Raw genomic sequence first — 48,795 nt, forward strand, 5'->3', positions numbered from 1 at the left:
CCCGGCAACCGCCGTATCGCACAAGGGAGATCGACGCATGACGCTGCGCCGCATCCGGGACAACGAGTACGTGGAAGAGCACGGCGGGGACTACGAGGACTTCGAGCCCGGGATGCTGATCCGGCACTGGCCGGGCCGGACCATCACCGAGACCGACAACACCTGGCTGACCCTGCTCACCATGAACCAGCACCCGCTGCACTTCGACCGCGCCTACGGCGAGGGCGCCGAGTACGGGAGGGTCCTCGTCAACAGCGGGATCACCCTCTGCCTGATCGGCGGCATGACCGTGCAGGCCCTCTCCGCACGGGCGGTGGCCAACCTGGGCTGGGACAAGGTCCGCCTGAAGGACCCGGTGTACGTCGGCGACACGCTGTACGCCGAGAGCCGGATCCTCCACAAGCGGCTGTCCAGGTCCCGCCCGGGACAGGGGATCATCACGGTGGAGACGACGGGCAGGAAGTCGACCGGGGAAACGGTCATCGTGTTCGAGCGCTCCTTCATGGTCCGCTGCCGCGAGACGCGGCACGAGGCCCCTCAGCCGCACGAAGCCTCGTAGAGCGCCGCAGCGGCGGCCGTGTCCTCGACAGCCATGCCGACGCTGCGGAACACCGAGGTACGGCCGTCCCCCGCGGCCAACCCGTCCACCAGCGCGCCCAGTTCGACCAGCTGATGCTCGCCGATCAGTCCTGCGGCGAGCGCGGCCCGTACCTCGGCGGCCTCCTCGACCGCTGCGGACCGCTCCTCCACGACGACGAACGCGTCCGCGAGCAGCGCCGGTTCGACCTCGACCGCGTCCTCGTGGGTGCCGCCGATCACGTTGACGTGTGCCCCAGGGGCCACCCAGTCGGCCGCCACCAGGGGCGTGCGGTCGCTGGTCGAGGTCGTCGTGCAGACGATCTGGGCGTCCAGCACGGCGTCCCGGGCCATATCGCACACCGTGACCTGCACCGCGGGGCCCGACGTGTCCCGTACCCACTGGGCGAACCTCTCCGTACGGGCACGGGTGCGGGAGAACACCCGCACCGAGCGGACCGGGCGGACCGCCGACACCGCCCGTACCAGCGCCCGCGCCTGCACCCCGGCACCGATGAGGGCCAGGTCCTCGGCGTCCTTCGGGGCGCACAGGCGGGTCGCGAGAGCCGCGACCGCGCCCGTGCGGACGGCGGTCAGCTCGGCGCCCTCCAGCAGCGCCGTGACCCGCCCGGTCTCCAGGTCCGTCAGCACCACCACGCCGTGGATCAGCGGGAGGCCGCGGTCGGGATTGTCCGGAGTGAGCGTGGTGATCTTGACGCTCCCCACCCCGCGCCTCTCCCAGACCGCCGTCCCTGCCAGCAGCTCCCGCTGCGGGCCGTGCTGGACGACGGTCCGCGACGGCGAGGACGTCCTGCCCGCCGAGAGATCGGCGAACGCGTCGGCCAGCGCGTCGATCACCCGGAGCAGACGCTCCTCGCCCGCCATGTCCCCGGCGTTGATCATCAACGGTCCCGCCATGCGCCCCTGCCGTCCTCACAGGCGCTCAGCTCCGCGACGACGTCGACGATCAAGTCCTCCTGCCCGGCGATGGCCTGACGCCTGCCGAGCTCGAAGAACACGTCGCGCGGATCGACCCCGGCGCGCCCGGCGTGGTCGAGCACCTGATGTTTGAACCCCGAGAAGACCCCGGCCAGACCGCTGACGATGCTCAGCGAGCCGATGACCGGTGGTGCGGGCATGAGTTCCCGCTCCGCGAACTCGGCGGCGTCGAGCAGCGCGTACAGGTCGATTCCGGTGCGGAACCCGGTGCGTTCCAGGACCGGAACGAGCACCTCCAGCTGGGTGTTGCCCGCCCCGGCACCGAAGCCGCGTGCGCAGCCGTCGATGATCGTGGCGCCCGCCCCGGCGGCGGCAACCGAGTTGGCGACGGCCATGCCGAGGTTGTTGTGCCCGTGGAAGATCACGGGCACCTCGACGGCCCCGACGATCGCGCCGATCCGCTCGGTGACGTCCTCGGGCAGGAAATGGCCGGCGGAGTCCATGATGCCGACCGCCTGCGCCCCGTACCCCACGGCCTTCGCCGCATGCTCGGCCAGCTCGGCGGGCGTCGCCATATGGCTCATCATCAGCACGCAGTGCGCCTCGGCGCCCTCGGCCCGCAGGAATTCGAGGTGGCGCTCGGCCAGCGACGTCTCGGTGCAGTGCACGCCGATACGGAGGACGTCGGCGCCGTGCGCGACCGCCCTGCGCAGATCGGCGGAGGTGCCCCAGCCGGGCAGCATGAAGACGCCCATCCTGGTGGTGGTCAACGCCTCCCGCACGGTCGACAGCATCTCGTCGTCGCTGACGGCGGCCCGCCCGACCTGGAGCGAGGAGGCGCCCAGGCCGTTGCCGTGGCCCACCTCCACCACCGGGATCCCCGCGGCGTCGGCGGCTTCCGCGTACCCGCGCAGCGCGGCGGCGCCGAGCTGGTGCCGTACCGCGTGCTGGCCGTCGCGCAGCGTCGGGTCGTGGATCGTCACGGAGCTCATCGGCCCGCCCCCGTCCGGGCTGCCGAGGAGAGCCGGGCAGCGTGCTGCTCGGCGACCATGATGGCCGCCGAGTTGATGATGTCCAGGTTCCCGGCGTACGGCGGAAGCACTTCGCTGTCCGCCATGACCTCCAGGGAGACGGTGATCCGGTCGCCGCTCACCGTGCAGGCGACGACCTCGTAGCAGGGCTGGACGGCCCGGACCTGCTCGGCCGCTGCGGCGACGACGGCGCGCACCGCCTCGGCGTCGGCTCCCGGGGCGACCGCGTGCACGGCCGTCCGGAAGGGCGCCGGGGGGACGGCAGGGCTGATGTTGAGGACCGCCTTGGTGTCGCGCACACCGGAGAACGCGGTGACGGCGTGCTGGGTCGTGGCCACGTACTCGTCGAGGTTCAGCCGGGTCGCGCGGCCCGCGATGGTGGAGGCCACGGTTGAGACGACCTCGATGTACTCCACGTCGAACCGGTTCGCGAGCGCGTGCGCGATCGGCACCGACGCCTGCCCGCCGCAGCTGATCAGGTTGATGTTGCGCACCGCCGACCCCTGCATGCCGGTGACGGTCGGCACCACCATCTGCCCGATCTTGCTGGGCGTCATGTCGATCAGCAGCGTGCCCAGTGGTTCGAGCAGCCGCCAGTGTTCGGCGTGCGCCATGGCGTTGGTGGCGTCGAAAACGACATCGAATGCCCGCGGCGCGGCGAGGATCGCGTCGATCCCGTCCGACGACGTCGGGTAGCCGAGCCCGGCGGCGTACCGGAGGCCGGCGGAGTCGGGGTTGCGTCCGGCCACCAGGGCGCACTCCAGAACTTCGGAGCGGTGCGCCTTGCTGACCAGGTCCTGGCCGATGGCCCCGGTGCCGATGACGGCGACGGAGACAGGGCGTACGGTCCCGGGCGTGACGCCGGTGGTGTCGTCAACGACGGTCACGGGCTGCCTCCTCTCCGTTGCTCCACGCGCCTTTGGCGCGGCACCCGAACCGCTGTGCCCACGCGTCCCCGAGCGCCACCGTCGTACGGGCCATGCGGGCGAACGGCGGGCCGACCATGCTCCCGTCCAGGAGCGCGACCCCGCCGTCGGCCGCCTGCACGGCCTCGGTGATGCGCCGGGCCCGGCGCAGCTCTTCCGGATCTGGCCGCAGGGCGCGGTTGATCGCGTCCAGTTCGGCCGGGTGCACGGTCACCTTGCCCTGGAAGCCCAGCTCGTGGACGCGGGCGATCTCCTCGGCCAGCACCACGGGCTCGCCGAGCCGGAAGTTGGCTGTGTCGATGCAGGCCGTGCCGTAGCGGGCGCAGGCCATGGCCATCGCCTGCCGCGCCGGGAGCATGTTCGCCCAGGTGATCTCGACGCCCATGGTGGCGGCCAGGTCGGCCGAGCCGAGCACCAGGCCGTCGGCGGCCTCCGCGATCGCGTCGACGCCGGCGACGGCCCAGGTCGTCTCCACGGTCACGTAGATCTGCGGATGCACGCCCGCCGAGGCGAGGGTGTCGCGCATCAGGGTGACCTCGGCCGCGACGTCGACCATGGTCATCACGACGAAGCCGGGCTTGACCGGGCACTCGGCGAGCATCAGCAGGTCGTGGACCGCTTCAATGGTGCCCAGCTCGTTGACGCGCACAGCGACGTTCGCCGGCTCGGGGGCCTTCTCCAGAGCTGCCCGGCACACATTCCGCGCTGCCGCCTTCTGCTGCGGCGGGACCGAGTCCTCCAGGTCGATCACATGGAGGTCCGCGTCGTACGACCAGGCCTTGACGACCTGGTCGAGGGAGAGCGCCGACGTGTACAGGATGCTGCGGGGGGTGGCCCGGGCCGCGCCCGTCACCGGACCGCCTCGGCCGCGAGCGGGCCAGCCGGGCGGGCGCCCGCCTCGACCAGCACCTTGCCCAGGTCGCGGATCTGCTGCTCGGTCTGGCCCGCGCGCATCATGACCCGCAGGCCCGCCGTACCGCGCGCGACGATCGGGAAGAAAACCGGGGAGACGTAGAACCCTGCCTCGATGACGAGACGGCCCGCCTCGATCACGGTCGCGTCGCTCATCGGCACCAGCCGGATCGGGAAGGTGCTGCCGCCCTGGTCGGTGTGGATCAGCGAGTCGAAGAGCTCGATGTTGCGGTAGAGGCGGTTCTGCAGCGTGGTCAGTTCGTCGGTCCGGTGGATCTCCGCCGAGGCGAGGCCGGCGCCCACCGAGGCGGTGTCCAGGAGCTGGGAGTAGTTCAGGGCGCCGCCGAAACGCTCGATGATGCGCAGCGTCTCCTTGGACTGCCCGTCGAGCACGATCGCCGCACCGCTGGTGCCGAACGCCTTGTTGAGGGTGACCACCGTGATGGTGCGCTCGTCCTGGGCCGGGTTGTGCGTACGGACGTAGCCGATCCCTCGCTCGCCGTACGCCGACAGCGAGTGCGAGTCGTCGTAGTAGACCAGCAAGCCGTACCTGTCCTGGAGCTCTGCGAGCTCCTTCACCGGCGCGTAGCCTCCCAGGCTGTCGCTGCCATCGCAGACGTAGGCGACCTGGGCGTATTTCTTGCACATGTCCTCGATGAAGTCGAGGTCGTGGTGGCGGGAGGTGACGACCTCGGTCTCGTCGGCGCAGACCGGCTTGACGTTGGCCATCGATACATGGGCGTTCTTGTCGAAGATCATCAACGGCCGGGTGCCGTTGCCCAGATGGCCGGAGGCGATCAGCGGAAGCAGGCCGAAGGTCGCGGTGCTGGCGGCGATGGAGCAGACGACCTGGGCGCCGAACAGCTCGCCGAGCGAGGTCTCCAGCTCCTGCATGGCGGGGATCTGGACCCGGCTGCGGGCGATGCAGTGGTCGAGCACGCCGTAGCGGCGCAGTGCGTCGACGGCACCCTCGATCACCTTGGGGTGGGAGTCGAGGTCCAGGTACGAGCAGCAGCTGAAATTGACGAACTCGTGGCCCGCGGGGATGAACTCATGGCCTTCGGTGGCGCGCAGGACGCCCGTCTCGGCGTCGAAGTCGGCCACGATCCCGGCTAGGCCGTGGCGCTCCGACATGTCCCAGAACTCGTTGCCGATACCGATCAGCTTGTCGTTGTTGCGGTACCGGTGGGTGGGGGTGATGGTCTGGCGCTCGGTCATGACGTGGTATCCGCCGGTTCGTAGTTGTAGACGCCCCTGAGCTTCCGGTAAACCGCGGTGTAGATCGCCACGCCGAGCACGTACGGGCGGCGGAATATCTTCGGGTCGCGCAGCCAGAAGTTCATGTTGATGTTCATGTCGTCCAGCGACTCGGCCTGGTGCCACCAGCCGAGCGGCAGATAGAGCATCTCGCCGGGCTTCAGGACCAGTTCGCGCCGCTGGGCGAGCTTGGCGGCGAGCTTCGGATAGCGCGCCCAGTCCACGTCGTCGAAGTCGAAGACCTGCGACTTGTCGCCGAACCCGCGCCTGAGCGACCTCGGGTAGTACTCCCAGAAACCGGGAGGAGCCAGGACGAACCGCTTGCTGCCCTCCAGGCAGATGTTGAAGTTCTCCAGCTCGTCGAAGTGGCTCTGGGTGAACACGCCCTTGTGGCTGATCCACAGGTTGGCGGCGTTCATGGGGCCGCGGTAGTCGAAGAGCTTCCCGGCGTCGAAGCCGAGGATCGCGTTGACGTCGGCCGGGCTGTTGCGGAAGTTCGAGACGATGCGGTTCCACGTTCGCGGGTCGTTCATGTACCGGTCGTCCTCAAAGAACTCGCGGAGCCTGATCTCCCTGGTGGTCCACCGCTCTGGATTCTGCTTGTCGCCCGGCTCGGTGAACAGAGTGACCCTCATGTCGCCGAGGCGCTCGGCCACGCCGTCGCGGCCCAGGCCCTGGGTACCCTTCGGCAGGTTGATGACCACCGGGACGTCGGCCCGAATAAGGGCTTCCCGCCCGAAGGCCAGGAACTCGTCGAACGAGATACGGGGAACCGGTAGGCCTCCGATGCTGTCCCGCCCGGACACAGAATGCGCCGTATTCACAACTCTGTCCTCGTTCTTCACTCACTGTTCTGCTGTTGCCATTTCCGGAGTGGGCTGCGCAGCAGACTCCCCCCTCCGCAGCACCGGCTGTCCGACGAGGCTCAGCACCAAGGCGACGAGTCCGCCGGCGACCCCAGCCCATGCGGCGTGCGCGGAAGTGCCCAGGTCGGCCAGACGGCCGCCGACGGCCGTGCCCGACGCGATGCCGAGGGCGCCGCAGCTGTTGAGCCACGAGAACGCCTCGGACAGGGCGCCCTTCGGAGCCACGGCTTCAAGGAGCGTGCTGCCCGCTATCAGGGCGGGCGAGACCGCGACGCCCGCGACGACCGCCAGTACAGCCATCACGGGAAGGGAGCCCGCGAAGGCCAGGGGAATCGCGCTGAGCGTCAGCACACAGGTAGTGACCGCGAGCAGTATGCCCTGCGGCACACGCCAGTTGACAGCGCCGTAGACCGCCCCGGCGACGAAGCTGCCCACCGCGATCAGCGCCAGCAGCACACCGCCCAGACCGGGCGCCGATCGCTCCTGAGCGAACGCGATCATCGTGACGTCGACCGCCCCGAACAGGAAGCCCATGCCGGCGTAGGTGATCATCAGCACCCAAACCCCGGGCACCGTGATCGCCCGCTGTGGGCGCTCGTCCGGCTTCTGGACGCTCGCCGGCTCGGACCGCCGGTGCAGCGCCACGAAGATCGAGCCGGTCACGGTCAGCATCACGCAGGCGACCAGTCCTCCTGCCGGGTGCACCGACGAGCTCAGCACGGTGACCAGCAGCGGCCCGAGGAGAAAGATCGTGTCGTCGAGCATGGACTCCATGGCGTATGCGGTACGCAGCGCACTCTGGTCGACGAACGCCGCCCAGCGCGCCCGCATGAAGCCGGTGAACGAAACGGAGGTGCACCCGGTGACCACAGCCGCGGCGACCATCGCCCACAGCGGGAACTCCAGCCCGATCGATACCAGCAGCAGTGTCATGCCGACCGCATGACCCAGGCAGGTGGTGAGCAACACCTTGCGCTGGCTGCGCCGGTCGGCCAGGCGCCCGAGGAACGGGGCTGCCACTCCCTGGGAGATGAGCATCGCCGCCGCCACCGTGCCGGCGTCGCCCAACGATCCGGTGACGGCCGAGATCAGCATCAGACAGCCGATGGAGCGCATGGCGATCGGGAACCGGCCGACCATGCCCCAGAAGGCCAGCGCGCCGGCGCCGGGCGACCTCAGTAATCGCAGATAGGACCCCAGCCCGGAATTCGACGGCGACGCACCCTCGGACACAATTCTCCTGTCAGCACAGAATGGATGACTCGAAATAATCTCGGAACTCTCGGGCTGAAAAAAGCGTGATCCGCTGCGCGTTCAGGAAACCGACTGCCGTGCGTTAGCGGCGCGAACCCCCGTTCCACACCTATGTGTTGGCTCGTCATGCTAGGTCGGCCACCCGCAGAGTGTCAATGGAGGGAATCCAGTCGGTGCAGCACGAAACAGCCAGACTTGACACCGGTCAAAATGCCTCCACTCGACGTGATTCGAATATTCTGGACGGAGTATTATTCGTGCTTTCCCATAAGATGGCGGCCGACCGCATGCGAAAGAGACGATCGTGAACAACATTCAGGAGGCGGCGTGACCGAGCGAACGCTCGAGAGTCAGGAGATCGGCCAGGAACTCCCAGTCTCGAAGACCTCGGAGGACGAGGCGAGCGAGGCCATACAGCAGCGGAAGAACGGCCTGGACAGGGATGTGAGCGAGCAACTCGCCAAGAACATGAGGCAGGGCTGGGCCGACACCGAGCGGCACGACCTGCAGCCGATCCCGCAGGCCGAGCACACCGCCCGCCGCCGTGCCGTACTGTCCGCGCGCTTTGTCGGCGAGCGCCTGGTGATCCCGGCCGGCAACCTGAAAGTCCGCGCCAACGACACGGTCTACCGGTTCCGTCCCTCCTCCGACTACACGTATCTGACGGGTGACCAGACCGAGAACGGGGTACTGGTGCTGGAACCCCGGGAGAGCGGCGGCCATGAGGCCATCGTCTATCTGCTGCCACGCTCCGACCGGGAGAACGGCGAGTTCTGGCTCTCCGACCGCGGCGAACTGTGGGACGGCCGCCGCAACAGCCTCAGCGAGAACGAGCGTCTCCTCGGCCTGCCCTGCAGGGACGTCCGCACGCTCGCCGACGCGCTCCGGAAGAGCGCCGGCCCGGTCCGCCTGCTGCGCGGCTACGACGCCGGCATCGAGGAGGCCCTCACCGACATGGTCACCGCGGAACGCGACGAGGAGTTCCGCGTCTTCCTCTCCGAAATGCGGCGGATCAAGGACGAGTTCGAAATCGCCGACCTGCGTTTCGCCTGCGAGGCCACCGCCCGTGGCTTCGAGGACGTCGTCCGCTCCCTCGACCAGGCGCGGGCCACGTCGGAGCGGTACATCGAGGGCACGTTCTTCCTGCGCGCCCGGGTCGAGGGCAACGACGTCGGCTACAGCACGATCGCCGCCGCCGGGCCTCACGCGACCACCATCCACTGGGTGCGCAACGACGGCGCGGTCCGTGACGGTGAGCTGCTGCTGCTCGACGCCGGCGTGGAGACCCGCAACCTCTACACCGCGGACGTGACCCGCACCTTGCCGATCAACGGCCGGTTCACGCCCTTGCAGCGCAAGATCTACGACGCGGTGTACGAGGCCCAGGAGGCCGGCATCGCGGCGGTGAAGCCGGGTGCTCCGTACCGCGACTTCCACCAGGCCGCTCAGCGCGTACTCGCCACCCATCTCGTCAAGTGGGGCTTGTTCGGTGACATGGACGTGGAGAAAGTCCTGGACCTGGGGCTGCAGCGCCGCTGGACCATGCACGGCACCGGCCACATGCTCGGCCTTGACGTGCATGACTGCGCTGCGGCCCGAATCCAGATGTATGTCGAGGGCGTGCTGGAACCGGGGATGTGCCTGACTGTGGAGCCGGGCCTCTACTTCCAGGAGGACGACCTGACGGTGCCGGAGGAATACCGAGGCATCGGCGTGCGCATCGAGGACGACATCCTCGTCACCGAGGACGGCAACGAGAACCTCTCGGCCGCACTGCCGCGGCAGGCGGACGAGGTCGAGGCCTGGATGGCCGGTCTCCGCTCCTGACGCACTGTCGAGGCCGGATCGCGGAGCTCGCAGGCGGCCTCGACGACGCCGACCGCCGTCGTCTGCCGGAACAGGATGGCCAGCACACGATGCCTCGTCGGGCCGCCCGGACCTGGGAGATCCAGGCCGGCCCGACAGAGTGACCAAGAGTCGTCAAATACTCGGCCGGTCGGAGCGACGGCTGTGCCCGTGGCCGACGATCCCCCGTGCCAGAAGGGCGACGCAGACTGGGCAGCACACCTCGTCGGACACCGTACGTGGTAATCGTCGAGCTCTGCTGACCAGTGCCGCTGTGCGCCAGGCCGCCTTCCACCGAGCGGTCTTCCCGGCCACCTTCTGCCTCCTGTCCGCCCCTACGCCAGCGGCCGGGGTTCGAGGCCGAGACGGTCGTCGGCGGCGGGGGTGACGGGCGTCGAGTCCCTCGTGACCAGAAATTCGGGTCGGGTGGGGTTCTTCGGGGCGTTGTCGACCGCGTTGTACGTGATCAACAGGAGCGCACGGCGGTCGGGGGAGACATTGTTCGATGAGGAGTGGACGATGCTCGGGTGGAAGGCGTGCACCGCGCCGGCCTCCCCTGTGATCAGCACGCGCCCGCTCTCCGCGGCCATCTTCTCGGCCCGCTCCTCGCGCACCGTGTAGGCGAGATCCGCCGACACGTGCTGTTGCCAGTCGGAGTCACCCTCCGGCCCCTTCTCAGGCAGATCGAAAAGCCCCATGCGGTGGGAGCCGGGGATGACGACGAGCGGCCCGTTGCCCTCATGTATGTCGTCGAGAGAAAGGGCAATGTTGACTGCGTTCGGAGTCGCCATGCCGTCCTCCTCGCTCCAGAAGGCATAGTCCTGGTGCCACGGCCAGGCCGCGCCCTCGTGGGCCTGCTTGAGGTTGACCTTGAACTGGTAGACGTACACGGGCCCGCCCGTCAGTTCTTTGGCCAGGGCCACCAGCTGCGGGTGCCGGACCAGCGCGGCGCACACCTCGTCGAACGCGTGGCAGCCGTGGATGGCGCGGACCGTGTCCGAGCCCTTCTCGTACACCACCTCGGGCCTGCGCTCGCGGCTGATCGCTGCCACCCGCTCCTTGAGCAGGGTCACGGCCTGATCCGTGAAGCGATAGGGAAACTCGCACCAACCGTCGCGGTCATAGGCAGTCTTCAGGCCCGTGAGCGCGGATTCGGTGACGACAGACATACGTGTTCTCCCTCAGATGGGTGTTCCTGATGGTGTGTGCAGATGCGACGGGTGTACTCAGTTCGCCGTCGCGGCGGGCGGATCGCCCGCGGTCAGGGCAAGCCGGTCGATCTTTCCGCTAGGTGTGCGCGGAAACTCGTGCTCAATCGGGACGTACGCCGACGGCAGCATGTAGTCGGGCAGGCAGGCGGCCAGCTCCTTGTGCAGGGCGGCCGCGTCCGGGACCGGCCGCCCGCTCGGCCGGTAGTAGGCGATGAGCCGGGTGTCCCCCACACCGGATGACCGGGCCACCACGACGGCGTCGGCGATGCCATGAAGCGACCGAATTCTGGCCTCGACCTCTCCGAGTTCGACCCGGTAACCGCGGATCTTCACCATGCCGTCCCGGCGGCCGAGGAACTCGATTTGTCCGTTCGGCAGGTACCGCGCCAGATCACCGGTGCGGTACAGGTTCCCCGTGCCGCCCTCGAGCGGATGCGGAACGAACTTCTGCGCCGTCAAGTCGGCCCGCCCCCAGTACCCATGCGACACCGGCGGACCGGCGACGCACAGCTCGCCGACCACTCCGCCCGGCACGGGCCGCAGCCGCTCGTCGAGGATGTACACCTCGGCGCCGTTGATTGGGTAGCCGATGGTGGGCATCAGGGGCCAATCGGCCGGGTTGCCGTCCATGCGCAGTGAGCTGACGCTGTGCGTCTCTGTGGGGCCGTACTGGTTGAAGAGCACAGCACCGTCGAGCCGACCGAAGAACTCGCGGATGGCCGGGGTCACGTGGAGCTGTTCACCGGCCGTGATGCACTCCCGCAGCGCGGGGGTGGGCAGATCCATCGCGGTGGCGTAGAACGCGATGCTCTGCAGCGCCACGAACGGCAGGAAGATGCGCATCACCCGCTGCCGCTCGATAACCTCGAGCAGGGCGTCATAGTCGGTGCGCTGCTCGGCGTCAATGATGACCAGGGTGCCGCCGGTGGACCAGGTGCTGAAGAACTCCAGGAACGAAGCGTCGAAGCTCAACGCCGAAAACTGGAGGGTCCGGTCGCCGGGGCCGGCCGCCGAGTCACCGCACTGCCACTGCACCAAGCCCGCGACCGGCCCGTGCGGCATGGCCACGCCCTTGGGCTGGCCCGTGGAGCCCGAGGTGTACATCAGGTAGGCCAGGTCCTCCGGCCCGGTCTCCGGCAGGGCCGGACCAGCGGGGGCGTCCGTCGCCTCCTCGGCCCACTGCTCCGGCAGGAGCACGCGCACCGACGGCGGTACAGCGCACCGGTCCCGCAGGTGCGGCTGCGTGAGCAGGGTGCGCAGACCGCTGTCCTCGATCATGTAGGTGAGACGGTCGGCCGGATAAGCGGGGTCCAACGGGACGTACGGGGAGCCCGACTTCAGGACGGCGAGGACCGCGACGGCCATGTCCAGGCAACGGTCCATCAGGATGCCCACGGGCCGGCCGCTGCCCCCGGTGCGGATCAGCAGGCGGGCCAGCCGGTCCGCCGCCGCGCCCAGTTCCTCGTAGGTGAGCTGCCGGTCGTGCCAGACGACGGCGGGGGCGTGTGGGGTGCGCCGGCGCTGTGCCTCGAACGCCGTATGGACGGGCGGCGGGTCGGCGGGGCGCGGGGCCCGCGCCCAGGTCCGAGTGACCAGTTCGTACTCGTCCGCGCCCAGCAGTGGCGCCTCGACCAGCGGCCGGTCGGGGTCGACGGCCACGGCGGCCAGCAGCGTGCGGTACCGGTCGACGATCCTGCGCGCGGTGGCCAGGTCGTACAGGTCCGTGTTGTAGTCGAGGAACCCGCGGAAGGAGCCGTCCTCGGCCGCGAGGTCGAAGCACAGGTCGAACTTGGCCGTGCCGGGGTGGGCATACAGCCGTTCGGTGGTGACGCCCGGCAGGTCCAGGCCGGGCTCGGGGCCGTCGTTGACCTGGACGACCATCTGGAACAGCGGGAACCTGCCGAGCCGCTCGGCGGTGACGGTCCGCCGGACCAGCTCGCCGAAGGGAACGTCCCGGTGCCGGACCAGGCTGAGGACCTCGGAGCGCACCGAGCGGACCAGATCCCGGAACGACATGTCGGCGTCCACGGCGAAGCGCAGCGGCATGAGGTCGCTCAGACAGCCCATGACGGAGTCGAGGTCCGCGTTCCCGCGCCGGGAGACGGGGGTGCCGACGACTATGTCGTCACCGGCGCCATGCCGGTGCAACAGAGCCACGGCCGCGGCCGTGAAAACGGTGAACGGCGTGGTGCGCGCGGTCCGGGCGAGCCGGAGTACGGCGCCGGTGACGTCCTCGCCGAGACGGAAGGCGATCCGCGCGCCCTCCGTGCCCAGCTCGGCGGGCCGGGGCCGGTCGGGCGGGATCGAGCAGATGTCCGGCGCGCCCGCCAGCCGCTCGGTCCAGTGCCGCAGGTCGTCCTCGTTCAGCGGGGCCTCGCGCTGGGCGTCCGCATAAGCGCCGAGTTGCAGGGGCCGGGCCGGGGGTGCGGTGGGCCAGGTGTCCGGGTGGTGCCGTCGGCGCCGGGCCCCGTAGAAGTGGCTGAATTCCCGGTCAAGGAGGGACAGCGACCAGTCGTCGATCACTAAATGGTGCAGCAGCACGGCCAGCACCCAGTCATCGTCGCCCAAGCGCAGCAGGGTGGGACGCAGCGGCCCGTCGGCCGGGTCCAGCGGCTCGGCTGCCAGCTCGGCGAGCCGCTCGCCGAGCTCCGGCTCAGCGCAGTCCGCGCGAACGAAGGGACGGCAGGAGGCCTCCGCGACCTGTTGTACCGGGATCCCGTCGGCCTGGAGGAAGCGACTGCGCAGGGACTCGTGCCGGTGGATCACATCAGTGAGCGCGTCTTCAACCGCGTCCGGGTCGACGTCGCCGCGCAGCCGGTGCGCCCACAGCACCGTGTAGCAGGAACGGCCCTCGGACAGAGCGTCGTTGAGCCATATCGCCTCCTGCTCGCGGGTGAGCCGGTGGGCGGCGGACCGGTCCTGCGCGGGTGGGGAGCCGCCGTCGGGCGGGAAAGTCATGAGTCGCTCCGTTCCATGAGGCGGACCGGTGCCCTGCGGGCCGGGCGCCGCGCGGGCCGCTGGCGGGGCCGGCGCAGGGCCGCGCTCTCCAGCGCGGCGCGGTCCAGCTTTCCGTTTGGGGTAAGAGGTAGGCGTGTCAGCACGGACGTCACCGTGGGGACCAGGTAATCAGGCAGTACGGTCGTCAGATGCGCGTGGACGTCGAGCGGGTCAGGCTCGCCGGAGGGTCCCACGGCGGCTTCCACATCGTCAGCCGCTTCGTCCTCGGCGCGCGTGTAGAACAGGGCGAGCCCGGTGACGGTGCCGTCCGGGCCGCGCAGCGGCACCGCCGCGGCGGAGCGCACGCCGGACACGGACGCGGCGGCGGCCTCGATCTCCGCAGCCTCCACCCGGTGCCCACGGATCTTGAGCTGCCGGTCGGTGCGTCCGCGGAAGTGCAGCGTGCCCATCGCGTCGAGGTAGCCGAAGTCGCCGGTTCGGTAGGCGCACACGGTGGCGTCCGGCAGCTCGACCGGGACGAACGCGCGTGCGGTCAGCTCGGGCTCGCCGAGGTAGCCGAGGGCCAGCCCCTCGCCCGTCAGGTGGATCTCCCCCTCCCGGCCCGGCGGGCAGCGGCGCCCGTCCGGGTCGAGGACGAGCACCCGGGTGTGGGGCACGGGCTCGCCGAGCGGGATGCCGTCGGCGCGCTCGCAGTCCTCGGGCCGGACCGCGCGGGAGGTGGCATGCATGCAACTCTCGGCCGGCCCGTAGCCGTTGACCAGGGTGATACCGGGGTGCCGCGCCAGGAACGCCGAGGCGTGCGCGGGTGACATGCGCTCGCCTCCCGCGTAGACATGCCGCAGTCCGGTAAAGCAGTCCGGGTCCTCGTCCACGAAGAGGTTGAACAGCGTGCTGGTCAACCGCAGGGTGGTGGCGCCATGATCGGCGATCATGCGACGCAGTGTCTGCGGCAGCAGGTAGTCGCCGTCCGTCAGCACCGAAGTACCGCCGGTCATCAGCTGCCCGAAGAGTTCGTAGGCGTACATGTCCCACCACGGCGGTGCCGCCTGGGGCATGACGTTGCCACGGCCGAAGCCGAGCGGGCCACCTTCGCGGAAGATGCGGGTGGCCGCCCGGTGCGGCAGGACGACGCCCTTGGGCCGGCCGGTGCTGCCGGAGGTGAAGATCACCGCGGCCGGGTCCTCAGGAGAGACCGGGTGCAGGGGTGCTCGGCGAGTGCCGTCCGCGACGGCCCGGTGCAGACCGGCGGGCGGTGACCAGACGGCGGGCGACGGGTCCAGGAGGGCCGGGCCATCGGCGACCACGACGGGCGGGTCACCCAGCATGTCCAGCACCTCCCGCAGCCGGGGAGCGGGCCAGCGGGCGTCCAGGCTGGTGTAAGCGGCGCCGAGCCGTAGCACGGCCAGCTGCGCGGTGACCAGTTCCGGTGAGCGCGGCAGCAGCAGCGGCACTATGTGCCCGGGGCCCACGCCGTGCTCGGCGAGCCGGTCGGCGTAGCCGGCCGCCGCCGCGTGCAACGTGGCGTAGTCAATGCGAGTGTCCCGGTGGATCAGGGCGATGGCGTCCGGGGTGTCCCGCGCGTGCCGGGCCACCGCGTGGTGGACCAGGGACGCGTCGAGCGGCGGCTCAGCCACGGCTGCCCTCCGGTGCGTCGGAGAGCAGGGCGATCAGGTCGGCGAGGACGTCGTGCTCCAGGACGTCGACCGGCTCGACGGGGCGGCCGGTGACCTTCTCCAGGCGGACGCACAGGCTGATGGCCTGGAGGGAGGTACCGCCGAAGTCGTAGAAGCTGTCGTCGAGTCCCACGCGGTCGACGCCGAGCACCTCCGCGACGACGGCGGCCACGGCGGTGGCGAACTCGCCGGCCGGTTCCCGGTAGGGCCCCTCGCACAGGTCGTCCCGGTGCTGCCGGGGCGGCTGGGGGCCCGGAACCGCCCCAGGGCGGACGGGGGCGCTCATGCGCTTTCCTGGTCGAGGATCGCGGCGGCCAGGTCGCGCACGGTTCGGTGCCTCATGATGAGGCGGACCGGCAGCCGGGTGCCGAGGCGGCCGCTGAGGGCGACCATCACCTGGACTGCGGTGAGGGAGTTGGCGCCGTGGACTGACAGAAAGGCGTCGTCGTCGCCGAAGTCGGCGTGTCCGAGCACCTGCTCCCAGATCTCCCGGATCACCGCCTGTGCCTCGGCCTGCGTGGTGGGCAAGGCGTTCTGCGTCTGTGTCATGAGTACGTCTTCTCCTCGCTGTTCAGGTCAGACCGAACGCGGCCGCGGGCCGGTGAGCCTGCCGCTGCGCTGGTAGAAGAAGCCCGCCTGTCCGACGACCAGCAGGGTGTTGGCGCCAAGCAGGGCGAGCCACAAGGCGGTCAGTCCGCCCAGGGCCGAGAGCGGGACCGCAGCCACCGCCAGCAAGCCGTAGCAGACGGCGAAGGCAAGCAGGCTGGGCACAGTGTTCTTGATCGCGACGAGCCCGAAGCCGAACACCGCCTGGAGCGCGTCGGTGACCACCACCAGGAGCACCAGCGGCAGCAGGGCCAGCACTTGGTGCCGGGCCGCGGGATCGTGCGTGAAGAGTGACAGCACCGGCCCCCGCAGCACCATCAGGACACCCCCGAGCAGGACCACCGCGCCGAGGGCCGTCTTGACCCCGGCGTGCACTCCGGCGCGCAGCCCCCGGACGTCCTTGGCCTTCAGGTACGGCGCCATCAGCGGGATGGTGGCCTGGCCGATGGCGACGGCGGCGGCGAACATGAGGCTGACGAGGGACACCGCGATGCTGTGCGCGGCCACGCTCACGGTGCCCACCCGCGCGGCGGCGATGGACAGCACGCCGAGCACCGCGAACTTGATGAGCACGGTGGCGGCGAGCGGCAGGCCGACCCCAGCCAGTCGGATCACCGCGCGGACGTGCAGGCGCCCCGGGACGAGCGCCCGGCCGGCCAGGTCGGGCGTCCGGCGCAGCCCCCAGTGCGCGACCGTCGCGCTGATCAGGCTGGACGCCAGCATGGCGATCCCCGCGCCGGGCAGCCCGAGCCCGTCGAACGGGCCGATTCCGTTCACCAGCGTCAGGGACAGCACCACGGCGACAGCGGTGCCGCTCGTCCCGGCCCGCATCACGATCCTGGAGCGGCCGAGGCCCACCAGGGTGGACGTGGCCGCGTTGCCGACGGCCGCCACCAGGACGCTCGCCGCCAGCAGCAGGGGAAACGGGCCAAGCGCCGACAGAGTGGTCCCGGGCACGCCGGAGACCAGGCCGATGAGCGGCACCGCGCCGACGGCCAGGGCGCCCAGCAGCCCGGTGACGATGCCGAGCCACATGCCATCGCGCACCACTGGCACCAGGGCGTCGGGGTCGTCGTCGTGCGCTGCGACGAACGGCATCACACCGCGCATCGCGCCGGCGACGGTCGCGGTGGCCGGGGTGTACACGGCCATCGTGAGGGCGAAGGCGGCCAGGGAGGCGGTGGCGTGCCGGCCGAGCACGGCGGTGTCCACCAGACCGCCCGCAGTGGACGCGAGCATGGTCAGGTAGAGCGGCAGGGCGGCCGTGATGGTCCGTCGGACCAGGCCCCGGCCCGAGATGTCGGAGGGCGGTGTGGCCTCCTGGGTCATGCCCATGAGGCCTCCCGCCACACGGCCGGCTCCGGTTCCGCAAGCCGCGCCGCCGCCGCCCGCACGTCCCGCTTCCACTGCGCGGCGAAGACGGCCGGCTGGTCGAAGAGGTAGAAGTGACCGCCGGGCCAGGGGCGGAATCGGGTGCCCGCCGAGGAATAGCCGGCCCATGGGGACACCAGGTCCCGCCCCGCCATGGGGTCGTGCTCGCCGTAATAAACGGCCAGAGGCACACCGAGTACGCGCGGGGAATCACTCGGAGAATCCCCGGAGGAATCCGCCGATGAATCGCTCGGCGCACCTCCCAGGAAATCACCTTGGGCGCCTCCCGGAGAATCGCCGGAGGAAGTTCCCTCGTATCTTTCCAGGAGAGTCAGGTCGGAACGCAGAACACGGGTCAAATACTCCAGGAGTTCGGGTTCCTCGAGGACTTCGGGCGGGGTTCCGCCGAGGTCACGCAGGAAGTCGGCGAGCTGGTCCTGGGTGCGCAGATTCCGGTACCGCTCGCGCAGGTGCCGCAGATGGGGAGCCGGGCTCGCCGAGACGCCCAGCAGGACCGGTGGCAGGCCGAGCCGCTCCAGTTCGCGGGTAAGCTCATAACCGACCAGGGCGCCCATGCTGTGCCCAAACAGCGCATACGGCCCGGTCAGCTGTGCGGTCAGGGCTGGTAGCAGCAGCGAAACCGTCGCCTCGACGGTGGCGGGCACGGGGATCCCGGCGGCCGCGCCCCGGCCCGGTAGCTCCAGGGCCAGCAGCCGCCAGTCCTGCGGCAAGGAGTCGCGCAGCGGCATAAAACTCACCGCGGAACCGCCGGCATGATGCACGAGAACCAGCGTGAATTCCGCACCCCCGGTCGCGCCGCAGCGTGCCCCGGGGCCTTTCCGCAGATCTCTCAGGAAAGGAGAGGGGGGCTTTGTTCCGGTGCCGGGCGGCCGGTAAGGTGAGCCGCCGTCAATGCGCGATTCGTGCATCACTTTTCCTTGGGCAGGAGGCTGCCGTGAGTCGACTTGCTTTTCTTTTCCCGGGCCAGGGTTCGCAGGTACCCGGAATGGGGTCCGATCTGCTGGAACGACATCCCGAGCTGGCGCGTCCGTACTACGAGACCGCGGACGAGGTGCTGGACATACCGCTGAGCAAGCTCTGCTTCGAGGGCGACACCGAGGACCTGCGGGACACCTCCGTGACCCAGCCGGCCGTCTACCTGGTCAGCGTGGTGGCCGCGGCCGTGCTGCGGGAGTTGGGCATTAGGCCTTCGGTGGTCGCCGGGCACAGCCTCGGCGAGTACACCGCGCTGGTCTGCGCCGGCGTCCTCGACTGGGTCGACGGGCTGCGGCTGGTTCGCCGTCGCGGCCTGCTCATGGCCGAGGTGAACCGGCGCACCCCCGGCAGTATGGCGGCCGTCATCGGGCTGCCCGCCGACCGGGTCCGCGAGCTGTGCGAGGAGGTCTCCGGCGCCCGGCGGACGATCGTCGAGGTGGCCAACTACAACTCCGCCCAGCAGACGGTCGTCTCCGGCGCCGCCGACGGCGTGTCCGAGGTGTCCCGCCGGGCACGCGAGGAGGGTGCGCGCCACGTGGCGGAACTGAGGGTCGGCGCCCCCTTCCACTGCTCCCTGATGGCGGACGTGACCGCCGAGTTCGGTGAGCACCTGGCAGCCACCCCCTTCCGCACCCCGGCCGTCCCGGTGGTGGCCAACGTGACCGCCTCCTACGTGCACACGGGACCGGAGGCCCGCGCCCTGCTCGCCGAGCAGCTCGCCGCCCCGGTGCGCTGGCACGAGACCCTGAACCTGCTCGGCCGCGAGGAGGTGTCGGCGTTCGTCGAGGCGGGTCCGGGACGCGTGTTGACCAACCTCAGCCGCTCCGTGCATCCGGACGTCCCCGCCCTGCCGGGCGGGACCGTCCGGCACATCGACAAGGCGGTGGAGAAGCTGAGCGGCGCTCTGGTGTGACGCCCGCCCGGTGGGCGCCCCGCACCGGGGCGCCCACCAGGGGCGGCGCGGCGGCCGGCCCGTGGCGCCGACGGGCCGCCGGGTTCCGGTCATGCACCGGCTCCTCGCGGGTCGAGCGAGTCGGCGGACGCCTCCGGTTCGAAGACGAGGCCGTACAGGGCCTGCCGGTATAGGGCAAGCAACCGGTCATCGCCACTCGCCGCGTCGTGGCGGAGCAGGACACGGAAGGAGTTCTGCCGGTCGACGACCGTCAGGTGCAGCCGGCGCCCGGGAGCCAGCGGATCGGGGCCGACGTCGCGCAGCGTTCCCGTCCCGAACCGCAGCGGTTCGTCGTCCCGGGCGTAGTTGAACACGATGTCCAGGTCGTCGAAGGTCGTGAGGTCGGCGTGGGCGGCGGCGAGGTCCGCGTACGGCACCGCGCTGACCGACAGCACCTGGTCGACGACCTGGCGCGCGCTCTCCAGGATCTGCCCGAGCGGCCGGTCCCCCGGCACCACCAGGGGCATCGGCACGATGTTGGCGAACGCGCCCACAGATCCGTCGAGCCGCTGCTGGAACCGTCCGTCGAGCGGTACCGCCGGACACACCGCCTCCGCCCGGCCCAGTCGGCCGAGCGCCACGCCGAACGCGGCCAGATGCAGGGTGAACGGGGTGGTCCGCTGCTGCGCACAGCGCGCCCGCAGGGCCGTCTGGAGGATGGCGTCCGGTGCCCACGCGATGCGGCCGGGCTCCCGGGCGGGGCGGGCAGCAGGCCGTCCCGTGCCGGACAACGGGGCGAGCAGCCGCCGCCACAGCCGCACCGCGTCCGTCTGCCGCGGGCTGCCGAGCAGGGTGGTGCGCCACGTCAGATAGCGCAGGTACCCGTCGTCCGCTCCGCCCGGTGCGGACGACCGGGCGTAGGCCTCGTCCAGAGTGCGGCAGATATTGTCGAGTCCACGGCCGTCGAGTGCCAGCAGGTGCACGGTGACGGCGAGTAGCGTGCCCCCGTCCGGTCCGTCGACGGTGGACACGCGCAGCAGCGGCCCGGTGCGCGGGTCGATCGGCTCGGCTTGGCCGCGCTCGTGCAGCCAGGCCGCCAGCCGTCCGGAGGCAAGGTCCGCAGGCGCCTCGCGCCGTACCACGGCGTCGGCGACGACCGCGGCCGTATCCGCCGGCTCGGCGCGGTGTGCGTCGTCGACGCGGAGCCGCAGCGCGGGGTGCCGTTCGAGCACCACCGCCACGGCGTCCCGCAGCCGCTCCGGGTCCAGCCGCTGCCCGGTGTCGTAGACGGCGGTCTTCTGCCGGTCCGGGCCCGGGCGGCCGGCCAGCACGGCGAGGCCTGGCGGCAGTATGGCGGGCACGACGGCCGACGGGAGTTCCTCCTCGGGGTGTTCGGCGCCGAGCCTGCGGCGGCCCGCCACCAGGGCAGCGACGTCCCGGGCGGTTCCGCAGGCGTAGAAGTCGGCGACGGACAACCGCACACCGAGCTCTTCGCGCACGGTATGGACCAGCCGGGTGGCCAGCAGCGAGTGCCCGCCGGCCTCGAAGAAGTCGTCGTCGGTTCCGAGGCCGGGCTGCTCGAGCACCGACCGAAACGCCTCCAGCACGCGCCCGAGCACCTCGTCCCCGGGGCTGCCGGGCCGGGCCCGCCGCGCCTGCCCGTCCCGCGTGCCGGTGCCGGGCCCTGCCGGGCCGGGCGGCGGGAGCAGGGCGTGGTCCACCTTCCCGTTGGCATTGACCGGCAGCCGGTCCACCACGGTGAAGCTGGCCGGTACGAGTGCGGCGGGCAGCACCTCGGCCAGCCGCTCACGCGTGCGGGGGCCGATCCCGTCCGTGCCCGGAACCGGGACCAGGTAGGCGTCGATGCGCCGGTCGCCCTCGGTGCCGCGCACCACCAGTGCCACGTCCGCGACTTCGGGGTCCTTGCGGATCACCAGCTCGATCTCGCCGAGCTCCACCCGGTAGCCGCGGATCTTGACCTGCTGGTCGCGGCGGCCGAGAAATTCCACCTCGCCCTCGGGCAGCAGACGCGCCCGGTCCCCGCTGCGGTACTGCCGCTCGCCGTCGGCGGAGACGGTGAACCGCGCCTCGGTGAGGCCGCGATCGCCGAGGTAGCCGGTGGCCACGCACGGTCCGCCGATGACGAGTTCGCCGACGGATCCCCGGGGCACGGCCCGCCGACCGTCGGAGCTCTCCAGGCCCAGGGTGACGTTCTGGATCGGACGGCCGATCGGCGCGTACCGCGGCCAGTCCCGTGGTGCGCCGGAGAAGGTGTACGAGGTGACGACGTGGGTCTCCGCCGGCCCGTAGTTGTTGATCAGCCGACAGCCGTCGAGATTCTCGAAGAATGCCAGCATCGGCTCGCTGAGCCGGAGTTGCTCGCCCGTGGTGGCGATCTCCCGCAGGGAGGCGAACGGGGACGGGTCCCTCTCGAACCGGGCGGCCAGGGCGTGGGCCAGCGACACCGGCAGGATCGCCTTCTGCACCTGGTGGCGCCGGACGAACTCGGCGAGCGCGTCGTGGTCGTGCCGGGTCTCCTCGTCGGCCAGGTGTACCGAGCCCCCGGAGCACAGGGCGGCGAAAGTCTCGTGAAAGGCCGCGTCGAAGCCGAAGGAGGCGAACTGGAGCCAGCGCAGGGCCTTGGTGTAGCCGTCGGTCTCCCAGTGGATCAGGTTGGCCAGCGCCCCGTGCGGGAAGTGGATGCCCTTGGGCCGCCCGGTGGTGCCGCTGGTGTAGGTGAGGTAGGCGCCGACCGACGGGCCGACCCGATCACCCGGGGCGGCGCCGTCCCGCGCCGGCATCCCGGACAGCGCGGGCAGCGCGAGGCGTCGTATGCCCTCGGGGGCGAAGTCCGTCTCCTCTGGGCGGTCGCAAAGCACCAGCCGGGCGCCACAGTGCTCGGCAATGGCGGCGAGCCGGGCACGCGGATAGCTCAGGTCGAAGGGCACCGGGGAGGCGCCGGCGCGCAGCACGCCTAGCAGAGCGACGATCATCCGGGTGTCGCGAGGCAGGGCGATACCGACCGGGTCCCCGGTGCCGATGCCGTGCGCGGCAACGAGATCGGCAACACCCGCGGAGAGTCCCACCAGTTGACCGTACGTCAGCGTCTGCCGACCGTCGTTGACCGCCTCCGCTTCCGGCCGGCGCGTGGCGTGCTCCAGGAAGACCGCGTGCACGGGCAGCTCGGGCACCGCCACCGTGGGGCCGGTCAGCGCCGCCCGGGTGTTCCGGGCCCGGGCCGGGGGCTCGGCGGGGACACGGTCGACGGCGGTGTCGGGGGTGCGGGTGAGCGTGTCCAGCAAGTACGCGAACGATTCCCGCCAGGCGTCCACCGTCCGCCGGGTGAAGCGGTCGGTGTCGTAGATGAAGCGGCCGCCGATCAGGCCGTCCTCGATCCACCAGTCCAGGGACAACTCGTACGGGCTGGTGGTGCGTTCAAAGGGCAACGGCCTGACGTCGACTCCGGCCGGCGGCCGCGGGCTCATGCTGCCCGGGTGCAGCAGGTTGAACAGCACCTGGAAGACCGTCGAGGCCTCGCCACGGCCGTCCGTCCCGCGAACGGCGTCCCGGGCCATGACCTCGAACGGCAGCTCCTGGTGGTCCATGGCGCCGGTCACGCGCCGGGCCGTGTCCCGCAGCAGGGAGCGGAATGACTGGCCGGCCGAGATCCTGCTCCGGATAGGCAGCGTGTTGACGAAGTTGCCGATGAGATCGCGGGTCTCCGGTCGGTGGCGGCCCGACACCGGGCAGCCGATCACCAGGTCCTCCTGGTCGGACAGCGCGGCCAGCAGCACCGAGAACGCGGTGAGGACCACCACGAACGGTGTCGTCGACTCCTCGGAGGCCAGGGCACGCACGGACTGCGCGGTCCGCTCCGGGAGGGTGAAGTTCAGCTTGGCGCCCCGGTAGCTGCGCTGGGCGCCGCGCAGACGGTCACCGGGGAGTTCCAGGGGCGCGGGCAGGTCGGTCAGCTCGCCGCGCCAGAAGGCACGTTGTCGTTCCGCGTCGGCGGTGGTGAGCCAGTCGGCCTCCGCCCGCGCATGCCGGGTCGCCAGGGTCGCGATCACTGGCAGCTCGGGGGCGCCACCGCCGGTACGGGCCTCGTAGAGGGCGTACAGGTCGCGCAGCAGGACACCGATCGACGTGGCGTCGGCCACCAGGTGGTGCATGGCGAGGGCCAGGACGGTGCGCTCGGGCCCCATGCGGAATAGCCGGGCCGCGCACAGCGGGGCACGGTCGGTGGGGATGGTGGTGTCGAGCAGCGCGGTGATCGCCGTATGCAGCCCGTCCTCGTCGGCCACGTCTTCCTCAACGACGTCCACCGGCGCCCGGTCCTCGACCACCTGACGGAAGGTGCCGCCGGTGGCGCGGAAGGTGGTGCGCAGGGTCTCGTGACGGGCTACCAGATCGGCCACCGCAGCCCGCAGCGCGGCACGGTCCACGGCTCCCCGAAGGTCGGCGAGGACCGGCACGTTGAACGCCTCGGCTGCTCCCTCGAACTCGCTGAGGAAGAGGAACGCCTCCTGGATGGAGGTCGCCGGCGCGGGAGCGCTCTGGGCAGGTGCGGTCGGCCCCGTCAGGGCAGTTGCCGTCGGCCCGGTCTGGGCCTCGGCCGGATCCGTCTCGGCGGCCAGCCGGGCCAGGCGGGCGGGAGTTGGTTCCTCCATGAAGGAGCCGAGCGGGATCCGCCGCCCCCAGCGCTGCCGTGCCTGCGCCACGACCCGGGTGGCGAGGAGCGAGTCACCGCCGAGCGAGAACAGATCGTCCGCCGGGCCGATGTCACTGCGGCCGGTCGCCTGGGCGAAGATCTGCCGGGCCGTCTCCTCGAGGTCGTCGGCGCTGTGCTCACCAGAGCCGTCGGCCGGCTCGGCGGCGGGCGCCGCGCTCTGCTCCGCGGTCCTCGGCTCCAGCCAGTACCGCCGGCGTTGGAAGGGATAGCGGGGGACCTCCGTGAAGCGGCCGACGCCGTCGGCCGGCCCGAGCCGCGTCGCATCCCCGGCCAGCCCGGTCACCCAGGCCTGCCCGAGCGCGGCCAGGAGGGCCTCGGCGCCCGGCCGGACGTCCTTGGCGGCGGCGAGCGCGACCGCGTCGGGGAACACCGTCGGCAGCGACGGCGCCGGTTCGGCGACCGGTACCGGGTTCAGCAGCACCGGTACCCTCGGGGGCAGCGTGCGCTGTCCGGGCGCGGCGGGCGCGTCGCCGAACGCCACGGCCGGATCGGGCACCCGGCCGACCGGGCACAGCTCCGCCCCGTCGGCGTCGTACCAGGGGATCGTCGCAGCACCGGGCACCACCCCGGCGAGGGCCTCGGCCAGGTCGGCTCCCCGGGCCAGCGCGGCGACGATCCGCGGCGCCTCCGTCTCCGCGACCACGCCGGTGAGCACGGCGGCCGCCGGCCGGTTCGCGGGGGTGGCGACCACCGCGCCGGGGCGTATGCCGTGCTCGGCCCAGAGCGCGGCACAGGCGAGTGCCGTGACCATGGTCGCGGCCCGCGGCGCCGTCCGCCGCAGGTGGGCCAGCGGGCCGGCGTCCGGGTCCGACGGCGGCGGGGGGCACTGCGCGGTCAGCCGCCCTACCGCCGCCGCGAAGGCCGGCCGGCCGCGCAGCGACGCCTCGGCCTCGTCCGGCAGCACGTCGTCGGTGAGGGTGAACGCGGCCGCCCGCTCGGTCAGGGTCGCCTCCGGCAGCCGGGCGTCCAGCGACACGGGCTCGCCGTCCGCGCGCCAGAGCAGGGCGCGGCGCAGCGGGTGGAGGGTGCGGCGGGCGGCCAATGTGTGGGCGACGTCGCGGGCGTCCTCCGGTGTGCTCCCGGCGACCCGGGACCGGACCGTGTCCTCCAGAGCGTCCAGCGCGGCGGCGGACTGGGCTGAGAGGAGCAGCAGCTGCGCGCGCCCGGCGGCGTCCGGATCCGGGGTCTGCTGAGCCTGCCGGCTCCCGGCGGCCTCCTCGACCTGCGGGGCCTCCTCCACCAGCAGGTGCACATTGGTGCCACCCACGCCGAGCGAGCTGACCCCGGCGAGCAGAGGCCGGGGGCCGGTCCACGGCCGCAACCGAGTGTTGACCCGGAACGGCGAGGTGTCGAAGTCGATGTGCGTGTTGAGCCGTTCGCAGCCCAGGGTGGCGGGGAGCTGCCGGTGGCGCAGCGACAGCACCACCTTGATCAGGCCGGCGATGCCGGAGGCTGAGTCGAGGTGACCGATGTTGGACTTCACCGAGCCGATGGCACAGTGGCCGACGGCGTCGGTGGTCCGGCGGAACGCCTCGGTGAGCGCGCTAACCTCGATCGGGTCACCGAGCGCGGTGCCGGTGGCGTGCGCCTCGACATAGGAGATCCGATCCGCCGTGACGCCCGCCAGTTCGTGCACCTCGGCGATGAGTTCGGCCTGTCCACGCACGCTGGGCGCGGTGTACCCGCTCTTGCGGGCGCCGTCGTTGTTGAGCCCGCCGCCGCGGATGACCGCGAGGATCCGGTCGCCGTCCTCCAGCGCCTCGTCGAGCCGGCGGAGCACGACCAGGCCGACGCCGCTGGAGAAGACCGTGCCCCGGGCGTCTGCCGAGAAGGGGCGGCAGCGGCCGTCGGGCGAGGAAATGCCGCCCTCGACCGGTGCGTAGCCGACGTCCGTCGGATTGATCGCGGCGCCGCCCACGAGGACCGCGTCCGCCTCGTAGTCCATCAGAGCCCGGCACGCGTGGTGCACCGCGGCCAGGCCGGAGGAGCAGGCGCAGTCCACGGCGACGCTGGGCCCCGTGAGGCCGAGCCGGTACGAGAGCTGGGTGGCCGTGTACCCGCGGTCGTTGCCCATCAGGACCCGGTGGAATCCGAGGGGCTCGATGGCCTCCGGGTGCGGCAGCACGTTCTGGAGGAGGTAGTCGGAGATGTTGACGCCGAGGTAGACCCCAACGCGGCCCGGGAAGGAAGCCGGTACCAGCCCGGCGTCCTCCAGTGCGTGCACGGCGGTCTCGAGCAGGAAGCGCTGCTGGGGGTCGGTGACGGCGGCTTCGGCCGGGGACAGCCCGAAGTAGTCGGCGTCGAACAGCGCGGGGTCGGCGAAGCGTTTGCGCACCGCGACGTAGGACGGGTCGGACAGCGCCCAGGCGCGGCCCGCCCGGCGCAGGTCCTCCTCGGGCACCTCCTCTCGGGGGTCGATGCCCTCGCGCAGGAGCTCCCAGAACTCCTCGGCCGACTCCGCGCCCGGGAAGCGGCAGGCCAGCCCGGTGATGGCAATGGCCGGCACGTCGTCGTCGGGCAGCTCGGCGGCTTCGGTCATGTTGCGGTCTCCATCTGGTCAGCAGGTCAGGGCAGGTCGGCGCCACCGCAGGGCAACCGGGGCGAGTCGGGTCAGCCGGCCCGTCCCCGGCGCCGCTGGGCCGCCTGCCGCATGCGCTGTCGCCGGCTGGCGGCGGGGACTTTGGGCTGCGGGGCGCCGGCGGGCGCGGGCCGCGCGCGGTCGGCGAGGTACGCCGCGTACGCACGGACGCTCGGGTGGCTGAAGAAGTCGACGACGCGGGCTTCGGGGTGGACCTGCGCGCGCACTTCCGACAGCAACCGCACGACCAGCAGCGAGGAGCCACCGGACTGGAAGAAGTCGTCGGTGACACGCAGGCCGCCCACGCCGAGCACGCGGCGCCAGATTTCCAGCAGCCGCTCCTCCAGCTCGTGCGCGGGCTGCGCCGGGGCGGCGTCGGGGCGGGCGAGCGGTACGGCGGGCAGCGCGCCGCGGTCCACCTTGCCGCTGCTGGTGGTGGGCAGGCGGGTGATCGCCGTGAACGCAGACGGCATCATGACGGCCGGGAGCCGCTCGGAGACGGCCGCGCGCAGTGCCGTCTCGTCGAGCACCGCGCCGGGCCGGGTCACATAGTGGGCGACCAGGGCCTGCTGCGCGCCGTCGCGCTGGAGCACCACCGCGCACTGGGTGACGCCGGGTACGGCGTTGACGGCCTGCTCGACGTCCTCCAGCTCTATCCGGTGGCCCCGTAGCTTGATCTGGTTGTCGAGGCGGCCGGAGAGCTCCACGGTGCCGTCCGGCAGCAGCCGGGCCAGGTCCCCGGTCCGGTAGACCGGCCCTTCGGGGTGCAGGGCTGGGCGCAGCGGGAAGCGCTCGGCGGTGAGGTCCGGTTTGCCGACATAGCCGCGGGCGACTCCGGCGCCGCCGATGACGAGTTCGCCGTACATGCCGACCGGCAGCGGGTTGAGCCGGGCGTCGGTGACGTACACGGCCGTGTTGGCCAGGGGCCGGCCGACCAGCACACGCTCGGGGCTGTCGGGCAGCTCCCAGGCGGTGGACCAGACTGTGGTCTCCGTGGGGCCGTACATGTTGACCACGCGCGGAATGCCGAGGGCCTTCAACTCCCTGGCCAGCGTCCGGTCGAGGGGCTCGCCGCCGACCAGCAGGATCCGCAGCGAGCCGAGGGCCTCGGCGGCGCGGGGCAACGCGAGGACGGTGCGCAGCAGGGTCGGGGTGGCCTGGAGAGCGGTGGCGCCTGAGGCCAGGATCAGGTCGGGTACGGCCATGGGTTCGGCCTCGTCGGCGCCGGCCGTGCCACGGCGTAGGGTCTCCATGTTCTCGGAGAGCACCACGGAGATGCCCCGGGCCAGCGTCCACAACAGCTCCACCACGGCGATGTCGAAGGTGACAGCGGTGACGGACAGCCAGACGGTGGCGTTGTCCGGCCGGATGACGTCGTCGAGGGCGATGAACAGGTTGGCGAGGTTGGCGTGGGTGACCTCGACGCCCTTGGGGACGCCAGTCGAGCCCGAGGTGAAGATGACGTACGCCGATCCGGTCGCAGCCCGGTGTCCCGGGTCACCGGCCGGGGTGCGCAGCAGCTCGACCGCCGCAAGGCGCGGCCCGCCGAAGCCGGGGCAGGCTTCTCGGTAGGCGTCGTCGACGACCAGCGCGGCGCAGTCGGCGGTTGCCACCATGGTCTCGAGCCGGCTCGCCGGTGCGGCACCGTCCAGCGGCACGTACACCAGCCCCGCCGCCATCATGCCAAGCAGCATCGCCACCAGGTCGGGGGTACGCGGCATCAGGATGCCCACGCGAGCGCCGGGCCGTAGCCCGGCGGCGCGTAGCCCGGCCGCGACGGACGCGGTGCGCCGCGCCAGGTCGCCCCGGGTGAGGGTGGTGCCGCGAAACGTCAGGGCCGGCCGCTGCGGCTCCTCGGCCAGCCGCGCCAGGATCTCCTCGTGGACGGGGCGGTCCGGCACCGGGCGGGCGGTCGCGGCGTTCCACCGCGCGATCAGCCCGGCGCTCTCGGTGTCGAGCAGCCCGACGTCCGCCAGCGGACGGTCCGGGGTGCGGCACATGCCGTCCAGCAGGGTGCGGTAGGCGGCGATGAACCGCCGAGCCTCGTCCTCGGTGAACTGGCGGTCGCTGTAGGTCAGCAGGCCGTGCAGGCCGTCGTCCTGCTGGCTGAGCCGGAACATGACGTCGTACTGGGTGGAGTACGTCGGCACGTCCACCGGGGTAGTGCGCACCCCGGGCAGCTTTAACTCGGTGTCGGGGAAGGTCTGGAACAGGAACACGGTCTGGAAGACCGGCGGGTACGACGCTTCGCGCGGCGCTCCGGCGGCCTGGACGACCTGCTCGAAGGGAAGTTCCTGGTGGGCGAAGGCCTCGTGGACCGCGCGCCGGACCGAGGTGAGGAACTGATGGGTGGTCAGCCGCTCGTCCACTCGGGCCCGTACCGGGACGAGGTTGAAGAACAGGCCCAGGGCGCGTTCCAGGCCCTCGTGCGGCCGGTTCGCCAGGGGGCTGCCCACCACGACGTCGTCGGTGCGCGACAGCCGGGCCAGCAGCAGGGAGTAGGCCGCGAGCAGCACGGTGAAGGGGGTGACGCCAGTCTCGGCGCACAGAGCGTCGACCCGGTCCAGCAGCGCTTCGTCGTAGCGGAACTCCAGGGCGGATCCACGGTTTCCGGAGGCAGTGCCGCGGCCGCGTCCGGGCATCAGGTCGAGCGCGGGGGGCGGGTCGGCGAGCGCACCGCGCCAGAACTCGCGCTGCTGTACGGCGGCGGGGCCAGCCAGCCATTGCTCCTCCCAGCAGGCGAAGTCGGCATATTGGAGGGGAAGTTCGGGCAGCTCGGGGCGGCGGCCTGCGACCCGGGCCCGGTACAGCTCCGCCAGCTCCCGTTTGAGGATGCCCGTCGACCAGCCGTCCGAGACGGCGTGGTGCTGGACGACGAGCAGGATCCACCGCCGGGGGGCGGTGCTGATCAGATCGAACCGGATCAGCGGGGCCCGGGACAGGTCGAAGCGGTGCGCTACGAGGGAACGCACCAGCGCGTCCGCTTCGTCCGGTGCGGCCACGTGCTCGTGGAATGGTACGGGGCACTCCGCATCGATGGTCTGGAGCAGTTCCCCGCCGGTCTGGGTGAGGGCCGTGCGCAGGATCTCGTGCCGGGCGACCAGCTCCGCCACCGCCCAGCGCAGGGCGGCAGCGTCCACATCACCGTGGAGCTCCAAGCCGAAGTACATGTTGTAGACGGGCGGGCCGTCGGCGAGTTGCTCGCTCAGCCACATCTGATGCTGGGCCCGGGAGGCCGGTATGCGGCCGGAGCGGTCGGCGCGGGTGACCCGCGGACTGCGCTCGGCGTCCGCGCGCCGCTGCTCCTGGAGGAAGCTCAGGATGGCGTCGCGGTGGGCGCGGAGGGTCTGCTTCAGCTCGTCCGTCAGCGCCTCTCGGGGGCCGCTGACGGACAGCCTGCCGTCCCGGGCCTCCAGCCGTACCCCCAGGTCCGCGAGCGTCCGGAGTATCTCGGTCGTGGTCGTCACAGCTCGAAGCTCTCTGTCGTGCCGGCGCGGTCATCAGCGCGGTCGGATGCGGTCAGCGTGCTGTAAAGCTCGGCCGAGGCCCGCAACTCGGCCACGAGCCCGGCCATCCCCTCCGGGGTCTCGGCGTCCAGCAGGTCGCCCAGGGGCACCCGAACGTCGAAGCGTTCCCGCAGCCGGGCCGCGATCTGGGCGGCCACCAGAGAGTGTCCGCCCAGGTCGAAGAAGTCGGCGTCGGGTTCGACGTCGGGCACGCCGAGCACGGTGCGCCAGAGTTCCATGACGACGGCGAGCACGTCCTCCTCCGCCCCGGCGGCGGGCGTCGGCGCAGGCGGAGCAGGGGGTACGGCCGTGGTCTCGCCGACGTTCCCGGGCGCGGTCCCGGCGGCGGCTTCGGTGGCGGTCTCGGCCGGACCGATGATCGCCCAGTGCCGCCGGGCCTCGAAGGGGTAGCGGGGCAGGTCGACGGTGCGCGCGGAGCCGTCGCGCAGTCGGGTCCAGTCGAGGTCGGCGCCGCGCTCCCAGCATCGGGCGGCCAGCTCCAGCCAGTCCTCCCAGGAGGACAGCGCGCCCATGAGGTCCAGGGCGTCCGCCGGGAGCTCGGCCGGTGTGCCGTCCATGACGGAGGTCTGGGCGACGTCCAGGAAGTGATCGACGGGCGGCAGGCAGCCCGCGGGCACCGACTCGCCAAGGCTGAGCGACCGCAGCGCGGACTCCGGCGGGGCGGGCGGACGGGCACGGAGGTCGTCCGCGATGGCGGCCAGGTGTTCCTCGCAGGCGCTGAGGTCACCGCCGTCCCGGACGACGGCCCGGATCGCCTCGTATCGAACGGCACAGCGCAGGGCGACATCGTGGTCCAGGGCTCCCGCGAAGGCCGCCGCGAGGTACTCACCGGCCCCATGGGCGGTGAGCGTGCCGCACCGCACGCCGAGGGCGGCGAGTTCGGCCAGCCCGGCGTGTCCCAGCAGGAAGGCCCTGCCGGCCGGGTCACGGTGGTCCAGGGCCGTGCGCAGCGGGGGCACCCGGTTGGCCAGAGACGGCTCAGGGTGCACGGCGGAGCCCAGGTCGAGGGCCACCTCAAGCGGTCCGGCGGCAACGGGATCCGTGCCGTCCTTCAGCAGGGCTGCGAGTTCGGGCACCGTCGACGCCACCCAGGCCCGCCGCAGCTCGCGGGGCATGCGGCCGTCCTGGAGGGTGCGGGCCACGTCCGCGCAAGCCCTGTACGGGCTGGCGGCGAGGGCGTCGGCCAGGCTCTCACGCAGTCCGTGGAAGGCCTCGGCGGTCCGGGCCGAGAGCGGGAAGAGCTGCGCGGTGCCGCCCTTGGCGCGGCCCGGCCCGGGGGCGGGGAGGTGCTGGCCGATGACAACATGGGCGTTGGTGCCGCCGACGCCGAGCGTGGACACGGCGGCGTACCGCGGCTGCTCCTGCTCCGGCCAGGGTCGGCGCCGGGTGTTGACGTACAGTCCGCTGCCCTCCAGGTCCGCCGAGGTCAGCAGTTCCTCGTGGTTGACGGTCGCCGGGATGACGCCTTCGCGTACGCAGAGGACCGCCTTGATGAGTCCGGCCATGCCCGCGGCCGTGTCCAGGTGCCCGATGGAGGACTTCACCGCGCCGATCGCGCACGGGGTGTCCGCACCGAGCCGCTCCCGGGCCTCGCGCAGGGCGGCAAGCTCGATGGGGTCCCCGAGGGGTGTGCCGGTGCCGTGAGCCTCGACATAGCCGACGGCGCGCGGGTCCACCCGGGCATCGGCGAGGGCCGCCAGAATGACGTCGCGCTGTCCGGCGACGCTGGGCGCGGCAAAGCTCTGGCGGCCGGAGCCGTCGTTGTTCACGGCCGTGCCGTGCAGCACCGCATGGATGCGGTCACCGTCCCGGAGCGCGGCGGCCAGCGGCCGCAGCACGACGACGCCGACGCCGCTGCCCGGCACCGTCCCGGACGCGGCACGGTCGAAGGGGCGCAGCGTGCCGTCCGGGGACAGCACCGCGCTCTCCTGCGCGACGTAGCCGTGCTCGTGCGGCAGCTGGACAGACACCGCGCCGGCCAGGGCTATGTCGCAGTCCCCCGCCAGCAGGCTCTGCCGGGCGAGGTGCACGGCGGTGAGCCCGGTGGAGCACAAGGTGTTCACGAAGAGGCTCGGGCCGCGCAGGTCGAGGTGGTAGGAGACGCGCAGGGGCAGCATCGCCGGCGCGTCCGACATACGGCGGTGGCTGCCCGAGGCCGCGTCCGGTTCCGGTAGCAGCCGACCGTATCGGTTGTCGCCGCTACCGCAGAACACGCCCACGCGTCCTCCGGCGGCGCGGCCCGCCCAGCCGGCGTCCTCCAGCGCGTGCACGGCCTCCTCCAGGAAGAGCCGGTGCTGTGGGTCCATCGTGTCGGCCTCGGCCGGCGCGATGCCGAAGAAGGAGGAGTCGAAGTGCTCGACGCCATCCACGGCACCCGAGACGGCGACGTATCCCTCCCGGGCGGAGCGGTCCCGCGGTACGCCCCTGGCGCGGAGGCCGGGTTCGTCGAGCGGGTCCAGGAACTGGGCCCCGTCCAGCAGGTTCGACCAGTAGCCGTCGACGTCCCGCGCTCCGGGAAAGCGGCATGCCATGCCGATCACGGCGACGGCACGGTCCGGGTTCTGCACGCTCACGGGATGTCCCCCTAGTTGTGCGGTGTGCGGCCTGGGCGGCTGAGCGCGCCGGCGAGGGCCGATACGGTCGGGTACTTGAACAGGTCGGTGACGGGAATCTCCACCGACAGCTCCCGCCTGATGCCGCTGTGCAGTTGGATGAGGGTCACTGAGCTTCCACCCAGCTCGAAGAGGCTCACCGACCTCGGCACGCGGTCCGGGGAGATGCCGAGCGCCTCAGCCCACAGCGCCGTCAGGCGGTGTTCCAGGGCGGTGCGCGGCGCGGTCCCCGCCGTGACGTCCCGGCCCGCCTCCGGCACCGGCAGCGCCTTGATGTTGGCCTTGCCCGTCGCCGTGACCGGCAGCTCGTCCAGCCGCACCACATGCGCCGGGAGCTGCTCGGCGGGGAGGCGCTCGGCGAGATGTGCGAGGATGCTGTCGGCCGTCGTACCGTCCGGGGCGACGACGTACGCCACCAGGGTGTCCTGGTGCCGGGGGTGCACGACCACCGCGGCGTCCTTCACCCGATCGTGCTCCAGCAGTAGGCTGCGGATGCCGTCCAGGTCGACGCGCAGCCCGCGGATCTTGACCTGGCCGTCCTCCCGCCCGATGAACTCCAGCACCCCGTCGGCACGCCGGCGCACCAGGTCGCCGGTGCGGTACAGGCGCGGCGGCGTCGGTGCGCCGGCATGTTCGTCCAGGGGGCTGGCGATGAACCGCTCCGCCGTCAGCTGTGCGCGGTTGACGTAGCCGTCGGCGAGGACGACGCCCCCGAGATGCAACTCGCCGGTGAATCCGGGGGGCAGGAGTTGGCCGTCGGCACCGAGCACATAGGTCTCCGCGCCGTCCACGGGGCGGCCAATCGGTACGACGGGGGCGCTGTCGTCGTCCGGCCCGCACACATGGAAGGTCGCGTCGATGGTGGCCTCCGTGGGGCCGTAAAGGTTGACCACCCGGGCCCGGCTGGTGCGGGTCACCATCCGCACCACCGCGTGGTCGAGTTGCTCACCGCCGCAGAACAGCCAGCGCAGGGCGCGGCAGCCGCTCAGGCCCTCGTCGCCCGGCAGAGCCTTGAGCAAGGTCGGTACGAACTGCGCCACTGTCACCTCGTGCCGGCGCATATCCGTCAGGAGGGCCGCCGGGTCCCGGTGCGCGTCGGCGTCGGCGATCACCATCGACGCGCCGATCGTGAGCGGCACCAGGTATTCCCACACCGAGGCGTCGAACACGGGGGGTGTCTTGAAGTAGAAGCGGTCCTCGGGACCGAGGGCGAAGGTACGCCGCTTCCAGTCCAGGTTGTTGGCGATGGCCCGGTGCGGCACGACGACGGCTTTGGGTAACCCCGTGGTACCGGAGGTGGTGATGAGGTATGCTGGCCGGGTGCCGTCGATCGGTGCGTCGGCGAACTCGGCCGTGCTGTCCGCCGGTTCGCGCACGTCGAGGACCGGCAGGTCAGCCGTTAACCCGGCACGCGCTTGGTCGTCGTCGACCAGGACGGCCGCCGCGCCGCCGTCGCCGATGATGAACGCACGCCGTCTGGCCGGCTGCGCCATGTCGACGGGCAGGTAGGCCATGCCGCAGCGGAGTACCGCCAGGGCGGCGGCGACGAACGCGGCGGACCGCGGCAGGCACAGCGCCACCGTGCTTCCGGCGGGCAGTCCCAGGGCGGCGATCCGGACGGCCAGGCGGCGGCTGTCCTCGTCCAGCTCCCGGTAGGTCACGGTGCGCTCGCCCTCGATCAGGGCGAGCGCGTCGGGCCGGGACGTCACCTGCTCCGCGAAGGCACTGGGGACCAGTGGCGGGGGCGCGCTGCCGGAGTCCGTACGGCCGGGCATGGCCGCGTCCGCACGGTCCTCGGAGCCGGCCAGGGCCACGCGGAGCACGGAGCGTTCAGGTGTGTCCAGCAGTTGCCCGAGCACCGTCTCGACGGCGCGGGCGATACTCCGGGCGACGTACGCAGGGTACTGGTCGCATATGAAGTCCAGTCGGCCGGTGTATCCCGCTTGGCCGGCGTTGACCGAGAGCAACAGGCCTGCCTTGCCGTCGCGCGGCACCAGGGGGACGCGCTGGGCGGTGACACCGGGCAGGCGCAGTGTTTCGTCGGCGGTCGCCTCGTTGAGCGACATGATTGCGGGGAACACCGAGGCCCCGGTGGACTGCCCTGCGCTGCGTGCGGCCGCCCACGCCTTCGCAAGCGAACCGCCCTGGTGGGCGAGGCAGTCCAGGACCGATTCCTGCACCTGTGCGATGTACTCGTCGGCGGTGCCGCCCTGCCTGGCCGGCGGGCGGAAGGGAAGCAACTCGGAGTACAGTCCGATCACGCCCGGGTAGCGGGAGCGCCGCCAGTCGACGGCCGGATACCCGATCAGGAGGTCGTCGGTGCGGAAGTAGTGCTGCAGCGTGAGCGAGAAGGCACCGAGAAGGGCCGCGAACGGCGTAACGCCCCGCTGCTCGCAGCGACGGCGCAGGCCCTCGGGCAGCCGCACGTCGACGGACGAGGTGCCGGAGTCCTCGGCATCGGTGCCCTTGGCGAGTTCCCAGCCGGCCGACACGGCGGTCGCGCCGCGCACGTACTCGGCCCAGAACTCCTCGTCCCGCCGGCCCTCGGGCGACTCCTCGTACTCCCGCTGTGCCAGCGCATACGCGAAGTAGCCGTCCTCCGGGGCGGGCCCGGGGTGCGGCGTGTTCCCGTCGGTGTACGCGGCGTAGAGCGTGGACAGGTCGTCCAGGAGCAACTTCACGGACGGTGCGTCCGCGGCGAGATGGTCCAGCAGCAGCAGGAGCACTGCGTCTTGGGGGCCGGTGCGTAAGAGGTCGGCGCTGAGCCGCAGCGGGGCGTCGGCGCCGAAGGGTGTACCAGCCTTCTCGGCCAGGCGCGGGCTCCAGTCCTGGCCGGGAGCCTCGTGCACGCGCAGCACGCTGCCCGGGATGTCGTCGCTTACCTCCAGGGTGAGTCCCTGTGCGTCTGGGCGGGAGCGCAATACCGGGTGACGGGCGATGAGCTCGCACAAGGCCCGGTCCAGGGTGATCGCGTCTAGCGGTCCCGAGAGCCGAAAGGCGACCGGAATGTTGTACGCGTCGCTGAGATTGCCGAGCCGCTGCGCTGCCCACACCGCTTTTTGTTGGCGTGTCACAGGCGCGACGCGGCTCCCTGCGGAGCCAGACATTGATTCTCCCCGTAGCTGCGCCATACCCCCAGGTCATGAGGTCCTTGGCGCGCACCAGCAGTGACCTGAAGGATCTTCATCAGCAGTGGGTGTACGAGTCAACGAAAACAGCAACTAATGGCGAGAATGCGCTGTCAGCCTCGGATCAATTTCTCGCTGGTCAGGCGAGTGTGAGTCGACATTGCTGTAATAGCTCACAGCGAGGCATCATGGCTGAAACTATGCCTGTGCCCGGCTGCCTTCGGAGGCAGGCTGTCACTGATCCGGGACCGGTCCTCGCTTCTTCGCCGCGCCGAGGGTCAGTCCGGGGATGTCCGAGCGCATCAGCCCATAGGCCTGCCCAACCGCTGTCCGCCGACGAACGACAAGCGGCTCGCATGGTGGCTGCCGCCATGTTTTCCTCGGGAGTGTGCGCGTGCTGCAAGGTATCGAGCGAGCGGTCCAACGTTCCCAGCGATGGGACCGCTCACGGACGAGAGCCTCTGCGACGGGCCTCGCCCGGGGAGCCTTCCGGACTCTTCCCAGCCGCGGCGGCCTGACCTCGGAGCCGTTCCCACACCGCGTCGACCACCGGGATACTCATGAGGTACCGCCCGTCGGGCCAGGGGAACACACTGCAGAGCACGTCGATGGGCAGTGCATCCTCCAGCCTCCGCCAGTGGCTTGTGTTCGCTTTTTCGCGGACACCAGAACCACTAGGCGCGTGCGGTCTTCGGAGGCCGCCAAGGGCAGGCGGCTTGCCTCTTGCGCCGCCTTCAACTCGACGGTCCCGGCGGCGCGGATCAGGGTGATCTCGATGGCGCGCAGCGTCACTTCCGCTCTCCCTCGTCGCGATACGTACAGGCATCTCATTCGAGTGAGACCTCCCCGTCGGGCAGCCATCCCTCCCAGTAGCCGTCCATGAGCAGCGGCAGCGTGTCGGGCTCCACCCGCACGTCGATGTCTCTCAGTTGGGCCGTGCTCCACCAGCGCGCGCCCGCCCCGAACAGGGCGCGCACGTCCTGCGGCCAATCCCCGGCGGCAGGTCCGGCCAGGACGACGTACTCGATGTGGCGGCGCCCGCCGATATCCGGAAGGACTCCGACGACCGGTCTGCGATCCGCAGGCACGGCAGGCCGGCCTGCTGCCGCAGGTAGCGCACCGCTGCACGGCGGTAGGGCTCGCCCGCACGCACCGCCACGACGGGCACCGACCAGCACTCGGCGTCCTGGTGCCTGACAGGAAGCAGCAGAAAGCGGCGGACGGTCCGGTCGATAAGGACGGGACGGACGACGGAGTCAGCCGTGGCCGAGAGGGAGGGCGTCATGTAGATCACCTTCCCGACCTGTTATTGGAATAGCAATTCGGGGTGTTCCGTCCGGGTGGTGCAGGGCAGGATGGGAGCGTTGTCGCGTCTGGCGGGCTGGATGTCCCAGGCCGGTGCAGGGCCTGGGACATCCAGCCCGCTGGACGGCGGAACCAGGTCGGTGCGAGCGGCGCCGAGGTGTTCTGGCGCACGGTGTGAACGCGCGCGGGCGCACCTCGGTGCGGCTCGGCCCGGCTCCGACACGCGGACCGAGGGAGTGGATGGACGCGGTGTGGCCCGACCGGCTCGGCACAGGTGACCGGGTCCGGTTCGACGGGCAGGTGTGCACGGTGACCGGGGTCTGCGGCGGGCGCGTGGCACTGCGGGACGGCCTGGGTGCCACCGAGCACATCGATGTGGTCTCGCTGCTCTCGGCGCAGGACTTCACGTTCCTGGGGCACGACGGCGAGCCCGCGCCGGAGCCGTCGGTGCGGGCCCTGCCGGAGGCGGCGCTGGAGCGCGCGCAGTGGTGGCGGCGGCATGTCACCGAGGTGCTGACCGGCGTACCGTACGGTGCTTCGCCCGGCACGAAGCCGCGTCCCGCTTACGACCCCGCCTGCCACACCCTGACCGAGCGGGAGGAAGCCAAGGCCAGGGAGCTGGCCGAGCTGGGGATAGGCGGGGCTTCGGCGCGGACGGTGCGGCGCAAACGGCAGCGGTACCAGCAGCGGGGACTGGCCGGTCTCACCGACGGCCGGGCCGGGCGGCACGCGGCAGCGGAGGAGCCCGTGCTGCATCCCCAGGTGCAGGCCGTTGTGCGGGAAGTGGTCGCCGCACAGCAGCCGGGCCAGCCCTTGACGGCCGGGCAGTTGCACGAGCGGGTGCTGATACGCCTGGCCGCGCCCATCGCGACGGGCGAGCTGCCCCGGCCGTCCCGGACCGCCGTCCGACGCTTCGCCGTCCAACTCCTGATCCGCGCCGCGGAGGAGAGGGCCGCCCCGGCGACCGTGGTGGCGGTCGGCGAGCGCGTTCACCTGGACACGGTCGAGCTGCCGCTGCCCTCCGGTGGGGAAGGTGGGAACGAGCGCCTGCGGCTCTTGGTCGCTCTCGACGAGGCGACCCGGCTCGCCCTGACCGCCGTGGTCCACACCGAGCCCCGGCCGCCGCTGCAAACGGCGCTGCTGGCGCGGATGTGCGCGCCGCTGGACGTGCAGGCCGACTGGGGTGTCCTGTTGTCCGGGAAACTCCGTGGCGCGGGCCGGCGGCATGCGCCCTCACTGGTCGTCCGCCCGGCCACCCTCGTCATCGACGGCGCGCACGCGCCCGGCCTGCGTGCCCTGCGTGATGCCTGTGCACGTCTGGGGATCCCCGTGCGGTACGCGCAGCGCATGCGGCCGGTGGACCGCGGGAGTATGGAGCGCACGCTGGAGCGCTTCGCGTCGCTGTTCACCGACCATCTGCTGTCCGCAGCCGGGCGGGGCGCGCACGAGGCCGGGTGGCCGCCGGAGATGGTGCAGGACCTGCTCGATGCGTGGGTGGCCCGCGTATGGCCGGACGCCCCAGTGCCCACAGCCCCCATGAGCGGAGCGCACACGCCGCGAACCCGCCATGAGACGCTGACCGCTTCGGCGGGCTGGACACCGGCGCCCGTCTCCCCGCGGCAGCTCACCGGGTTGCTGAATGTGACACGGCGCGTGGTGGGTTCCTCAGGGATCCGGCTCGGTGGGCGTCTCTACGACGCCCCGGCCCTGGATCCGCTGCGCCACGCGATGTCGCGCACCGGGGACCGCCGCCCGTTCGAGGTGCGGTGGGACCCGTACGACCTGCGGCACGTGTGGCTACGGACGGGGCGCACCGAGTGGATCACAGCCTATGCGGCACCTCCTGCCAACCGGTCGTCTGCTCAACTCGCCCTGGGTCACGCACCACTTGACCACACGTACCGCTACACCGACGCGGGTCGGCGCGGACCGGATCCAGCCGTCAGTGACCGGATCGCGCGCGCCCCTGTCACCGCTGACGGGCAGTCGTTCAGGGACTGGGTGCAGTTCAAGAACTGGATGGATACCGTCACCCAGCTCCCGGCGCTGGCAGAGGGCACACGGACGCTACCGGAGGAGCTCCGTATGACCTATCACGCCCGGCTTCCCCTGCGCGCACCAGGTGTCGTAGCTGCTGCTCGGCGGATCGAGGAGGCGCTGACCGTCAACAGGTACGCGTCAGGCGCCCGTTATGGGCTGCTTTTGGAAGGGCAGACTGGCACCGGGAAGAGCACCGCCCTGTGGGAAGCGGCCCGCCGCTGCACCGCTCAGGAGCCGGGCGGCGAGACCGTCCCAGTGGTCTACGTCCGGCTGGCGCCCGCCACCTCACCACGTCTGTTCCTGGCTGAACTGGCCCGCCGTCTCGGTGTTGCGTTGCGGGGATCTCCTACGACAGCCGATCTCGTGGTCCGGGTGAGCGAGGCGATGGAGACCGCCCGGACCAGGCTGGTCCTGGTCGACGAGGTCCAGCACCTGCGCAGTCCAGGCAGGTCCGGCGCAGCCGTGGCCGAGGTCCTGGACTACCTGTGCGACCGCATCCCGGCGACCTTCGCCTTCGCCGGCATCGGCGACCCCACTGTGCTCGCCGCCGAGGTGACACACGCTCCGCACCGCCGGCTGGTGCCCCTCCACCTCTCCGCACTGCCCATGGGCGAGGACTGGGCCCGGATGATCAGCGAGGCCGAGGCTGCACTGCGCCTACAGGCACACGAACCAGGCACCCTCACCGCCCAAGCCGGCTTCCTGTACGAGCGCACCGGCGGCAATGTGGGCCAACTGGCGTTCCTACTACGCACCGCAGCCGTCCGGGCCATTCGCGAGGGCACCGAGCAGCTGACGGCTTCACTGCTGTCCGAGCTGCCCCTCCCCGGCAAGCCAGACGAAGCCGAACACAGCCAGCCGATCTGGACTGTCTGAGGAGAAGAGACCAGATACGAGTCCCGTTGCAGCCTCCGGAATCCCCCATCTGGTCACACGGAATACCGTATTGCGAACACACGGCCGAGAAAAAGCCGCGATAAAAGGTCCGCAGCCAATAAGGCAGCCACCTGGTCACCCAAAAGCCAGACAGCCAGCACGGCTCCGCTCTACCGTGGTGCGCATGACGTACCAGGAGACTTTCCCGAGTCCCCCGGCCGACTTCGGGGACGAAGCAGAGCATGTGGTCCGTCAGTACGACGCCCTGATCGAGGAATCCAAGACAGCCATCAAAAGTCACAAAGCGGCTGCCGAAAGACACAACGCGGCTGCGCGCGAAGAGATCAAGAAGTGCGAGCTGCTGATCGCGCACCGCGAGGAGGCAGTAAGCCTGGTCGGGCTGCAGGCACGTCTGCGGGCCATGCACGAACGTGCCCGGGAGCACGGCATTCTCAGTGCCGCGCCCCCCGCCCCTCCGGTGGAGCTGCGTATCGTCCCGAGCCCGCAGGACAGTGCGACGACCTCCCCGGCAGACGCGGAGCCCACCCCTTCCGATGAACCCACCGCCCCGCCGCCGGCGGACGCGGCACAGCCCCCCGCCGAGATCGTCATCCGCAGCACAAAGCAGCAGGAGATCCTCAACGTCATCGCCCAACGCCCTGAAGAGCCGTGGGGCAGCGAGGATCTGGCCAGAGCGCTCGGCATTCCCCGCGACCCCCGGGAACGCAAGAGCCTGCGCAACTGCCTGCGGGCCCTGACGATTTCCGGCGCCCTGGAACGCGTCACACGGGAAGACGACCCGCACGTCTACTACCGGCCGCGACTGAACTGGAAATTCGCCTGACCCCGACCGCCCACAACACGAAACCCACAAAGCACCGCCGCACATAAGAGACCGCCACCGCAGTTTTCCCTGGTTGGCCCCAGGGTGCGGTGACGGCCGGGCCCGCTAAGGCCGTTTCCGACACTACCCGGCACCACCCGGGCGTGTCCGGCATTCGGCCAAATTCCCCTGCTTGCTTCCCGCAGGCCGTTCGAGGAGTCCGAATGCCCATGCGAATTCACCGTGGAGGATTGCCCGGCTCGCGGCCGGGCCACAGGTCCACCCCCAGCGCCTTCTCCAGGTTCGCGATCGTCAGCAGGTCACACCACACCACACCGTCCAGCACCTGCACGATCGTCATCCGCGACACCCCGGTACGCCGGGACACCTCGGCGATCGACCAGCCGCGGGCGTCGATCGCACGGCGCAGCCGGGCCGCCACCTCCTGTGCCACCCGGGCCCCGTGGTGGTCATCGAGCACAGCGTGCGGCCAGACGCCCTCGACCACGTACTTGAAGGGCTTGAGGCTTCGCTTGTCTCCCTGGGGCACGTCGAAGAGTGTCGCCCATACGGACCTCCAGGCATGACAGCGTCCGTCGCATCGGCGTCCTGCTATTGGAAAAGCACCCCTCCCGGGGTTCTTTCCTGGCGGAGAGTCACGATGGACGCGATCGAGCAGTACCGGCCCAAGCTGGCCACCCCTGTCTGGGAACGCATCGGCCCCGACTGCCGCCGCGCCGTGAGCAAGGCGAAGCCCGCCACGCCCAAGGAGGCCCGCGACTGGCTCGGCGCCCTGGCGTATGCCGCCGCGCACGCCGACGCCTGCGGGCGCCCCACCAAGGCCGAGCACCTGCTCACGCCGGAGGCGGTCGAGTGGTACCTGGCCACCGGCTACGCGCACGTGGGCGAGGCGGCCCGCTCCAACCGCCGCGGCCGCCTCGGCAGGCTCCGCCGCGCCCTGCTCGGCCCCGACCTGATCACCGGCAACCCGGCCGCGTACTCCGGCTCGGACGCCTCCCGCCCCTACACCAGGGCCGAGCAGGCCCAGCTGTACGCCACCGCCCGCGCTCAGCCCACCGACGAACTGCGCTACGGCCTGCTGACCCTGCTCGCCCTCGGCTTCGGCTGCGCCCTGGACTCACCCGAGATCATCCCGCTGCGCGTCCATGACGTACGCGAAGCATCCAACGGCGCGGTCGCCGTCGGCGTTCGCGGCCCGCGCGCCCGCACCGTCCTGTGCCGCACCACCTGGGCCCCGGTCCTCCTCGAAGCCACCGCCCGGATCTCCACGCCCGGCCAGGCCCGCTACCTCTTCCGCCCAAACAGCTACGCCCGCGGCACCAACACAGTCACCAACTTTCTCGCCCGCACGAAGACTCCACCCGGCTGCCCACCCCTGGTCATGGGCCGGGCCCGCGCCACCTGGCTCGTCGACGCCGTCGAGGCCCGCATGCACCTGCCCACGCTCATGGCGGCTGCCGGCCTGACGACCCTGCGCTCCATCGACCGGATCCTGCCGCACGTCCGCAACCTCTCGCCCGAACAGGCCGCCCAAGCACTGAAGGAGCTGTGAGACATGACCAGCAAACTCGACCGCCGTCTCCACTTCGCCCGCATGCGCTCCCGCCGCCTTCTGGTTCCCGATGACGTGGCCGCGAGCATCCTCGACGACATCGACGCCTCCGGACTGGTCGAGGAGATCGATCCGCTCGTCGCCAACACCACCGGACGCCCCAGCCAACTCCCGGTCAGGACCCTGCTGTTCGGCATGAGTCTGGCCTCCGCCCTCCACCGCGGCATCGTGACCCTGACCGCCGTCACCGACCTGCTCTACTTCTCGCTGTCCGACACGATGCGCGCGCACCTCGGGCTCCGCCGCTACCCCAACCACGACAAGGGCTTCGAAGCCGGCTACGGCACCGTCCGCCGCCGCTTCCACCGCGTCGTCCGCGCCATCGACCCGTCCCCGCTCCCCAAGAACCACCGCCTCGACCGCGCCGAAGCCGACCGCATCCTGGCCGAGGCCGACCCGGACGAATCCGCCCGCAAACGCACCCTCATGCTCAAGCTGGCCAACATGATCCTCGGCATGTCCCTGCGCGAGGTCCGTCCACTCCTCAAAGCCCACTGGGACGGCTCGGTCGCCGTCGACGCCACCGTGATCGGCACCTACGCCAAGGGACTCGCCCCCGAAAGCCCCGTCACCTCCACCGACCCCGACGCCGCCTGGTACGTCCGCAAGGCCAAGCACGAGGACCCCCTCGCCCTGGACCACGTCACCACCGCCGACAAGGCCAGGCAGAAGAAGAACGTCAAGATCCAGAAGAAGATCGAACGGATCAAGAAGCGCCTCTACGGCTACGACGCCTCCCTCGTCGTAGCCCGCGACCCCCGCCACCACGGCGCACCCCTGCCCGACGGCTCCGCCGACCCCGACGTGATTCCGGCTCTGATTCTCGCCTTCTCCATCGACAAGCCCAGCCACCGCCCCGGCCAGGTAGCCGTCGAAGCGCTCCAGCAGATCGACGACAGCCTCCCTCGCGGCTACCTGGCCGGCGACCGTGCCTACAACGACCAGAAGCCCGAGAACTTTCAGCTCCCCATCCGTGCCATGGGCTACGAGCCTGTCTACGACTACGCCAAGGACCAGCTCGGCGTGCAGGCAGGCTTCGCCGGCGCCCAGCTCGTCGAGGGCAACTGGTACTGCCCCTCCATGCCCAAATCACTCAAGGACGCCACCAAGGACCTGATCGCCGAGAAGATCGACAAGCAGACCTGGATCAACCGCATCCGCGCCCGCGCCGCCTACCTCTTCATGCCCAAGCAGCGCCCCGACGCCGAGGGACACCGCCGCATGATGTGCCCCGCCGAAGCCAACCGCACCCAGTGCCCCCTCAAGGCGTACACCCTAGGCCGCGGCATCCACCTCCCCCTGGTCGACCCCAAGCCCGGCCCAGCAGGCCCCACCGCCTGCTGCAAACAGCGCACCATCACCATCCCGCCCGAAACCGGGGCCAACCTCTGGCAGCCCTTCCAATACGGCTCCGAGACCTGGCAGCGCGTCTACTTCCGCCTGCGCAACAGCATCGAGGGCATGAACGGCTACGCCAAGGACACCCTCCGCGAACGCCTCGAGAACCCTGGTAGCCGCCGCATCCGTGGCATCGCCGCCCAGACGATCCTCCTGGCCTTCCAGCTCGCCCACGCCAACAAGCGCAAACTCACCGCCTGGGCCGACGCCATCGCCGTCAACGGCGACCGCCCCCGGCGCCGCCCCACCCGCCGCCGCAGGACCAAGCCCCTGGGCACCTGGACACCCAAGGGCTACGACACCAAGCCGGAAGAGCCCCGGTCCGAAGAGTGAGACTGCACACACCCCGGTGAACCACTGAAGATCTACAACCGCAGAACCCGACTGCCCGGCGGCCTACCAGCCGCCGGGCAGCCATGCGTGTAAGAACCGTCACACTCAGCCGACCTGCGCAGACAAAACGAAACGGGCTCATCGTGATCACGATGAGCCCGTTTCGTCGGTGCTACCAGGGCACTTTCGTCGGTGCCCCCTCCTGGTGAAGGGTGGACATGACGTGCCTCTTCCCGGGCACGACGGCGCGTCGGCCGACGTGCCCTGTGACGACGGGTCGGGGCGGGTGCGGGCGGCTGGGGGTGCCGCCCGCACCCGCGAGGGGTTAAGGAAAGTCGGAGCGGGGCCGGCTCAGCCGGTCCCGGTCATCGCGTCAGAGCGGGGCGGGGTCTGCTCGCCGGCGGGGGTGCGGGGCCTGAGGAAGGCCAGCGATGCGGCCACGACGGTAGCCACTGCCATCACTCCGGCCGTGACGACGGCGTCGCCGGTGAACAGGCTGCTGGCCGCACCGGTGAACACGGTCACCAGCAGCGCCCGGCCGCTCATGTTCAGCGAGGACGCCGCTCCCTGGAGCTCGGGGAACACTTGGAGGGAACGGCCGAAGACGATGGGGTAGACGGCGGCGAAGCCGACGCAGAAGACGGCGAGGGACACGGTGGTGGACACCGGGCCGTCACCGAAGGCGAGGAACAGGGCCACTCCGGCCAGCGTGGCGGCGATGGCGCACGCCACGGTGCGCCCGGGACCACCGAGGAGGTCCATGATCTTGGTGGCAAATAGACTGGTGACCGCGAACGACGCGACGATCACCAGCAGGTTGCCCGCGAACGCCAGCGTGGACAGGCCGTAGGTGTCCGTGTAGAGGAAGGAACTGGCGGCGATGAAGACCATGTAGGCGGCGAACAGCAGGCTGGGGACGAGCGACGCGGCGATGAACTCCCCTCTGCCCAGCAGCCGCCGGTAGTCGCCGGCCACCTGCCGGGCGCTCACCTTGACCCGATCGGTCCTGGTCTCGGGCAGGAACAGCGCCATCAGCAGCAGCGATACCAGGGTGACGCCGAAGACCACCGCGTAGTTGCCGCGCCAGCCGAGGGTGCGGTTGACCAGTCCGCCGAGCGCCGGGGCCGCTGTCATGAAGGTGGACATGGCGGCGTTGGTCAGACCGAACATCTTCAGCAGCTGCTTGCCCTCGTAGACGTCCGCGATGATCACGAAGACGAGTACCACGGAGGTGCTGGCGCCGATGCCCTGCACGAACCGGGACACCAGCAGGAACTCGATGCTGGGCGCCACCGCGCAGCCCAGGGCACCGGCCAGCATGACGGTGTTGCCGGCCAGCATGACACCGCGCCGGCCGAACCGGTCGGACAGCGGCCCGTAGGCGAGGGCACCCAGGCAGTAGCCGAGGAAGTTGTAGGTGACGGTCAGCTGGACCGACGACTCGGACGCGTCCAGCGCCCGGGCGATGTCGGGGAAGCTGGGCACGGACATGTCCAGCTCGATGATGGTGCCGATCAGCGCCACGACCAGCAGTGTGGGCAGGAATCTGTTTTTGTTCATGGCCTCGGGAGGGAAAGGGGCCAGGCCACGGGACGGCCCCGGGTCCGCGCGAGGGCGCGACGGACCGGGGGTATGCCGGAGACCGGCCGGGTGAGGTGAAGTGGGCACGTAGAACCGCGCCGTGCCGGAGCAGCAGTGCTCTCGGCAAGGCTCAGCGGTGCGTGGTGAGTCTTCGAATCAGCGGCCACCAGGTGGCCTGCGCGTTGCGCGGCCTGCGGCCCGCCCGCTCGCCACCCGTGGCACGTGACGCCGACTGCAACGTGACCCCTTCTGAAACGATCCCTTGGACGAGGTTGCCGTCCCTCATCGTAGGCGCAGGATTGCCGGTGGTAACAACTCTTTTTTCTCACGCCGGTCCGCCGATCCGGGTCAACAACTCCCTCGCGAACGACTTGGGTTGCTCCAGATGGGGCATGTGGGAGGCGTCCGGGACGACCGCGGTCTGCCCGCGGGGCACAACCCGGGCGTACGCCTGGCAGGCCCGGGGCGGGACGAAATCGTGCTCCCCGCACACGAAGAGGGTGGGCACGTCCAGTTCAGTCAGCCGGTCGCTGCGCGTGTAGGAGCGCAGACTGCCGGTCACACGGAACTCGGTGGGGCCCCACAGGGCGTCGCGGATCTGCGCGGAGGTGCCGAGGGTGGCGTCCATCAGTTCGTCAGGCCAGTCGGTGCGGCACATGTGCCGCTCGGCGAACTCGATGGACGCCTCGTGGTAGGCGGCGGTGTCGTACCGGCCGGTGCGGAGGGCGTCGCTGATGGCCTGGGCGGTGGCCGGAGGCAGCCGGAACAGCAGCTGCCTCATGTCCTCCTCGTACTTGCGGACGTTCAGCACGGGCGAGACGAGAATCAGCCAGTCGGGGCGGTGGGTGCCACGCAAGGCGAAGTCACAGGTGATCATCGTGCCGAAGGAGTGTCCGAGGAGGTGGAAGCGCTCGAAGCCCAGAGTGTCGACGAGGGCATCGAGTTCGTCGACGAAGTGCTCCAGCCGCCAGGGCGGCCCGTCGGCGGGCCGCTGCGCGGAGCGGCCGCAGCCGGACTGGTCGTAGACCACGACGGGATGGCCCGGCAACGCGTCGGCGAGGGGCCGCAGATAGTCGTGGGGAGTGCCGGGGCCACCGTGGACGGTGATCACCGGGGTTCCCGGGGCATCGGGGTTGAGGATGTCGTACCAGGTCGGGCCGGCGGGCGTGGTGCGCGGCGTGCCGCTGGTCAGGTCACTCACCGTTGTCTCCCTGTGCAAGATGGACGCCGATCGTGGCGACGTGCGGCATCCCGTTCATGCTGAGGTGGTTGCCGGGCACCGGGACCTTCCGGAAGTCGCCGTGGACCAGCCGCCGCCAGTTCGTCGCCTGGCCGGCCGGGAATTCCGGGATCTCCTCCTGGTGGGAGAAGAACAGCACGTCCCCGGCGTACGGGCGTGCGGTGTAGGCGTGCATGGCCCGGCTGTGCCGCTGCCAGGCGCGCAGATAACGTGCCTCTATGTCTTTCGTCAAGCGGGTCGGGGGCTTCTCGGCTGGTAGAAGGTTCCGTCGCGGAGCATGGCGAACAGGACGCTGATGCGGTGGCGGGCGAGGCGGCGGAGGGCCTGGGTGTGGGTCTTTCCGCGGGCTCGGCAGCGGTCGTAGTAGGTCCGGGAGGCGGGATCATGGAGTGCTGCGAACGCGGAGAGGAACATCGCCCGTTTCAGCTGCCGGTTGCCGCCTCTGGGGGCGTGTTCGCCGTGGATCGAGGTGCCGGACTGGCGGGTTGCCGGGGCGAGGCCGGCGTAGGAGGCCAGGTGGGCGGCGCTCGGGAAGGAGCTGCCGTCGCCGACGGTGGTCAGGAGGACTGCGGCGGTCCTGACGCCGATGCCGGGCATCGAGGTCAGGACCGGGGAAAGAGGGTGGGCCTCCAGCAGTGCCCCGATCCGGGCTTTCAGGGCCCGGCGTTGTTCGTGGACGGCGGCCAGCGACTTCGCCAGCGAAGGGACGATCACGTCGAGGGTGCCGGTGCCCGGGACGACGACGGTTTGTTCGTCGAGCGCGGTGAAGATGTCGTCGATGAGCCGCTCGGCCATGCGCGGGGCCCTTGGGCGGACGACTTCGACCAGCCTGCGGCGGCCCGCCTTGCGCAGGGCTTGCGGGGATCCGTAGCGCTCCAGGAGCCAGGTGACCGCCGGGTGGTCCAGGCGCGGGCCCAGGACCCGCTCGAGGCTGGGGTGGAACTGGGTGAGCAGGCCGCGGATGCGGTTGGAGGTGCGGTTGGCCTCGCCGGCGAGGTCTTGGTCGAAGCCGACCAGCATGGTCAGCTCGGCGGTGACCTCGTCGGCAAGGTCGAGGGTGCGCAGGGTGTGGGGCATGGTGCGGGCGGCGTCCGCGATGACGGCGGCGTCCTTCGCGTCGGTCTTGGCCTCGCCGGGGTAGAGGTCGGCGATCCTGCGCATCGCCAGTCCGGGCAGGTAGGCGACCTGGCAGCCGGCGTCCCGGGCGACGGTCAGCGGGAGGGCGCCGATGGAGGCGGGCTGGTCCACGACCAGCAGAACCGTGCCGAACTTGGCCGTGAGCTTGTCGAGGACCGCCCGCAGCTTCGGTTCGCTGTTCGGCAGCGGCTTGTCGAAGACCGTCTTCCCGGCCGGGGTCAGGCCGTGGCCGTGATGCGTCTGCTTGCCGACGTCCAGGCCCAGGAAGACGCCCACCGCGTCGATGTCGACCATCGTGCCCCCACATGCGTCGATGCGTGCCGGCCTCGGCGGTCGGGGCCGTTCGCGCGCATCCACGTTATGCAGACCTGCCGCCCGCGAACGGCCGGGCATTGCGCCCGGCCGGGCGGTGGTCGGACCTCTGATCAGCGTCTCGGACGGCACCCCTCGGACCCGGTGACACCTCCTCATGTTGTTGTCAAGCCGCAGGGGTGATGGGAGTTGGGGGTTGATAGCTCTGCCGGTCACGGATCATGGCGAAC

31 protein-coding genes are annotated in these 48,795 nt (G+C 71.1%); 7 read left to right on the forward strand and 24 right to left on the reverse strand.

The window, feature by feature from the left end:
• Nucleotides 1-37: 37 nt before the first annotated feature.
• On the forward strand, nucleotides 38-559 hold the full coding sequence (locus ACZ44S_RS33575; protein ID WP_466936043.1) for a MaoC family dehydratase: 522 nt from the start codon (nucleotides 38-40) through the stop codon (nucleotides 557-559).
• Here ACZ44S_RS33575 and ACZ44S_RS33580 read toward each other — a convergent pair.
• Genes ACZ44S_RS33580 through ACZ44S_RS33610 form a run of 7 tightly spaced genes read right to left on the reverse strand, consistent with a single transcriptional unit; the run spans nucleotide 538 to nucleotide 7,623 of the window.
• Nucleotides 538-1,494, reverse strand: a complete 957-nt coding sequence (locus ACZ44S_RS33580; RefSeq protein ID WP_466936046.1) for an ornithine cyclodeaminase family protein — start codon at nucleotides 1,492-1,494, stop codon at nucleotides 538-540. The two genes, ACZ44S_RS33575 and ACZ44S_RS33580, sit on opposite strands and share 22 nt — an antisense overlap.
• On the reverse strand, nucleotides 1,479-2,507 hold the full coding sequence (gene dmpG, locus ACZ44S_RS33585) for a 4-hydroxy-2-oxovalerate aldolase (RefSeq protein ID WP_466936049.1): 1,029 nt from the start codon (nucleotides 2,505-2,507) through the stop codon (nucleotides 1,479-1,481). Before dmpG ends, ACZ44S_RS33580 begins: the two co-directional genes overlap by 16 nt.
• A complete protein-coding gene (locus ACZ44S_RS33590) occupies nucleotides 2,504-3,433 on the reverse strand; it encodes an acetaldehyde dehydrogenase (acetylating) (protein WP_466936052.1) in 930 nt (309 codons plus the stop codon). Before ACZ44S_RS33590 ends, dmpG begins: the two co-directional genes overlap by 4 nt.
• Complete coding sequence (locus ACZ44S_RS33595; protein ID WP_466936055.1) at nucleotides 3,420-4,325, reverse strand: HpcH/HpaI aldolase/citrate lyase family protein; 906 nt, start codon at nucleotides 4,323-4,325, stop codon at nucleotides 3,420-3,422. The genes ACZ44S_RS33590 and ACZ44S_RS33595 overlap by 14 nt, the downstream gene beginning before the upstream one ends.
• Nucleotides 4,322-5,602 (reverse strand): 8-amino-7-oxononanoate synthase family protein, encoded by a 1,281-nt coding sequence (locus ACZ44S_RS33600; RefSeq protein ID WP_466936058.1) that lies wholly within the window; start codon nucleotides 5,600-5,602, stop codon nucleotides 4,322-4,324. Before ACZ44S_RS33600 ends, ACZ44S_RS33595 begins: the two co-directional genes overlap by 4 nt.
• Complete coding sequence (locus ACZ44S_RS33605) at nucleotides 5,599-6,447, reverse strand: cupin-like domain-containing protein (protein ID WP_466936061.1); 849 nt, start codon at nucleotides 6,445-6,447, stop codon at nucleotides 5,599-5,601. Before ACZ44S_RS33605 ends, ACZ44S_RS33600 begins: the two co-directional genes overlap by 4 nt.
• A 39-nt stretch (nucleotides 6,448-6,486) precedes the next feature.
• Nucleotides 6,487-7,623, reverse strand: a complete 1,137-nt coding sequence (locus tag ACZ44S_RS33610) for an MFS transporter (protein ID WP_466936064.1) — start codon at nucleotides 7,621-7,623, stop codon at nucleotides 6,487-6,489.
• 495 nt (nucleotides 7,624-8,118) lie between these two features.
• Between ACZ44S_RS33610 and ACZ44S_RS33615 the strand changes: the two genes are divergently transcribed.
• Nucleotides 8,119-9,588, forward strand: a complete 1,470-nt coding sequence (locus ACZ44S_RS33615; protein ID WP_466936140.1) for an aminopeptidase P family protein — start codon at nucleotides 8,119-8,121, stop codon at nucleotides 9,586-9,588.
• A 353-nt stretch (nucleotides 9,589-9,941) separates the two neighbouring features.
• Here ACZ44S_RS33615 and ACZ44S_RS33620 read toward each other — a convergent pair whose 3' ends face one another.
• From ACZ44S_RS33620 to ACZ44S_RS33650, 7 genes are read right to left on the reverse strand one after another with little or no spacing between them, the layout of a single operon-like run.
• On the reverse strand, nucleotides 9,942-10,775 hold the full coding sequence (locus ACZ44S_RS33620; RefSeq protein WP_466936066.1) for a phytanoyl-CoA dioxygenase family protein: 834 nt from the start codon (nucleotides 10,773-10,775) through the stop codon (nucleotides 9,942-9,944).
• A gap of 57 nt (nucleotides 10,776-10,832) precedes the next feature.
• Nucleotides 10,833-13,775: a non-ribosomal peptide synthetase gene (locus ACZ44S_RS33625; protein WP_466936069.1), complete on the reverse strand. Its 2,943-nt coding sequence runs from the start codon at nucleotides 13,773-13,775 to the stop codon at nucleotides 10,833-10,835.
• Complete coding sequence (locus ACZ44S_RS33630) at nucleotides 13,772-15,409, reverse strand: amino acid adenylation domain-containing protein (protein ID WP_466936072.1); 1,638 nt, start codon at nucleotides 15,407-15,409, stop codon at nucleotides 13,772-13,774. Before ACZ44S_RS33630 ends, ACZ44S_RS33625 begins: the two co-directional genes overlap by 4 nt.
• Entirely contained in the window at nucleotides 15,402-15,734 is a 333-nt protein-coding gene (locus tag ACZ44S_RS33635; protein ID WP_466936075.1) for an acyl carrier protein, read from the reverse strand. The genes ACZ44S_RS33630 and ACZ44S_RS33635 overlap by 8 nt, the downstream gene beginning before the upstream one ends.
• Nucleotides 15,731-15,997, reverse strand: a complete 267-nt coding sequence (locus ACZ44S_RS33640; protein WP_466936078.1) for an acyl carrier protein — start codon at nucleotides 15,995-15,997, stop codon at nucleotides 15,731-15,733. The genes ACZ44S_RS33635 and ACZ44S_RS33640 overlap by 4 nt, the downstream gene beginning before the upstream one ends.
• Before the next feature lie 27 nt (nucleotides 15,998-16,024).
• On the reverse strand, nucleotides 16,025-17,389 hold the full coding sequence (locus ACZ44S_RS33645) for an MATE family efflux transporter (protein WP_466936081.1): 1,365 nt from the start codon (nucleotides 17,387-17,389) through the stop codon (nucleotides 16,025-16,027).
• Entirely contained in the window at nucleotides 17,380-18,354 is a 975-nt protein-coding gene (locus ACZ44S_RS33650; RefSeq protein ID WP_466936084.1) for a thioesterase II family protein, read from the reverse strand. Before ACZ44S_RS33650 ends, ACZ44S_RS33645 begins: the two co-directional genes overlap by 10 nt.
• Before the next feature lie 26 nt (nucleotides 18,355-18,380).
• Here ACZ44S_RS33650 and fabD point away from each other — a divergent pair, with 26 nt between their 5' ends.
• Nucleotides 18,381-19,334, forward strand: a complete 954-nt coding sequence (gene fabD / locus ACZ44S_RS33655) for an ACP S-malonyltransferase (RefSeq protein ID WP_466936087.1) — start codon at nucleotides 18,381-18,383, stop codon at nucleotides 19,332-19,334.
• 89 nt (nucleotides 19,335-19,423) lie between these two features.
• Here the strand turns inward: fabD and ACZ44S_RS33660 are convergent, their stop codons facing one another.
• The 5 genes from ACZ44S_RS33660 to ACZ44S_RS33680 all read right to left on the reverse strand — a co-directional run bounded on the left by ACZ44S_RS33660 (nucleotide 19,424) and on the right by ACZ44S_RS33680 (nucleotide 36,975).
• Complete coding sequence (locus ACZ44S_RS33660; protein WP_466936090.1) at nucleotides 19,424-26,581, reverse strand: hybrid non-ribosomal peptide synthetase/type I polyketide synthase; 7,158 nt, start codon at nucleotides 26,579-26,581, stop codon at nucleotides 19,424-19,426.
• A 71-nt stretch (nucleotides 26,582-26,652) separates the two neighbouring features.
• Complete coding sequence (locus tag ACZ44S_RS33665) at nucleotides 26,653-30,087, reverse strand: non-ribosomal peptide synthetase (RefSeq protein ID WP_466936093.1); 3,435 nt, start codon at nucleotides 30,085-30,087, stop codon at nucleotides 26,653-26,655.
• The gene (locus tag ACZ44S_RS33670) at nucleotides 30,084-32,720 is read right to left on the reverse strand and encodes a beta-ketoacyl synthase N-terminal-like domain-containing protein (RefSeq protein WP_466936096.1); all 2,637 of its coding nucleotides are present in this window, start codon (nucleotides 32,718-32,720) and stop codon (nucleotides 30,084-30,086) included. Before ACZ44S_RS33670 ends, ACZ44S_RS33665 begins: the two co-directional genes overlap by 4 nt.
• Before the next feature lie 11 nt (nucleotides 32,721-32,731).
• Complete coding sequence (locus ACZ44S_RS33675) at nucleotides 32,732-35,833, reverse strand: non-ribosomal peptide synthetase (RefSeq protein WP_466936099.1); 3,102 nt, start codon at nucleotides 35,831-35,833, stop codon at nucleotides 32,732-32,734.
• Nucleotides 35,834-36,714: 881 nt separating this feature from the next.
• Entirely contained in the window at nucleotides 36,715-36,975 is a 261-nt protein-coding gene (locus ACZ44S_RS33680; protein ID WP_466936102.1) for a hypothetical protein, read from the reverse strand.
• 457 nt (nucleotides 36,976-37,432) lie between these two features.
• On the opposite strand from ACZ44S_RS33680, the gene ACZ44S_RS33685 reads away from it, so the two are divergent.
• Nucleotides 37,433-40,108 (forward strand): AAA family ATPase, encoded by a 2,676-nt coding sequence (locus tag ACZ44S_RS33685; protein ID WP_466936106.1) that lies wholly within the window; start codon nucleotides 37,433-37,435, stop codon nucleotides 40,106-40,108.
• Between the two features lie 184 nt (nucleotides 40,109-40,292).
• Nucleotides 40,293-40,952, forward strand: a complete 660-nt coding sequence (locus ACZ44S_RS33690; protein ID WP_466936109.1) for a hypothetical protein — start codon at nucleotides 40,293-40,295, stop codon at nucleotides 40,950-40,952.
• A gap of 217 nt (nucleotides 40,953-41,169) precedes the next feature.
• Here the strand turns inward: ACZ44S_RS33690 and ACZ44S_RS33695 are convergent, their stop codons facing one another.
• Complete coding sequence (locus tag ACZ44S_RS33695) at nucleotides 41,170-41,481, reverse strand: helix-turn-helix domain-containing protein (protein ID WP_466936112.1); 312 nt, start codon at nucleotides 41,479-41,481, stop codon at nucleotides 41,170-41,172.
• A gap of 111 nt (nucleotides 41,482-41,592) precedes the next feature.
• On the opposite strand from ACZ44S_RS33695, the gene ACZ44S_RS33700 reads away from it, so the two are divergent.
• Entirely contained in the window at nucleotides 41,593-42,504 is a 912-nt protein-coding gene (locus tag ACZ44S_RS33700) for a hypothetical protein (protein ID WP_466936115.1), read from the forward strand.
• 3 nt (nucleotides 42,505-42,507) lie between these two features.
• Nucleotides 42,508-44,295 (forward strand): hypothetical protein, encoded by a 1,788-nt coding sequence (locus tag ACZ44S_RS33705; RefSeq protein ID WP_466936119.1) that lies wholly within the window; start codon nucleotides 42,508-42,510, stop codon nucleotides 44,293-44,295.
• 351 nt (nucleotides 44,296-44,646) lie between these two features.
• On the opposite strand, the gene ACZ44S_RS33710 is transcribed toward ACZ44S_RS33705, so the two are convergent.
• From ACZ44S_RS33710 to ACZ44S_RS33725, 4 genes are all read right to left on the reverse strand, one after another.
• Nucleotides 44,647-45,855, reverse strand: a complete 1,209-nt coding sequence (locus ACZ44S_RS33710) for an MFS transporter (protein WP_466936122.1) — start codon at nucleotides 45,853-45,855, stop codon at nucleotides 44,647-44,649.
• A 346-nt stretch (nucleotides 45,856-46,201) separates the two neighbouring features.
• Complete coding sequence (locus tag ACZ44S_RS33715) at nucleotides 46,202-47,077, reverse strand: proline iminopeptidase-family hydrolase (protein WP_466936125.1); 876 nt, start codon at nucleotides 47,075-47,077, stop codon at nucleotides 46,202-46,204.
• Nucleotides 47,070-47,348 (reverse strand): thioesterase domain-containing protein, encoded by a 279-nt coding sequence (locus ACZ44S_RS33720; protein ID WP_466936128.1) that lies wholly within the window; start codon nucleotides 47,346-47,348, stop codon nucleotides 47,070-47,072. The genes ACZ44S_RS33715 and ACZ44S_RS33720 overlap by 8 nt, the downstream gene beginning before the upstream one ends.
• A complete protein-coding gene (locus tag ACZ44S_RS33725; protein WP_466936131.1) occupies nucleotides 47,345-48,547 on the reverse strand; it encodes an IS110 family RNA-guided transposase in 1,203 nt (400 codons plus the stop codon). The genes ACZ44S_RS33720 and ACZ44S_RS33725 overlap by 4 nt, the downstream gene beginning before the upstream one ends.
• Nucleotides 48,548-48,795 lie beyond the last annotated feature (248 nt).

It is taken from the genome of Streptomyces malachitofuscus, from assembly GCF_055571035.1.

Coding starts and splice junctions, on each gene's coding strand:
- ACZ44S_RS33685 (WP_466936106.1), top strand. CDS start 37,433: ATGGACGCGGTGTGGCCCGACCGGCTCGGCACAGGTGACCGGGTCCGG.
- dmpG (WP_466936049.1), bottom strand. CDS start 2,507: ATGAGCTCCGTGACGATCCACGACCCGACGCTGCGCGACGGCCAGCAC.
- ACZ44S_RS33580 (WP_466936046.1), bottom strand. CDS start 1,494: ATGGCGGGACCGTTGATGATCAACGCCGGGGACATGGCGGGCGAGGAG.
- ACZ44S_RS33600 (WP_466936058.1), bottom strand. CDS start 5,602: ATGACCGAGCGCCAGACCATCACCCCCACCCACCGGTACCGCAACAAC.
- ACZ44S_RS33640 (WP_466936078.1), bottom strand. CDS start 15,997: ATGACACAGACGCAGAACGCCTTGCCCACCACGCAGGCCGAGGCACAG.
- ACZ44S_RS33575 (WP_466936043.1), top strand. CDS start 38: ATGACGCTGCGCCGCATCCGGGACAACGAGTACGTGGAAGAGCACGGC.
- ACZ44S_RS33700 (WP_466936115.1), top strand. CDS start 41,593: ATGGACGCGATCGAGCAGTACCGGCCCAAGCTGGCCACCCCTGTCTGG.
- ACZ44S_RS33650 (WP_466936084.1), bottom strand. CDS start 18,354: ATGCACGAATCGCGCATTGACGGCGGCTCACCTTACCGGCCGCCCGGC.
- ACZ44S_RS33625 (WP_466936069.1), bottom strand. CDS start 13,775: ATGACTTTCCCGCCCGACGGCGGCTCCCCACCCGCGCAGGACCGGTCC.
- ACZ44S_RS33710 (WP_466936122.1), bottom strand. CDS start 45,855: ATGAACAAAAACAGATTCCTGCCCACACTGCTGGTCGTGGCGCTGATC.
- ACZ44S_RS33620 (WP_466936066.1), bottom strand. CDS start 10,775: ATGTCTGTCGTCACCGAATCCGCGCTCACGGGCCTGAAGACTGCCTAT.
- ACZ44S_RS33660 (WP_466936090.1), bottom strand. CDS start 26,581: ATGACCGAAGCCGCCGAGCTGCCCGACGACGACGTGCCGGCCATTGCC.
- ACZ44S_RS33690 (WP_466936109.1), top strand. CDS start 40,293: ATGACGTACCAGGAGACTTTCCCGAGTCCCCCGGCCGACTTCGGGGAC.
- ACZ44S_RS33645 (WP_466936081.1), bottom strand. CDS start 17,389: ATGGGCATGACCCAGGAGGCCACACCGCCCTCCGACATCTCGGGCCGG.
- ACZ44S_RS33635 (WP_466936075.1), bottom strand. CDS start 15,734: ATGAGCGCCCCCGTCCGCCCTGGGGCGGTTCCGGGCCCCCAGCCGCCC.
- ACZ44S_RS33725 (WP_466936131.1), bottom strand. CDS start 48,547: ATGGTCGACATCGACGCGGTGGGCGTCTTCCTGGGCCTGGACGTCGGC.
- ACZ44S_RS33705 (WP_466936119.1), top strand. CDS start 42,508: ATGACCAGCAAACTCGACCGCCGTCTCCACTTCGCCCGCATGCGCTCC.
- ACZ44S_RS33610 (WP_466936064.1), bottom strand. CDS start 7,623: ATGCGCTCCATCGGCTGTCTGATGCTGATCTCGGCCGTCACCGGATCG.